Annotated in this window: 35 protein-coding genes and 1 pseudogene; 13 read left to right on the forward strand and 23 right to left on the reverse strand. The window is 70.9% G+C overall.

Going from position 1 to position 45880, the window contains the following annotated elements; genetic code table 11:
- The 3 genes from KDM41_05595 to KDM41_05605 form a co-directional block, all read right to left on the reverse strand.
- Window positions 1-315 (reverse strand): hypothetical protein (locus KDM41_05595; GenBank protein MCB1182887.1); only part of this gene is annotated, 315 nt, incomplete at its 3' end.
- A gap of 74 nt (window positions 316-389) precedes the next feature.
- Window positions 390-1442 carry a redox-regulated ATPase YchF gene (gene ychF / locus KDM41_05600; GenBank protein MCB1182888.1) on the reverse strand — a complete coding sequence of 351 codons (1053 nt, stop codon included), beginning with the start codon at window positions 1440-1442 and terminating at the stop codon, window positions 390-392.
- A 114-nt stretch (window positions 1443-1556) separates the two neighbouring features.
- On the reverse strand, window positions 1557-1919 hold the full coding sequence (locus tag KDM41_05605; GenBank protein MCB1182889.1) for a hypothetical protein: 363 nt from the start codon (window positions 1917-1919) through the stop codon (window positions 1557-1559).
- A gap of 286 nt (window positions 1920-2205) precedes the next feature.
- Between KDM41_05605 and KDM41_05610 the strand changes: the two genes are divergently transcribed.
- Window positions 2206-3948: a right-handed parallel beta-helix repeat-containing protein gene (locus KDM41_05610; GenBank protein ID MCB1182890.1), complete on the forward strand. Its 1743-nt coding sequence runs from the start codon at window positions 2206-2208 to the stop codon at window positions 3946-3948.
- Window positions 3949-4031: 83 nt separating this feature from the next.
- On the opposite strand, the pseudogene KDM41_05615 reads toward KDM41_05610, so the two are convergent.
- Window positions 4032-4601 (reverse strand): annotated as a pseudogene (locus tag KDM41_05615) (methyltransferase domain-containing protein).
- A 163-nt stretch (window positions 4602-4764) separates the two neighbouring features.
- Here KDM41_05615 and glgP point away from each other — a divergent pair.
- On the forward strand, window positions 4765-7407 hold the full coding sequence (gene glgP / locus KDM41_05620; protein ID MCB1182891.1) for an alpha-glucan family phosphorylase: 2643 nt from the start codon (window positions 4765-4767) through the stop codon (window positions 7405-7407).
- A 131-nt stretch (window positions 7408-7538) separates the two neighbouring features.
- Entirely contained in the window at window positions 7539-9320 is a 1782-nt protein-coding gene (locus tag KDM41_05625; protein ID MCB1182892.1) for an SLC13 family permease, read from the forward strand.
- A 65-nt stretch (window positions 9321-9385) separates the two neighbouring features.
- Here the strand turns inward: KDM41_05625 and KDM41_05630 are convergent, their stop codons facing one another.
- Window positions 9386-12697 carry a PD40 domain-containing protein gene (locus KDM41_05630; protein MCB1182893.1) on the reverse strand — a complete coding sequence of 1104 codons (3312 nt, stop codon included), beginning with the start codon at window positions 12695-12697 and terminating at the stop codon, window positions 9386-9388.
- A 100-nt stretch (window positions 12698-12797) separates the two neighbouring features.
- Entirely contained in the window at window positions 12798-13073 is a 276-nt protein-coding gene (locus KDM41_05635) for a transcriptional regulator (GenBank protein MCB1182894.1), read from the reverse strand.
- 810 nt (window positions 13074-13883) lie between these two features.
- Here KDM41_05635 and rocD point away from each other — a divergent pair.
- The gene (gene rocD, locus KDM41_05640) at window positions 13884-15080 is read left to right on the forward strand and encodes an ornithine--oxo-acid transaminase (protein ID MCB1182895.1); all 1197 of its coding nucleotides are present in this window, start codon (window positions 13884-13886) and stop codon (window positions 15078-15080) included.
- 85 nt (window positions 15081-15165) lie between these two features.
- Window positions 15166-15528 (forward strand): hypothetical protein, encoded by a 363-nt coding sequence (locus tag KDM41_05645; GenBank protein MCB1182896.1) that lies wholly within the window; start codon window positions 15166-15168, stop codon window positions 15526-15528.
- A gap of 6 nt (window positions 15529-15534) precedes the next feature.
- On the opposite strand, the gene KDM41_05650 is transcribed toward KDM41_05645, so the two are convergent.
- The gene (locus KDM41_05650; GenBank protein ID MCB1182897.1) at window positions 15535-16749 is read right to left on the reverse strand and encodes an SGNH/GDSL hydrolase family protein; all 1215 of its coding nucleotides are present in this window, start codon (window positions 16747-16749) and stop codon (window positions 15535-15537) included.
- A 184-nt stretch (window positions 16750-16933) separates the two neighbouring features.
- Here KDM41_05650 and KDM41_05655 point away from each other — a divergent pair, with 184 nt between their 5' ends.
- Entirely contained in the window at window positions 16934-18412 is a 1479-nt protein-coding gene (locus tag KDM41_05655) for a M20/M25/M40 family metallo-hydrolase (GenBank protein ID MCB1182898.1), read from the forward strand.
- Window positions 18412-21762 carry a PD40 domain-containing protein gene (locus tag KDM41_05660; GenBank protein MCB1182899.1) on the forward strand — a complete coding sequence of 1117 codons (3351 nt, stop codon included), beginning with the start codon at window positions 18412-18414 and terminating at the stop codon, window positions 21760-21762. The genes KDM41_05655 and KDM41_05660 overlap by 1 nt, the downstream gene beginning before the upstream one ends.
- 82 nt (window positions 21763-21844) lie before the next feature.
- On the opposite strand, the gene KDM41_05665 is transcribed toward KDM41_05660, so the two are convergent.
- Both KDM41_05665 and KDM41_05670 read right to left on the reverse strand, forming a co-directional pair.
- On the reverse strand, window positions 21845-22762 hold the full coding sequence (locus KDM41_05665) for an AEC family transporter (protein ID MCB1182900.1): 918 nt from the start codon (window positions 22760-22762) through the stop codon (window positions 21845-21847).
- Between the two features lie 113 nt (window positions 22763-22875).
- Entirely contained in the window at window positions 22876-24258 is a 1383-nt protein-coding gene (locus KDM41_05670; GenBank protein ID MCB1182901.1) for a hypothetical protein, read from the reverse strand.
- A 198-nt stretch (window positions 24259-24456) separates the two neighbouring features.
- Here KDM41_05670 and KDM41_05675 point away from each other — a divergent pair, with 198 nt between their 5' ends.
- Window positions 24457-25059: a hypothetical protein gene (locus KDM41_05675; protein MCB1182902.1), complete on the forward strand. Its 603-nt coding sequence runs from the start codon at window positions 24457-24459 to the stop codon at window positions 25057-25059.
- A gap of 3 nt (window positions 25060-25062) precedes the next feature.
- Entirely contained in the window at window positions 25063-25584 is a 522-nt protein-coding gene (locus KDM41_05680) for a hypothetical protein (GenBank protein ID MCB1182903.1), read from the forward strand.
- 9 nt (window positions 25585-25593) lie between these two features.
- Here the strand turns inward: KDM41_05680 and KDM41_05685 are convergent, their stop codons facing one another.
- Window positions 25594-26283 (reverse strand): phosphatase PAP2 family protein, encoded by a 690-nt coding sequence (locus tag KDM41_05685; GenBank protein MCB1182904.1) that lies wholly within the window; start codon window positions 26281-26283, stop codon window positions 25594-25596.
- Window positions 26284-26397: 114 nt separating this feature from the next.
- On the opposite strand from KDM41_05685, the gene KDM41_05690 reads away from it, so the two are divergent.
- Window positions 26398-26910, forward strand: a complete 513-nt coding sequence (locus KDM41_05690) for a class IV adenylate cyclase (protein ID MCB1182905.1) — start codon at window positions 26398-26400, stop codon at window positions 26908-26910.
- Here KDM41_05690 and KDM41_05695 read toward each other — a convergent pair.
- From KDM41_05695 to KDM41_05725, 7 genes are all read right to left on the reverse strand, one after another.
- The gene (locus KDM41_05695) at window positions 26907-28178 is read right to left on the reverse strand and encodes a sodium:proton antiporter (GenBank protein MCB1182906.1); all 1272 of its coding nucleotides are present in this window, start codon (window positions 28176-28178) and stop codon (window positions 26907-26909) included. The two genes, KDM41_05690 and KDM41_05695, sit on opposite strands and share 4 nt — an antisense overlap.
- A 6-nt stretch (window positions 28179-28184) precedes the next feature.
- Window positions 28185-31370: a multidrug efflux RND transporter permease subunit gene (locus KDM41_05700; GenBank protein MCB1182907.1), complete on the reverse strand. Its 3186-nt coding sequence runs from the start codon at window positions 31368-31370 to the stop codon at window positions 28185-28187.
- Window positions 31371-31442: 72 nt separating this feature from the next.
- Window positions 31443-32642, reverse strand: coding sequence for an efflux RND transporter periplasmic adaptor subunit (locus KDM41_05705; GenBank protein MCB1182908.1), 1200 nt, complete (start codon window positions 32640-32642; stop codon window positions 31443-31445).
- Entirely contained in the window at window positions 32642-34231 is a 1590-nt protein-coding gene (locus KDM41_05710) for an efflux transporter outer membrane subunit (protein ID MCB1182909.1), read from the reverse strand. Before KDM41_05710 ends, KDM41_05705 begins: the two co-directional genes overlap by 1 nt.
- A gap of 97 nt (window positions 34232-34328) precedes the next feature.
- Window positions 34329-35930 (reverse strand): tetratricopeptide repeat protein, encoded by a 1602-nt coding sequence (locus KDM41_05715; protein MCB1182910.1) that lies wholly within the window; start codon window positions 35928-35930, stop codon window positions 34329-34331.
- Window positions 35931-35937: 7 nt separating this feature from the next.
- Complete coding sequence (locus KDM41_05720) at window positions 35938-36480, reverse strand: cytochrome c family protein (protein MCB1182911.1); 543 nt, start codon at window positions 36478-36480, stop codon at window positions 35938-35940.
- 158 nt (window positions 36481-36638) lie between these two features.
- Window positions 36639-37793 (reverse strand): D-alanyl-D-alanine carboxypeptidase, encoded by a 1155-nt coding sequence (locus KDM41_05725; protein ID MCB1182912.1) that lies wholly within the window; start codon window positions 37791-37793, stop codon window positions 36639-36641.
- 260 nt (window positions 37794-38053) lie between these two features.
- Here KDM41_05725 and KDM41_05730 point away from each other — a divergent pair, with 260 nt between their 5' ends.
- Both KDM41_05730 and KDM41_05735 read left to right on the forward strand, forming a co-directional pair.
- Window positions 38054-38254 carry a hypothetical protein gene (locus KDM41_05730; GenBank protein MCB1182913.1) on the forward strand — a complete coding sequence of 67 codons (201 nt, stop codon included), beginning with the start codon at window positions 38054-38056 and terminating at the stop codon, window positions 38252-38254.
- A complete protein-coding gene (locus KDM41_05735; GenBank protein ID MCB1182914.1) occupies window positions 38244-39644 on the forward strand; it encodes an SAM-dependent methyltransferase in 1401 nt (466 codons plus the stop codon). The genes KDM41_05730 and KDM41_05735 overlap by 11 nt, the downstream gene beginning before the upstream one ends.
- Before the next feature lie 15 nt (window positions 39645-39659).
- On the opposite strand, the gene trpB is transcribed toward KDM41_05735, so the two are convergent.
- The 3 genes from trpB to KDM41_05750 form a co-directional block, all read right to left on the reverse strand.
- Window positions 39660-40910 carry a tryptophan synthase subunit beta gene (gene trpB / locus KDM41_05740; protein MCB1182915.1) on the reverse strand — a complete coding sequence of 417 codons (1251 nt, stop codon included), beginning with the start codon at window positions 40908-40910 and terminating at the stop codon, window positions 39660-39662.
- 442 nt (window positions 40911-41352) lie between these two features.
- Window positions 41353-41979, reverse strand: a complete 627-nt coding sequence (locus KDM41_05745; GenBank protein MCB1182916.1) for a hypothetical protein — start codon at window positions 41977-41979, stop codon at window positions 41353-41355.
- 94 nt (window positions 41980-42073) lie between these two features.
- Window positions 42074-42790 carry a class I SAM-dependent methyltransferase gene (locus KDM41_05750; GenBank protein MCB1182917.1) on the reverse strand — a complete coding sequence of 239 codons (717 nt, stop codon included), beginning with the start codon at window positions 42788-42790 and terminating at the stop codon, window positions 42074-42076.
- Window positions 42791-42883: 93 nt separating this feature from the next.
- Between KDM41_05750 and KDM41_05755 the strand changes: the two genes are divergently transcribed.
- Entirely contained in the window at window positions 42884-43348 is a 465-nt protein-coding gene (locus KDM41_05755) for a universal stress protein (protein MCB1182918.1), read from the forward strand.
- A 10-nt stretch (window positions 43349-43358) separates the two neighbouring features.
- On the opposite strand, the gene KDM41_05760 is transcribed toward KDM41_05755, so the two are convergent.
- Genes KDM41_05760 through KDM41_05770 form a run of 3 tightly spaced genes read right to left on the reverse strand, consistent with a single transcriptional unit; the run spans window position 43359 to window position 45603 of the window.
- Window positions 43359-43892 carry a DinB family protein gene (locus tag KDM41_05760; GenBank protein MCB1182919.1) on the reverse strand — a complete coding sequence of 178 codons (534 nt, stop codon included), beginning with the start codon at window positions 43890-43892 and terminating at the stop codon, window positions 43359-43361.
- 26 nt (window positions 43893-43918) lie between these two features.
- On the reverse strand, window positions 43919-45319 hold the full coding sequence (locus KDM41_05765) for a sulfatase (protein ID MCB1182920.1): 1401 nt from the start codon (window positions 45317-45319) through the stop codon (window positions 43919-43921).
- Window positions 45307-45603 carry an NIPSNAP family protein gene (locus KDM41_05770; protein MCB1182921.1) on the reverse strand — a complete coding sequence of 99 codons (297 nt, stop codon included), beginning with the start codon at window positions 45601-45603 and terminating at the stop codon, window positions 45307-45309. Before KDM41_05770 ends, KDM41_05765 begins: the two co-directional genes overlap by 13 nt.
- Window positions 45604-45880 lie beyond the last annotated feature (277 nt).

A 45880-nucleotide genomic window follows, 5' to 3' on the forward strand; every position in this document is an offset into this window, starting at 1 on the left:
CGCCGCCCGGGCCGCCAGCGCCGCCAGCAGGACGGCGGTCCCGAGCCACAGGGCCCACTGGAACGCGCGCAGCCCCCGCAGCGCGCCGCCGTCGAAGACCCGGTCGGCCGGCACGCCGCCGCCCGCGCCGGTCGCGGCGATCAGCACCGGATAGAGGGGCGACATGAAGTAGGGTTCGGCGACGGGATCCCGCGGCGCGGCGCCGGTCAACTCGGCGGCCCGGTCGAGGTACCACACCTCGTCCAGGATGGGCACGCGACCGAAGACGGACCGCTCGGCCTGGGCGATCAGGATCGCGCCGGCCGCACACAGCAACGCCCCCGCGATCAGCAGGGGCGTTCGGACGGACCGGAGTCCGGCAGGCGGGCGGGCGCTGACCCCGGAACGGCTCACACGCTGAACCGGATCTCGAGGATGTCGCCGTCGCGGACCACGTACTGCTTGCCCTCGAGCCGCACCAGGTTCGCGGCCTTGGCCTTGGCCATGTCGCCGGCCCCGATGAGGTCGTCGTAGGCCGTCACCTCGGCCCGGATGAACCCGCGCTGCAGGTCGGAGTGGATGGCGCCGGCGGCCTCGGGCGCGGTGGCGCCCCGACGCACCGCCCAGGCCCGGCACTCGTCCGGTCCCACGGTGAAGAAGCTCTGGAGCTGGAGGGCGCCGTAGGAGGCGCGGATCATGCGGTTCAACGCCGGCTCGGCGATGCCCAGATCGGCCAGGAACTCGGCGGCCTCCCCGGCCTCGAGCTCGGCCAGCTCCTCTTCCACGCTCGCGCAGAGCGCCACCACCTCGGCGCCCATGGCGCGGGCCGCGGCGACCGCGTCATCCGGCGCGTCCTCGCCCTCGGCGTGGTTCAGCACGACGATCATGGGCTTGAGCGTGAGGAAGGCGTAGCCCGACGAGATCTTGGCCTCGTCCGGATTGAGCTCGAGATCGCGCAGCGGCCGGTCGTTCTCGAGCTGCGCGCGGAAGCGCTCCATCATCGGCGGCTCGAGGGGGTTGGCCACCTTGCCCATGCGGGCCTTTTCCTTGGCCAGCTTCTCCAGCCGGTTCTCGACGATCTGCAGGTCGGCCAGGCCCAGCTCGAGGGCCATCGATTCGAGCTCGCCCACGGGATCGGGCGCGCCGTAGCCGCCGCCGAAGCAGCGCACCACCTGGGCCAGGGCGTCGACCTTGCGGCCGTGCTCGAGGAACTTGGTCGACTCGCGCTGACCGCCCCCGTCGCCGCCCGCGAAGCCCGGGATGTCGACCCACTCGACGCTCGCATTCACCTGCCGCTTGGGCTTGAACATGGCCGTCAGGCGATCGAGGCGCGGATCGGGCACCCGGCCCACGGCCAGATGCGGCTCGACGCCCCCAACCCCCGTCGGCTGGCCGGCGCCGGTGATGACGTTGAAGAGGGTGGTCTTGCCGGTGAACTTGAATCCGATGATGCCGATCTGCACGGTCGCCTCCAGGCCCTGTGGCCGGACGGGGGTTCGGTTCTGCCGGCCATATAGTCGCTCGCCGGCTGCACGATGTCCAGCCGGCGGCGACGTCCGTTGCGGAGGGGATGCGGATCAGATGCTGGGCGGGTCGTCCAGCTCGCGATCGTGCGAGAGCGAGTACTCCGACCATTCGCCGGCGCGGCCGAGCTGGTCGACACCGCGCACACGGATCCGGTAGAGCTTCACCCACTCCACGTCGAAGGTGACCTCCGGCTCGGTGACGGTGGTGGAGATGACTTCATCGGATCCCTCGACCCCTGCATGGATCTCCACGTCGTACCGCACGGCCACCGCGCCGGTGGTCGGCGGGGTCCAGCGGAAGGTCATGGGCTCCGGAGTCGGGAAGGGATCGGGCCAGACGGCATAGAGCAGCCCTGCGAGAAGCAGGACCGCGACCACGATGACCGTCAGGTACCGGTTTTTTTTAGCGGTCATGGTCTTGTCACCCTGTCCGGTGGGGGCTTCAAGTAATGTCTCAGGTTCAGTTATTACCGTGTTTCCAAACTTACGTCTAGAGATCCGGTTTCGGGAGCGTCCCGGCCGCCGATTCTCAATATCAGCCGCAAAACCGCTCCTAGCCCCAAAAATAAGAGATTTTGCCGTTTGCCACAACCGCTAAAGGGACCGCATATTGCTGTGTCGGGACAAGGCAGTCCCTAGTGCGCGGTCTAACCCCACGAATCGGCACCTGCGCTCGCATGTCCATGGAGGAAGCTGGAGAATGACCGGCAAATTCCTGATCGCGACCGGCCTGGTCCTGGCCGCGTCCCTGATCCCCGGAACCCTTCCCGCCACCGCCGAGGCCGCCACCCTGAGCGTCCCCGCCAACCACGCCACGATCGCCGAGGCCTTCGCGGCCGCGGCCACCGGTGACCGCGTGGAAGTGGCGCCCGGCACCTACTACGAATCCGGCCTGCGGCTGCCGAACGGGGTCGCCCTCGTCGGCGCCAGCGGCGATCCCCGCGATGTCGTGATCGACGCCCGCAGCGAGGGCCGGATCCTGCTGGTCGACGGCGCGTCCCAGGCGACCCTGGTCTCGAACATCACCTTCCGCAACGGCTACGCCGCCGGCCGGACGGGCTTCGAGCGCAGCGGCGGCGCCATCTTCTGTTCCGGCAGCACGGTCCAGATCTACAACTGCACCTTCGAGGGCAACCAGAGCCAGGGCAGCGGCGGCGCCATCCGGTGCACCATGTCCACGCCCCTGATCACGGGCTGCGTCTTCCGCGACAACCGTGCCGAGGAGGGCGGCGGCGCCATCGACTGCAGCATCTACTCGTCGCCGCTCATCCGCGGCTGCACCTTCACGGCCAACGCCGCCAGCTGGGGGGGCGCCCTGAGCTGCCGCGGCGCCTCGTCGCCCACGGTGTACTCGTCGATCTTCGACGGCAACGGCACCTTCGGCGACAAGTCGTACGGCGGCGCCATCTTCGCCGACGTGGCCTCGCAGCCCGCCATCGACCAGTCGACGTTCTACGGCAACACGGCGCGCTACGGCGGCGCCCTGGCCTGCTTCGAGGACGCGACCACCGATCTCGAGCACTGCACCCTGACCGAGAACACGGCCGAGGTGCTCGGAGGCGGGCTCTTCGCCTACGAGTCCTCGCCGAACATCACCGCCACCATCGTCGCCTTCCAGAACGGCAGCGGCATCAGCGCCGAGGGCGCGGGCCAGCCGCAGATCACCTGTTCGAACATCTACGGCAACAGCCAGGGCGACTGGGTGGGGGCCATCGCGACGCAGCTGGCGACGGCCGACAACATCACCGCCGATCCGCTCTTCTGCGGCTCGGGGGACGGCGCCGCCGCGTTCACCCTGGCGACCAGCAGCCCCAGCAGCGGCGACGGCCCGTGCGGCACCATGGGCGCCTGGCCGGTGGGCTGTTCCCTCTCCGCCATCTCCGTGACGGCGTTCGGCGCCACCTGGGACGGCCAGGCCGTGACCCTCGAGTGGCACGCCCTGCTCTACGACCAGGCCGTCGAGTTCCGGGTGACCGGCGCCTGGGCCGACGAGCCGGCATCCAGTTGGGACGTGCCGTTCACGGTGCTCGGCGGCGGGTTCTACGAAGCGGTCGACCGCACGGCCGCCGGCTCCGGCGACGTCGTCTACCGCCTCTACATGGACGCCGGCACCGGCTCGTGGGAGTACCTCGACGAGGCCCGCCTCACGCCCGTGCCCGCCTTCACCGGCATCCGCGAACTGAAGGCCTATCCCAATCCGTTCAATCCCATGACCACCATCAGCTTCCGCCTCGGGACGGCCCAGCGCGCCCGCATCTCGGTCTACACCCCGAGCGGCCGCCGCGTCGCCGTCCTCGCCGACCAGGAGTTCGGCGCCGGGCCCCAGTCCGTCAACTGGGAAGGCCTGGACGCCAGCGGCGCCCGCGTCGGGTCGGGGCTGTACATCGTGCTGGTCGAAGGGGCCACCGAGCGGCTCACGCGGAAGATCACTCTCGTCAAGTAGCGGACCCGCAGCGCCGGAGACGGCGCGCCACGACCCCGGCGGCCGGACGACCGTCGGGGTCGTGGCTTTCCTCGTGCACCAGGATCTCGCAGGTCGGCCGCGACCCACGCCACCTCCACCCCGAGGTCGGCGGCCAGCAGGCGGCCGAACGCCAGGGCCTCCGGTTGCCAGTCCACCGCCGTGACGCGGTAGCCCCGCGCCGCCAGCCACACGGCCGCCCGCCCGCTCCCGCAGGCCAGGTCCAGCACCGGCCCCAGCGCCGGCGGCGGCAGCAGATCCGCGTGGGCGGCCAGGAAGGCCGGCGGCTCCCACAGGTGCCGGCCCGCGTCGCCCCGCTCCGCCAGGGCGCCGGGCGGCAGATCGGCCGGCGTGCAGCCCGTGACCGGCACCCGTCCGCGTCCCTCCAGATGGGCGGCGAGGGCGGTGGCCAGCGCGCCGTCGTCCGCCACCACGAGCAGCGGCACTTCGCGCGGCGGCAGGAAGATCGACGGCACGGCGGCGTTGAAGTGCTCCGTGGCGCTCGCTCCCGGCGGCGGGGACGTCACCGGCCGGCCCACGGCGCCGGGCAGGTGGCCGGCCCGGAACGCGGCCGACGGGCGGATGTCGAGCACCCGCGGCGGCGCGGAAGCGGCGGCTGGGTTGCGGGGGGACATCGCTCCTCTTTTCCCGGTGACGATTTCGAGATTCCGGCTTTATTATGGGCGGGGGCCGCCGAAGACAAAGCCGGTGCACAGGACCATCTTCCCACGCCCCATCCGCCGTCGCCACCCGGGAGTCCGGGGCGACCGGTTTTTTGCTGTTGGCCCACGAGACGGAGTGGACATGCCTGCCATCCAGAATTTCGTCGTCACGCCCAATCTGCCCGACCCCCTCAAGCCGCTGCTCGACATCGCCCGCAACGTGTGGTGGACGTGGAACGTCGAGGCGATCAACCTGCTGCGCCGGGTCGATCCCGACCAGTGGGACGCCCACGACGGCAATCCCGTCGCGGTGCTGGGGTCCCTGTCGCCGGAGCGCGTGGCGGCCCTGGGCAAGGACCGGGCGTTCCTCGCCCACCTCGAGCGCGTGCGCGAGGACCTCGACCGCTACCTCAACCGCCCCACCTGGTTCCAGGGCGAGCACGACGACCTGCCGACCGCGCGGGTCGGCTACTTCTCCCTCGAGTTCGGCCTGCACGAGTCGCTGCCCCTGTACTCGGGCGGCCTGGGCATCCTGGCGGGCGACCATCTCAAGTCGGCGACGGATCTCGGCCTGCCCCTGGTGGGCGTGGGCCTGGCCTACAAGGAGGGCTACTTCCGCCAGTACCTGAACCACGACGGCTGGCAGATGGAAGGCTACACCGTCAACGACTTCTACAACATGTCGATGGAGCAGGTGCGCGACGACGCGGGCGATCCCCGCACCATCGAGGTCCACTACCCCGGCCGCACGGTGCGCGCACGGATCTGGCGGGTGCAGGTGGGCCGCAATCCGCTCTTCCTGCTCGACAGCAACCTGCCCGAGAACCTGCCCGAGGACCGCGAGCTCACCAGCCGGCTCTACGGCGGGGCCGAGGACATGCGCATCCGGCAGGAGATCCTGCTGGGCATCGGCGGCCTGCGGGCGCTGATGGCCCTCGATCTGGAGCCGACGGTGTGCCACCTGAACGAGGGGCACTCGGCGTTCCTGGGCCTCGAGCGCATCAACCTGCTCATGAAGAACCGGGGACTCGACTACGAGACGGCCTTCGAGCTCGTGCGCGCGAGCAACGTCTTCACCACCCACACGCCGGTGCCGGCGGGCAACGACCACTTCGCGCCCGACCTGGTGCGCAAGTACCTCACGTCCAAGGCCGACGAGCTGGGCATCGGCATCGAGCGCCTGCTGGCCCTGGGCCGCCAGAACCCCCTCGACCAGAACGAGACGTTCTGCATGACGGTGCTCGCCCTGCGTCTGAGCCGTTTCGTCAACGGCGTCAGCGAACTGCACGGCCACGTGTCGCGCGGCATGTGGCAGGAGGTCTGGCGCGGCGTACCGGTCGAGGAGATCCCCATCTCGCACGTGACCAACGGCATCCACACGCGGAGCTGGCTGTGCCACGAGATCGCGCGGCTGTACGACCGCTACCTCGGTCCGCGCTGGTTCGAGGATCCCACCAACAAGACCCTGTGGGACCGCGTGGACATGATCCCCGACGCCGAGCTGTGGCGCAGCCACGAGCGCATGCGCGAGCGCCTGGTCGGCTTCGTGCGCGGCCGCCTGCGCAGCCAGCTGCGCAAGCGGGGCGCCAACCGCGCCTGGGTGAAGCAGGCCTCCGAGGTGCTCGACCCCGAGGCCCTGACCATCGGCTTCGCGCGACGCTTCGCCACCTACAAGCGCGCGGCGCTGATCCTGAGCGATCCGGACCGCCTGGCCCGGATCCTGAACGATCCCGAGCGACCGGTGCAGCTCATCTTCGCCGGCAAGGCGCACCCGAAGGACCATCCGGGTAAGGAGCTGATCCGGCAGCTGATCCACCTCGCGCAGGAGGAGCGCTTCCGCAAGCGGATCGTCTTCATCGAGGACTACAACATCGAGGTGGGGCGCTACCTGGTGCAGGGCGTGGACGTGTGGCTCAACAACCCGCGCCGGCCCCTCGAGGCCAGCGGCACCAGCGGCATGAAGGTGCCGCCCAACGGCGGCATCAACCTGAGCATCCTCGACGGCTGGTGGTGCGAGGGGTACCACCAGGACAACGGCTGGTCCATCGGCGCCGGCGAGGACTACGAGGACCAGGCCGAGGACCACGCCTACCAGGACGACGTCGAGTCGACGGCCCTGTACGACCTGCTCGAGAACGAGATCGTGCCGACCTTCTACGAGCGCAGCAGCGACGACGTGCCGCGCGAGTGGACCCGCATCATGAAGAACTCCATGCGCACCGTGAACGCCGAGTTCAACACCAACCGCATGGTCGAGGAGTACACCGAGCGGTTCTACATCCCGTGCGTCCAGAACGCCGGCCGGCTCGGCGCCGACGACTTCGCCAAGGCCCGCGAACTGGCCGACTGGCGGCGCCGCGTGCACGCGTCGTGGCCGGCGGTGACCATCACCCGGGTCGAGGATCCCCCGCGCGGCGACCAGCCCATGGGCACGAGCCTGAAGGTGACGGCCCACCTGCAGCTCGGCGCCATCCCGCCGGAGGAGATCCTCGTCGAGGCCTACCACGGCCTGGTCGACACCAACGGGGCGATCCCCGACGGCGAGACGGCGACCCTGTTCCCCGCCGGCACCGCCGACGACGGGGCGGTCATCTTCTCGGGCGAGATCGCCTGCCGCCGGGCCGGCCGCCGCGGCTTCACGGTGCGGGCCGTGCCGCGCAAGGACGGTTTCCCCCTCGACCGCTTCGAGACCGGTCTGGTGACCTGGTGGGACGGCTCCGAAGTCGGCGCCCCCCTGGCCACCGCCGGGACCGCCTCGCGCACGGTGCACCGGGCCTGAGCGCCCGGCCGCCGTCGCGCACCGCACGCCGCCCCGGGTGGTTCCACCCGGGGCGGTTCGTTTCCGGCCTGGGGTGCGGCCTCCCCGCCTTCGCGCTATCTTCCTGTTCCGCAACGAACTGGAGCAGCGCGATGACCTTCGAGATCCTCATCGTCACCCTCGTCCTGCTGGCGGCCCTCGCGCTGCTCATCAGCGAGCGCCTGCCCTACGACCTGACGGCCATCGGGATCATGGTCGCCCTGATGGTCACGGGGGTGCTGCGCCCCGCCGACGCCGTGGCCGGCTTCGCCAACCCGGCGCCGGTCACCGTCGGGGCCCTCTTCATCGTCACCAAGGGGCTGATGCGCACCGGCGGGCTCGTCTTCCTGTCCCGCCTGATGGCCGCCGTCACGCGCGGGCGGCCGCGGCTGATCCTGCTGGTGAGCGTGCTGCTCGTGGGGCTGCTGTCGGCCTTCGTGAACAACACGCCGGTGGTCGTGCTCATGCTGAGCGTGATCCTGGCCCTGAGCGGCCGCTTCGACCTCTCGCCGGCGCGCTTCCTGATGCCCGTCTCGTTCGCCTCGATCCTGGCCGGGACGACGACCCTCATCGGCACCTCGACCAACATCATCGTCAGCGACCTGGCCGCCGACCGCGGGATCGCGCCTCTCGGCATGTTCGAACTGGCCCGGGTCGGGGTGCCCCTGGCGGTGGTCGGCATCATCCTGGTGCTCCTGCTCGCGGATCGTCTCCTGCCCCGCACCCATCCGCCGATCTTCCATCACGCCCACGGCGCGCGGCACCGCTACATCGCCGAACTCTTCGTGCCCGCCGACAGCCCCGCCGTGGGCCGCGACCCGGCCGAGGCCCTGCGCTCGGGCCGGGAGGCGCCCGAGGTGCACGAGGTGCTGCGCGGGCGCCGGGTGCTCTTCCCCCCGACCGACGACTGCACCCTCGCCGCCGGCGACCTGATCCTGGTCAGCGCCACCGCCGCCGAGCTGGTCGCCGTGCTCGAGCGGGGCCACGTGACGCTGCCGACCCTGGCCGGACGCCCCATGGACGAGCCCTACCGCGAGGACACCCAGCTCGTGGAGGCCATCGTGCCGCCCGAGTCGCACCTGCTGGGGCGCCGGATCGGGGGCACGCATCTCGGACTCGGCGACGGCCTGCGGGTGGTGGGCGCCCAGCGGCGGCGGCGGCACTACGAGGCGGGCAAGCTGAACCAGCTGCGGCTGGCGGTGGGCGACATCCTGCTGCTGCAGTGCAGCGAGCTGCGGTTGTCGCGACTGCAGGCCGATCCCGACCTGATCATCGCCGACAGCGCCGTGCCCCGGCCCGCCAACATCCGCAAGGCGCCGGTGGCCGTGGTCGTCTTCGCGGGCATGGTCGCGGCGGCCGCCGGCGGCGTGACCGACATCATGACCGCCGCCCTCGCCGCCGCCTTCCTCATGCTCGTCAGCGGCTGCCTGCGCCTGCACGAGGCCTACGAGGCCGTCGACGTGCCGGTGCTGATGCTCATCGTCGGGACGATCTCCCTGGGTACGGCCATGACCAGCAGCGGCGCCGCCGACCTCTACGCCCGCGGATTCCTCTCGGTCTTCGAGGCGGGCGGGCCGCGGGTCGTGCTGGCGGCGTTCGTGGTGCTGACGAGCCTGCTCTCCCACGTGCTGTCCAACAACTCCACGGCGGTGCTGCTGGTGCCGGTGGCCCTGGCCACGGCCGGAGCGTACGGGGTCGATCCGCGGCCCTTCCTGGTGGGCATCTGCTTCGGCGCCTCGGCCTGCTTCGCGACGCCCATCGGCTACCAGACCAACCTGCTGGTCTACGGTCCGGGCGGCTACCGCTTCGCCGACTTCCTGCGTCTCGGCATGGTGCTGAACCTGGTCGTCTGGGTCGGCGCCTCGGTGCTCATTCCCCGCTACTGGAGTTTCTGATCCCACCGGACGCACGACGGGGGCCGCCTGACGACGGCCCCCGTCCGCTCTCCTGCCGAACCGTCCTACTTGCCCAGCTCGGTCGGCAGCGCCGGCGCCTCGGTCGGCACCGTGTTGCGATGCCCCTTCAGCTCGGCCAGGACCTCGCTGATCGCCGCCTCGAGCTGCGAATCCCGGCCCGCGTTGGTCTGCACCGGATCGAGTCGGACCTCGATGTCCGGCGCCACGCCCTCGTTCTCGACCCTCCACTCGCCCTCCGGGGTGAAGAAGCGGAAGAAGGGCACGGCGAGGAAGCCGCCGTCGACCAGGCCCGGATTGGCCGAGATGCCGATCAGGCCGCCCCAGGTGCGGGTGCCCATCAGCTTGCCCAGCCCCGCGTAGCGGAACGACCACGGCAGGTAGTCGCCGCCGGAACCGGCGTCCTGGTCGATGAGCATGAGCTTGGGGCCGTGCATGGCCCCCATGGGCGTGTTGTAGATCTCGCCGTCGCGGTCCTTCCAGCCGGACAGGTGCTTGCGGCCGAGGACCTCGATGATGTAGTTGGCCGCCTGGCCGCCGGCGTTGCTCCGCTCGTCGATGATCAGGGCTTCCTTGTCGACCTGGGCGAAGAACATCCGGTTGAAGTAGGTGTAGCCGGCGCCCGCCGTGTTGGGCAGGTACACGTAGCCCACGCGGCCGTCGGTGGCCTCGGCGACACGGCGGCGATTGGCCTCGATCCAGTACCAGAGCCGCAGGCCGCGTTCCGACCCCGTCGGCTCGACGACGATGTCGCGGGCGTCCTTGCCGTCGGCGCGGGGCCCCACGCGCAGGGTCACCTGCTCGCCGGTCGTGCCCTCGAGGTGGGCGAAGATGTTGTCGCCTTCCCCCAGCTCGTGGCCGTTGACCGCCAGGATGAACTCGCCCTCGCGGACGCCGTTGCCCGGCACGGCCAGGGGCGCCGCGGTGAACGGATTCCACGACTCGCCGGTGTAGACCCGGGTCACCCGGTGCCGCCCGTCGACGAGCTCGAAGTTGGCGCCGAGCAATCCGGCGCCGGGGCCGTCCTCCCGATGGACGTCGCCGCCGCCGACCCGGTTGTGGCCCGCCTGCATCTCGCCGATCATCTCCACCATGAGGTCGTTGAGGTCCTCGCGCCGTCCCACGTGGGCGACCAGGGGCCGGTACCGCGCGTAGACCGCGTCCCAGTCGAGGCCGTGCAGGGTCGGCGCGTAGAAGTACTCGCGCTCCATGCGCCACACCTCGTCGAAGATCACGCCCCACTCCTCGCGGGGGTCGATGCGCGCCCGCACGTCGCCGGTGCCGAGACTCTCCGCCTCGATCTTGGCCCCGAGCTTGCCCACCGAGAGCTGGCCGCGGCCCTTCTGCAGCAGCACATGCTTGCCGTCGGCCGCGACCACGAACGAGCGCACGCCGGACATGACCGTCTTGGCCTCGAGGTCGTCGAAGTCGAAGCGCACCAGTTCGGGCGCCTCGCCGCGCTCGCCGGGAGGCTCGTTCGAGCCGCCGGGCTGCGGGAAGTCGAGGTAGTACAGGGCGCCGTCGTCGCCCACGGCCAGGTTGCCGTAGTTGCGCTCGGCCACGGGCAGCGCCACGATCCGGGCGGCGATGCCGTCGAGGTCGATGCGGGTCGCGGCGTCGGCCTTCTCCTCGTCGTCGCCGTTGTCCTTCCGGTCCTTCTTGCCCTTGCCGCCCTTCTTCTCCTTGTCGCCCTTGTCGTCGCCGCCGGCGGCCTCCTCGTCGCCGCCGTCCGGCAGGAGGGGCGATTCGCCGTCGGCGGCCAGGACCACGGCGTACAGGCCCGCCCGGTAGGGGCGCTCCTGGCTGGTCATGTTCAGGCCGACCTGGATCGGTCCGGCGTTGGTCGAGGCGGCGAAATAGAGATACTTGCCGTCGGGACTGAAGGCGGGCGCGGCCACGTCGGCGGCACCGTCGGTGATCACGTGGCGCTTGCCCGCGGCCAGGTCGTGGAGCACGAGGTCGCGGTTGTAGTTGGCCTGCTCGTGGGTGTAGGCGAGCCAGTCGCCCGCCGGCGAGAACGCCAGCTCGACCGACTCGCGCCGCACGCCGGTGTCGATGGTCGTGATGCGGCCGCCGTCGGTCTCGATCACGTACAGGGACAGGTGGTTGTCGGTGTAGGCGATGCGGGGCGTGTCGCCGCCGCTCCAGGACCGCAGGTCGTAGAAGGAGGGCCCCAGCGGGTACTCGCGCCGCTCGCCGCGGCCGTCCTGGTTCGCGATCACGAGGGTCTGGCCCTCGCGCGAGTCGACGATCCAGGCCAGCTCGCCGCCGTCGGGCGACCAGAGGGCCGAGTACTCGCGACGGTCGCCCGTGCTGGTCACGTTGCGCGTCGAACCGTCCTCGACCGGCACGGTGAACACCTCGCCGCGGGCCGTCACCAGGGCGCGCTTGCCCGTGGGCGACAGGTCGAGACCCTGGATGGTGCGGGAAGCGTCCTTCCAGGCCGGACGCAGTTGGGGCAGATCCGGCGCGATGGACACGACGATCTCGGTCGCGGCCCCGCCGGCGGCAGGCTGGCGCCACAGGCGACCGCCCGCCTCGTATACCAGCACGTCGCCGTGGCCGGCCGCGTCACGCACGTCCCACACCTTTTCCGCGGAGACGCGCGCGACCGAGTTGTCGGCCTCGTTCCAGCGGTAGATGTTGTGGATCTCGTCCTCGCGGTCGGACACGAAATACAGCGTCTCCCCCAGCCACACCGGGCTGAAGTTCGTGGACCCGGCGCCGGGGATCGTCACGACCCCGCCCCTGGCCAGGTCCATGACCATCATCTCGGGCGTCGTGCCGCCGCGGTACCCCTTCCAGCCCGACGAGCCCCCGAAGAGCCCGTTGTAGCCGGAGCCGTGGGCGATGTAGGCCAGGCGGCCGCCGGCGGCGTCGTACGCCCCGCGGTAGAAGCGGGCCTCCATGCGTTTGGCGGGCAGCCCGCCCGCGAGGTCCACGTGGTAGAGCTGGCCCGAACGTCCGTGGTCGGTCTCGCGGGTCGAGACGAACGCCACCGCGCGCCCGTCGGCCGACCAGGCGACCGGGAAGTCCGGTCCCGGGTGCCAGGTGAGGCGGCGGGGCTGCCCGCCGGCCGTCGGCACCACGTAGACGTCGAGATTGCCGCCGTAGTCGGCCGCGAAGGCGATCAGGCTGCCGTCGGGCGAGAAGATCGGATTCCCCTCGTCGGCCTCGGCGCTCGTCAGCCGCCGGGGCTGGGCACCGTCGGGGGCGGCGACCCAGATGTCGCCGGCGTAGACGAAGGCCAGGTGGTCGGCCGAGAGGTCGGGCTCGCGCAGCAGCAGGGTCTGGTCGGCGCCCAGGGCGGGCCCGGCCAGGAGGATCGCGCACAACGCGATCGGCAGCAGGTGTTTCATGGGGAACTTCTCCGTCGCGGGGGGAAGGATGGACGTCGGGGTCGAACCCCGCCTTTGTACCAGATCCAGGGGCCCCGGGACAAGGGGTTTGGCCCCCGGATCAGTCGGCCAGGCCCGGCACCAGGCGGCGCAGGTCGTCGAGATAGCGGCCGAAGGCGCGTTTTCCGGCGGGGGTGAGCTTGACCAGGGTCTGGGGTTTCCGGCCGACGAAGTCGCGGGAGATCTGCACGTAGCCCGCCGCCTCCAGCTTGCTCAGGTTCACCGAGAGCGAACCGTCGGTCATGCCGAGGCCGTCGCGCAGGTCGGTGAAGCGGTGCGAGCGGGGATGGCGCACGAGGAAGGACAGGATCAGCAACCTGGCCCTGCCGTGGATGATCGGGGCTAACGGGCCGCCGCCCCCCGGGGATCCGGAGGAACCGGAGCCGGCGGAACCCGCGGCGTTCTTCGGTGCCACGCCAGCCGGCCTCCCTGCCGGGCGTCATCACCTGCCCGCGGCGAGGCCATCGCATCCGTGCGATTCCAGCCTGCCGCGATGCCGTTCCGCGGTGCAGGGGCCGGCGCTGTTTGGCTTGGTGTCGCGCACCGCCGGCCCCTGGGTCTCAGGAATGGCCGCCCTGCCTATTCCTGATGCGGGTCCTTCGTCTGGCCTCGGCTCGCGCCCGCCAACCCGTCCTCCCCGAATCCATTCGGGTGAGGTGGTCTGGCGAGGGGGCGGCTGGCACCCAGGACCAGTGACCCGCCCCCCGATTGCCGTCGGAGGTCCGTCTTCCGTCCCGTGAAGGAATCCCAGGCCCAGGGCCAGTGCTCCGTCAGGATCCGGCAAGACCAGAACGTCGGACCGAACCCGGATTCACGAGCCGCCGGCGGGCCCAGTCCCCACCGATGGTCATGCCGTTCCGGATCGTCTTGCGGCGGTCGCCGGCACCGGAGATCCATCTCCGTCTGCGGGCATTCCGACCGCGCGCCATACTTTAATATCGAAAGTACTTTTGTTTGTAAAGTAAAAATCCGCGGCGACGCCGTTTTTTCCGTCAGGGCCCGCAAACCGGCTCCATTCAAGCGATTCAGGCCATCGCGCCCGGGGAATCCGGGTTGGACTTGGCCGCCCCGGAGGTTATCTTGGGCGGGATTTCGCGGGTCGCCCCCGGCATCGGCGCGACCGCACCACCCCGCAGAGGAGGCTGCCATGAAGGCGGAGAAGCTGATCGCGATCGAGGACGAGTTCGGCGCGCACAACTACCACCCCCTGGACATCGTGATCAGGAAGGCCGAGGGCGTCTGGGTCGAGGACGTGGCCGGCAACCGGTTCATGGACTTCCTCGCCGCCTACAGCGCCGTGAACCAGGGCCATTGCCACCCGCGCCTGCTGAAGGCCCTGCGCCGGCAGGCCGCCAAGGTCACCCTGACCAGCCGCGCCTTCCGCAACGACCAGCTGCCGTTCTTCTGCAAGGAGCTCTGCGCGCTGACGGGCTACGACCGCGTGCTGCCCATGAACTCGGGCGCCGAGGCCGTCGAGACCGCCATCAAGGCCGCGCGCAAATGGGGCGAGAAGGTCAAGGGGATCCGGAAGGACAAGGCCGAGATCATCGTCTGCGCCGACAACTTCCACGGCCGCACCACGACCATCGTCGGCTTCTCCACCGAGGAGCAGTACAAGGACGGCTTCGGCCCCTTCACGCCGGGCTTCAGGATCATCCCCTTCGGCGACGCCAAGGCCCTGGCCGAGGCGATCACGAAGAACACGGCCGCCTTCATCGTGGAGCCCGTCCAGGGCGAGGCCGGCATCAACGTGCCGCCCCAGGGCTTCCTGCAGCAGGCCGCCCGGATCTGCAAGGACAACAACGTCCTGTTCATCGCCGACGAGATCCAGAGCGGCCTGGGCCGCACCGGCAAGCTCTTCGCCTTCCAGCACGAGGACGTCACGCCCGACGCCGTGATCATCGGCAAGGCCCTCAGCGGCGGCTTCTACCCCGTGTCGGCCTTCCTGGCCAACGACGAGGTCATGGGCGTCTTCCATCCGGGCGACCACGGCTCGACCTTCGGCGGCAATCCCCTGGGCATGGCCGTCGCCCGCGAGGCCATCAAGGTGCTCGTCGAGGAGAAGCTGGTGGAGAACAGCGCCAAGCTGGGCCCCTGGTTCATGGACGAGTTGAAGAAGATCGACGCCAAGAGCATCAAGCTGGTGCGCGGCCAGGGCCTGTTCATCGGCCTGGTGCTGGACCGGCCGGCCCGCCCCTACTGCGAGGCCCTGATGAAGGAGGGCATGCTCTGCAAGGAGACCCACGAGAACGTGATCCGCTTCGCGCCGCCGCTGGTGATCACGAAGAAGGAGCTCAACCTCGCGCTCAGGCACGTGAGGAAGGTCTTCAAGAAGCTGGGCTAGGGTCCGCCCCGTTCCCGACGGGATCCGGCGATTTCGGTCGCCGGATCCCTTTTTTTGCGCCATGCTCCCGCCCGGGGAGGAAACCATGACACGGAACAGACTGGCCGTCGCGGTGCTCGTGCTGGGCGTGGCGGCGGCGATCGGATTCGGGATTGGGCGGCCACCGCGGTACGCCACCGAGGCGGACTTCGTGCGGGCCGTGACCACCGACGGGTGGCAGGTCATCGGGCGCTTCGGCGAGGCCTGGCCCGCCCGCGTGGCCGAGACCAGCGACGGCTACGGCACCATCACCTTCGCCGGCCCGGACGGCATGCGGCAGACCTACCAGGGCTACGAGGGCTACGAACTGCGGGTGGTGCGGCTGCGGGCGGGTGACGGCACCGAGTCGGTGCGGGTGCTGCGGTCGGCCGAGATGAGCGGCGAGATCGGCGACGAGCTGCGCCGCTGATCCGGTTCAGCGCCCGGTGGTGTCGGCCCGGACCCGGGCCAGGAGCACGGCCTGCAGCGCCTCGGCCACGATGCGGTTGCCCCGGGCGTTGAAATGCCCCTTGTAGACGGCGGCGGTGTTCTCCGCCTCGATGGCCGCGGTGAGCGCCTGCTCGGGATGGGCCACCGGGTAGTCGCGGTCGAGGGCGTCGAGGAAACGCTGGTAGGGAAGCTTGCCCAGCTGCCGGCCCATGTAGAGGTCCTGCACCGTGGGCAGGTGCACGATCACGAAGTCGGCCCCCGCCTGCCGGGCCTCGCCGGCCAGCGCCTGGATGATGGCCCAACCCAGCTGCGGCTCCTCGCCCGTGGGCCGGAACACCGACCGCCGGATGGCCCAGGGATCGTCGTAGCCGCGCCGGAACTCCGCAATCGTGGCCAACAGCCGGCTGTGCTGCCACCAGGCGCGCCCGTAGTCGGCGGGATCGTAGAACCCCTCGTAGGGCAGCAGCGGCCAGTTCTCCAGGTCGGCCAGGATGCCCGGCACCTCGTCGGGGCCGGGCACCGGGACGTTGATCAGCGAGATGCCGCCGTCGGCCAGGACGAACCGGGGCTTGGCGAACGGCAGGCGCGTGCGCGGCTCGTAGAGCGGCCGCAGCAGGTTCAGGTCGCGTTTGAGGTTCTCGGGCTGGAAGCCCAGGACCACCACGTCCGGCGCGAAGCCCTTGCCCGTCTTCGAGAAGCGCAGCAGGGCCTGGTCGAGGCCATAGCCCCCCACCCCGAAGTTGAGCACCTCGGCGGGTTGCCCGGCGGCCACCAGACCGGCCTCGAGCTGGGCCCCCCAGCTCTCCGCGTAGACGACGTCGTCGCCGTGGGTGAACGAGTCGCCGAACAGGGCGATGCGCAGCACCCCGGGCGGCGGCGTCGGCGGGAATTCCTCCCGCGGCGAACGGATGCCCTGGGCGTTGTAGGCGTACAGGCCGTCGGCGGAACGGCCGTGCGGACGGGGCACCCAGCCCAGGTGGGGATCGGCCATCACGAAGGAGTCCGATGAACCGGCCAGCTCGGCGGCGAGCCGGGTCACCGACGCCACCGGCACCACGTGGGGCCGCACGATCCGGTTGCGGAAGGTGAAGTTGCCGGACTCGTCGGTGGCACCGACGACCCGGACGACGATCTCGCCCACCGCCCCCGTCAGCAGGACGGCGAAGACGACCAGGGCGAGCTTGAGGTGGAGGGTCTTCATGGCAACGGGTGGACTCCGGTTCGGGGAAACACCGGCCACCATAGTCCAGGTCGTGGCCGGACCGCCATCCCGAATGCGATGCGGCGACGACACATGGTCCGCCCCGGATGACTCCGGCCCCGATTCGTGCTAGATTGGCGCGGTTTGCTGCACGTTCATCCCTTCCCTCGCCAAGGAGACCGCCATGATCCGGCTCATCTTCAGGGCCGCGCCCGGCCTGTTGCTCGCGGGGCTCCTCGCCGGCTGCACCGGCGGCGCCGCCACCTCGCTCCGGGACGCCCCGGAAGCCCCGGTCGCCGCCGAGGTCCCGCCGCCGCCGCCGCCGCCGGCCGATCCCGACCTGGCCGCCCTGATCGAGGCCGCCCGGTCCGGCACCTGGGCCTACGAAAAGCTCGCCGAGCTGTGCGACACCGTGGGCAACCGCCTGGTCGCCTCGCCGGGCATGGCGCGGGCCATCGCCTGGTCGCAGGCGTCGCTGCGCGAGGCCGGCTGCGACAGCGTGTGGCTCGAATCGGTCACCGTGCCCCACTGGACGCGGGGCCGGGAATGGGCCCGCTGCGTCGGGCCGGTCGAGTTCGCGATGGACATGGTCTCCATGGGGCTGAGCGAAGGCACCGGCGGCGAGGTGCTCGAGGCCGAGGTCATGGCCGTGCGCGACTGGGACGAGTTCGAGGCCCGCCGGGACGAGGCCGCCGGCAAGATCGTGCTCTTCGACATGCCCTGGGAAGGCTACGGCAAGACCGTGCAGTACCGGGTCAAGGGCGCCAGCACCGTGGCGCGGCACGGGGCGGTGGCCTGCCTGATCCGTTCGGTGACCGGACGCAGCCTCGGCGCCCCCCACACCGGCATGATGCGCTACGAGGACGACGCGCCGCGCATTCCGATGGCCGCCCTGACGGTCGAGGACGCCGGACGCCTGCATCGCCTGTGCGACCGCGGGTTGCAGCCCCGCGTCCAGCTGATGATGGAGGCCGCCAACCACGACTCGACCACCAGCTACAACGTGATCGGCGAGATCCGCGGCCGCGGGAAGCCCGGGCAGATCGTGCTCGTGAGCGGCCATCTCGACTCGTGGGACGTGGGCACCGGCGCCCACGACGACGGCGCCGGCGTGGTGCAGACCCTGGCCGCCGCCCGCGAGGTGATGCAACACGGCGGGCGGCCCCTCCGTACAGTGCGGGTTGTCCACTTCACCGCCGAGGAGATCGGCGTGTACGGCGGCAAGGCCTATCTGGCCGCGCACCGGCACGAACTGGACCGGCACGTCCTGGCCCTCGAGAGCGACTCGGGGGCCTTCGCCCCGCGGGGCTTCACCATCGACGCGGACAGCACGGTCGTGGCCGAAGTGGCCCGGCGGGCGGCGCCGCTCGCGGTGCTCGCTCCGGGCGACTGGAACGTCTGGAAGGGCGGTTCCGGGGCCGATGTCGGACCGATCGTGCGCCAGGGCGTGACCGGGGCCGGCCACCGGGTCGACGGGACGCACTACTTCGACGTGCACCACTCCCGCGCCGACACGTTCGACAAGATCGACCCCGACGAGCTGGCGCGGAACGTCGCCGCCATCGCGGGCCTGATCCATCTCGTGGCGAATCATCCGGCCGATCTGGGTCCGGCGCCCCTGGCGTCGCTGCCCGGCGGCTCTCCCCACAGCGGAGGTCATTGATGCCCCAGTCCATGCGCCCGTTTCCCGTCCTGCGCGCCGCCGCCCTGGCTGCGCTCGTCCTGCTGGCCGCGCCCGTGCTCGCGGCCGACGTCGTCGAGGGGACGCCCGACGCGTCCGACATGCGTCTGCTGCGCACTCCCGACATCCACGGCGACACCATCGTCTTCGGCTACGCGGGCGACCTGTGGACCGTACCGTCCGCCGGCGGCGAGGCCCGCCGCCTGACCAGCGGCGTCGGCTACGAGCGCTCGCCCAAGTTCAGCCCCGACGGCTCGCGCATCGCCTTCACGGGCAACTACGACGGCAATCTCGACATCTATGCGGTGGACGCCGGCGGCGGCGAACCCGTGCGCCTGACGTGGCACCCGGGCTTCGACCGCATCATCGACTGGCAGCCCGACGGCCGCGCGGTGCGCTTCCAGTCGGGCCGCGAGAGCCGCACCGGGCGCGACCTGCAGCTCTACACCGTGCCGGCGACAGGCGGCCTGCCCACCAGGATGATCCTGCCCACGGGCGGCCTCTCGAGCTACTCGCCGGACGGCAAGCGCTTCGCCTTCAACCGCATCACGCGCGAAGAGCGCACCTGGAAGCGCTACAAGGGCGGCATGGCCCAGGACATCTGGGTGTACGACTTCGCCGCCAACGACACCCGGCGGATCACCGACTGGATCGGGTCGGACAACCACCCCATGTGGCACGGCGACCGCATCTACTACACGAGCGACCAGTCGGGTCGGCTGGAGATCTGGTGCCACGAGCTGGCGACGGGCGAGAACCGGCAGGTGACGAAGCACGACGAGTACGACGTGAAGTACCCGAGCCTGGGCCCCGACGCCATCGTGTACGAGAACGGCGGCCGACTCGAGGTGCTCGACCTGGCCACCGAGAAGACGCGCCGGGTGAAGGTCACCCTGCGCAGCGACAACGTCCTGACCCGCGCCCGGCTCGAGTCCGTCGGCGACCGGGTCGAGGGCGGCGCCATCGCACCCGACGCCCAGCGGGCCGTGTTCACCGCCCGGGGCGACATCTTCACGGTGCCGGCCGAGAAGGGCCCGGTGCGGAACCTCACCGCGACGCCGGGCGTGCGCGAGCGCGACGCCGTCTGGTCGCCCGACGGCAAGTGGATCGCCTACCTGAGCGACGAGACCGGCGAATACGAGGTGTGGGTGCGGCAGGCCGACGGCAAGGGCGAACCCCGGCGGCTCACCAAGGGATCGAAGGCCTGGCAGATGGCCCTGGAGTGGAGTCCCGAGAGCGACCGCATCGTCATGAGCGACGCGGCCATGAACCTGTGGCTGATCGACGTCGAGAAGGGCGGCACGAAGAAGATCGACCAGTCGGTTTCCGGCGAGATCCGCGAGTGGGGCTGGAGCCCCGGCGGCGACTGGCTCGCCTACGCCAAGTCCGGGGAGAACGGCTTCCGCTCGATCTTCCTCTACGACGTGGACGGCGACGCGGTGCACCGGGTGACGAACGACTTCACCGACGACTCCGCGCCCGCCTTCGACGACGAGGGCAAGTACCTCTTCTTCGCCTCGAGCCAGCACTTCAACCCGACCATCGGCGGCTACGACCTCAAGCCGATCTGGTCGAACATGGACGGCATCTACGGCGTGACGCTGCGGGCCGACGTCGCCCACCCGTTCCCGCCCGAGAGCGACGAGGTCGCCGTCAAGGAGGACGACGGGGACGACGACGGCGACAAGGACAAGGACGCGGAGAAAAAGGAGAAGAAGGATGCCGAGGAAGACGACGACGGCGAGAAGGAGGACGCGGATGACGACGCCCTCGTGATCGACGTCGACGGCATCGGTGACCGCATGTTCGCCCTGGACGTGGGTCCCGGCAACTACTTCAGCCTGCAGTTCGCGTCGGGCCAGCTGTTCTACATGAGCCGGCCGTTCACCCCGGGCGGCGGTCGCGGCAACCAGGGCGCGACGTCGTCGATCATGGTCTTCGACATGAAGGACCGCGAAGCCAAGACCGTGCTCGAGGGCGCCTTCGGCTTCCAGCTCTCGGCCGACGGCAAGAAGCTGCTCTACGCCATGCGCGGCGACAAGTACGGTATCATCGACGCCAAGGCCGACCAGAAGCCGGCCAAGGAGCCCCTGCGGGTGGGCGACATGAAGGCGCGCATCGACCCGCGGGCCGAGTGGCGGCAGATGTTCCGTGACGCCTGGCGCCAGGAGCGGGACTTCTTCTACGACCCGGGCATGCACGGCGTGGACTGGGACCACATGTACGAGCGCTACGGCCAGCTCGTGCCCTACGTGGCCCACGGCCAGGACTTCGCCTACGTGCTCGGCGAGCTGATCGGCGAGCTGAACAGCTCCCACTCGTACGTGCGCTTCGGCGACGTGCCGCACTCGCCGCGGGTGGCGACCGGCCTGCTGGGCTGCACCTTCGCCCTGAAGGACGGCGAGGACCGCTACACCTTCGGCCGCGTCTACACCGAGGTCGACTGGAATGCCGGCACCCCCGCGCCCCTGAACATGCCGGGCAGCGAGGTCGCCGGCGACGAGTATCTGATCGCGGTCGACGGCGTCGAACTGAAGGCGCCCCTGAACCCCTTCAGCCTGCTCGAGGACAAGGTCGGCAAGCAGGTGGTGCTCGAGGTGGCCGCCGGCCCCGACGGCAAGGACAGCCGCGAGGTCACCGTGGTGCCCATCGGCAGCGAGTTCGACCTGCGCTACGAGGCCTGGGTGCAGAAGAACCGGCGCCGGGTCGACGAGCTGTCGGGCGGCAGGATCGGCTACCTGCACATGCCGAACACGGCCGTCGGCGGCCAGCAGGGTTTCGCCAAGGGCTACTACCCGAACCTGCGCAAGGAGGGGCTCATCATCGACGAGCGCTTCAACGGCGGCGGGTTCATTCCCGACTTCTTCATGAACATCCTCAGGCAGAAGCTGGTCAACCTCTGGAAACCCCGCTATGGCCAGGACTGGCGCACGCCCGGCACCGCCTTCGCCGGCCACCTCGCCATGATCAGCAACGGCTACGCCGGCAGCGGCGGCGACGCCCTGCCCTACTACTTCAAGTACTACGAGCTGGGTCCCGTGATCGGCACGCGCACCTGGGGCGGCCTCGTCGGCATCAGCCGCAACATCCGCCTCATGGACGGTGGCGGGGTCACCTTCCCCGAGTTCGGCCTGTTCAACGTGGACGGCGACTGGGACGTGGAGAACCACGGCGTCGACCCGACGATCCCCATCGACAACCTGCCCCACGAGGAGATCGCCGGACGCGATCCCCAGCTGGAGAAGGCCGTCGAGGTGCTCCTGCAGAAGATCGCGGACGAGCCGGTGCGGGTGCAGACCCACGGCGCCTTCCCGCGGGACAAGACGCGCTAGGTTCCACCCCGCGCTCCGCTTCCGCACGGCGACGCCCCCCTCCCGACCGGAGGGGGGCGTCGCGCGTTTCCGGCCGGGGCCATCAGCCCCAGAACACGAACACCGCCGACAGCGAGAGGAACGAGGCGAGCGTCGTCAACACGATGATCGCCGAACTGAGGTCGGCGTCGCCGTCGAGCTGGGTGGCGAGCACGTACATGGCGGTCGAGGCCGGCATGGCGAAGAAGAGCATCGCGGTCAGCACGTCCGGGCCCGACACTCCGGCGAGGCGCAGGGCCCACCAGCCCACGATCGGCATGATCGCGACCTTCAGCACCGTGGCGGCGACGGTCACCGGCAGGCGTTCGCGCAGGCCCTCGAACCGAAGGGCGCCCCCGATGGAGATGAGGGCGAAGGGCAGGGTCAGGGACGCGGCCAGGCGCAGCGAGTTGTCCACGGCCGCGGGCCAGGGGGGCATGAAGCGCACCCAGACCATGCCGGCGGCACAGGCCAGGATCAGGGGATTCCGCACGAGGGCCCGCACGGTGAGGCGGACACGGTCGGCCTGGTCGATCGTGCCGCGCGCGTACCAGATGAAGGTGACGACGGCCATGACGTTCGCCAGGGGGATGGCCACGCCGAGGGTCTCGCCCAGGCGGGCGACGCCGGCGTCGCCCTGGGCGTTGAAGACGACCGCGAAGGCCACGTAGGTGTTGAAGCGGTACGCGGCCTGGGAAAAGGTCGCGGCGCGGCGCGGGCCGATGCGGAGTAGCGCGATGGCCACGAGGCTGAGCAGCCACATGGCGACCATGACGCCCAGCACCGCCCCCCACAGGCGCCAGGGGACCTCGGCGCCGGTCACGGTGCCGCCGATCTTCCAGAACAGCAGCACGGGGAAGAACGCGAAGTAGACGAGGCGGTCGCCCGTGCGCAGGAAGGCCGCGTCGGTGAGGCCCCGCCGGCGCAGGAAGGCGCCCAGCCCGATGAGGGCGAAGACCGGAAAGACGTTGTCCATGATCATGGGCGCTGCTCCCGCAGTGGTGGCCCCGGGTCCTGCACGCACGCGGCCCCGCCGGGGGGCAATCTACCACACGCCGGCGGGGCCGTCATGAGCGGGTCGTCGGGGCGGGGCGGTCAGACCTCCTCGCCCACGAGGGAACCGAGGGCGTCGGCGACGCGCCGCATGTCGTCGGCCATCTCCTGCACGTCGGCCGCGTTGGCCGCCGACTGCTCGGCGCTGGCCGCGGTCGACTGGGTGGCCCGGTCGAGGTTGGTCACGGCCTCGGCCAGCTCGCTGATGGCGCGCACCTGGTCGGCGCTGCCGGACGTCACGTTCCCGATCAGCCCCTGCGACTTCTCGGCCTGGTCGGTGATCTCCTGCAGGATCGCCACGACCTCCTCGACCACGCCGACACCCTGGTCGGCCTGGGCGCGGGAGCCGTCGAGGAGCGCGGCGGTGTTGCGGGCCGCCTCGGCCGAGCGCTGGGCGAGGTTGCGCACCTCTTCGGCCACGACGGCGAAGCCCTTGCCCGCGTCGCCGGCCCGGGCGGCTTCGACCGCCGCGTTCAGGGCCAGCAGGTTGGTCTGGAAGGCGATCTCGTCGATGGTCTTGATGATGCGGCTGGTGTCGTCGGCCGCCTGCTTGATGGACTCCATGGACGAGGTCATGCGCGACACCGCGTCGTGGCCGCGGCGGGCGGCGGCGCTGGTGGCGCCGGCGTTGTCGTTGGCCTCGCCGGCGTGGCCGCTGAATTCGCGGGTGCGGGCGGTCATCTCCTGCAGCCCCGCGGCGGTCTGCTGCAGGCTGCTGGCCTGGTCGCTCGCGTTGCGGGCGATGACCTCGCCGGCCTCGCGGCTCTGGCCCACGGCTTCGAGGGTGCGGTGGGCCCCCTGGATGATCTCGAGGGCCGCCTTGCGCACCGGCCGGATGACGCCCCGCGTGATGACCAGCGAAAGCAGCACGCCGGCCAGCACCACGGCGCCGATGTAGGCGAGCGCGATGGTCACGGCGAAGGCCCGGCTGGCGGCGTCGCTGGCCGCGGCGTCCACCGTCACGCTGGCCACCCCCAGTACGGCCCCCTCCTGGGTGTCGTGGCAGTCGAGGCAGCTCGCGACCGCATGGAGCGGCATCACGACCCGGATGTGGTGGGCCTCGCCATCGACCAGGGTCGTCGTCTCGCCCCCGGCCAGGGCCTGGCGCTCGAAGTCGTCGCCCGGCAGCCCCCCTGCCCGGTCGCCGTACTCGGTGCTCACGGCCGCGCCCCGCAGGGCCTTCACGTCGGCGATGCCCTCGAGTCCCTGGATTTCGGCCACGTAGGTCTCGAGGGCCTCCATGTCGCCGATGGCCCCGAAGACGTGCATGGAGCCCTTGATGCTCTCGGCCACGAGGGTGGCGCTCTCGATCTTGGCGTCGGCGGCCATTTCACCGTTCCGGTGGATGGTGAAGGCCCCCACGCCCCCGAGCACGAGGACGAGGCAGGCCACCATGAGCAGGACGATCTTCTCGCGGAGTTTCAATGCGCTTCTCCCGGTTCAAGGCGAATTCCCGACCGGCCGGGCCGGTCCCCCCGTCACCATATCGACCACATCGCTGGGGGTTTAAGGGATTCATGCCGAGAAAGATGCGGAAATCATCATGCCAATTCTCACTAAAATTGTCCTCTATTTTGTGCTATCATCAGAGCCATCTCACCATGCCTACCGAGGAGGGAAGCCATGACCATCCGCCAACCCGCCATCTACGTCATCTGCCTGTTCGCCGCGGCCGGCCTGTTCGGCATGGGCTCCGGACCCGGCGCCCCGGGCGATCCGGCCCCCGCCGTCGCCGCCGCCCCCGCCGACCTGCCGCCCCTGACCGGAACCTGGGCCGGGAGCTGGAGCGACACGGTGTACAACGTTTCGGGGGCCCTGCAGATCCTGATCTGGGCCGAGGGGAATGCCTACGCGGCCACCGGCACCATCGACGTGTCGCAGATCTCCGCCCCCCTGGGCGTGCTTGCCGGCGGCGCCACCGGCACCGACAACGGTTCGACCCTCGAGGTGGCCTTCGGCTGCACGAACCTCGGCAATGGAACCGTCACCCTCACGCCCACCGGGCAGCCGGGCGAAGCGACCGCCAGCGGCGCCGGCACCGTGACGGCCCCCCTCTGGTTCGGCGCCTTCACCCTGACCGGCACGGCCAGCGGCAACGAGCTGACCGGCTCGTTCGACTTCACCAGTCCCGGCGGCGGCAAGGGGATCGCCAGCCTGACCAAGGCTTCGGTGGGCGTGGAGAGCGCGTCCTGGGGCAGCGTCAAGGCCGCCTACAGCGGGCGCTGAGCCGTGCGCCGTTTCGTCGCCGGCAGCATCGACCTCGCGGCGTCGCTCCTCCTGGCGATCTTGCTGGCGCCCCATGCCGGCTGGTTCCTCGCCGAGCGGGCCGTCGTCACCCTGCGCATCTACGACCCGGCCTCGGCGTGGAACGGGCCGATCCCCCTCATCCTGGGCAACATCTCGCCCCTGACCTACGGCTGGCCCCTGGCGTGGCTGCTGGTCACGGCGGGCGAGGCGATCTGGGGTGCGGGACCCGGCAAGCTGGCGACCGGACTGGTGGTCGTGCCGGGACCGGGGGCCGGACGCGGCGCCCCGGGAAGGCGATGGCTCGTGAAGGGAAGCGGCGCACTGCTCGTGTGCCTGGGCCTGCTGGTCGGCTGGTGGCCGCTGGGCCTGGCCGGCGTCGTGGCGGGCGGGATCGTGCTGCTGGGCGCGCCGGCGGCCCTCACTGCGGGTGGAACGACCCTGCCGGACCGCCTCGCCGGCACCTCGGTGGCCAGACGGCCGCGCGGCATCGCCACGCTCGCCTGACGCGCCGCCTCAGAACCGTCCGGCGACCGCCAGGCCCCGTCCCAGCGGCACGAGCTGCAGGCCGAGGCCGTCGGCGTCCCCCCGCGGGCGGCCGGCGTTGCGGCCGATGATCCAGCCGATGGTCGCGCCCGCGACCACGTCCGAGCCGTAGTGCTTCAGGTCTTCCATGCGGCCGAGCCCGGTGAGCACGCCGAGCCCGATGGCCACGCCGCCGGCCCAGCCGCCGTAGCGCCGGCTCACGACACCGGCGGTGGAGAAGGCCGACGCCGTGTGGCCCGAGGGGAAGCTGTAGTCCTCGCCGTTGGGGCGTTCGCGGTTGAAGGTCACCTTCAGGGCGCTGACGGCGCCGTAGGTCAGGGCGAGGCTGCGGGTCAGGTCGTAGCCGAGACCGGCCGCCTCCTCGCTGCCGGCCCAGGCGCCGAGGCCCCAGGTGGCCAGGGCCAGGGGGGCCTGCACCCGGGCGTCGCCCCACACGTTGCCGAAGTCGGCCAGCTCGTCGATGACCGGCTGGTTGAGCGTGCGGGCGACGGCCTCCGGATCCTCGAAGGTCGACACGAGGAGCGCCGTCGCCGCACCGCCCGCCAGCCACCAGGCGTTCTCCCGCGTCGGCAGGTGGCGCACGTCGTCCCACAGGTCGCCGGGCAGGTCGGTGACCCCGCCCGCAGCGGGCCGCGCGGGCGAGATCGCCAGCAGGAGCACTCCCAGACACCACCAGGAGCCCGCCTTGACGGCGAGCCCGTTCCGACGCTGGCAGGAGGTCGCAATCGGGTTAGAATCCGGCTGATGCATGCGCCGATTATCGAGGAGAGTTCCATGCCCCGCAACGTCGAAATCAAGGCCCGCGTCCGGCGGCCCGCCGAACTGCACCGCCGCGCCGCGAACCTGGCCGACGGACCCCCCACCCTGATCCGCCAGCGCGACACGTTCTACGCCGCCGCCCGCGGTCGCCTCAAGCTGCGCGACTTCGGCGACGGCCACGGCGAGCTCATCGCCTACCAGCGGCCCGATCGCGAGGGCCCGAAGACCTCGTCCTACCTCATCGCCCCCACGGACGATCCGGCCGCCCTGCACGCGGCCCTGGCGGCGGCCCTCGGCGTGCGCGGGGTGGTGGTCAAGGAACGGACGCTGCTCCTGAGCGGCCGCACCCGCATCCATCTGGACCGGGTCGAGGGTCTCGGCGAGTTCCTGGAACTCGAGGTGGTGCTGGCGGCCGACGAGGACGAGGCCGTCGGCCGCGCCGAGGCCGAGGACCTCATGGCGCGGCTGGGCGTCGCGGCGGCCGACCTGATCGATCGTGCCTACATCGACCTGCTCGCCGGCGGCTAGAGAAAGCGCCGCAGCACCCGCCGGATCGTCAGGCCCTGCACCACGATGGAGAACAGCACCACGAGGTAGGTGGTGGTCAGGATGAGGTTCTTCTCCGGCGAGGGCGGCAGGGAGAGGGCCAGGGCCACCGAGATGCCGCCGCGCAGGCCCGCCCAGGTGAGGATGCGCACCACCCCCCGCGGGAAGCTGCTGCGCAGGCCGATGACCCGGATCGGCAGGGCCACGCTGACGAAGCGCGACACCAGCACGATGAGGATGACGACGAGCCCCGCCAGGATGCTCCGCCCCGTGAACGAGATCACCAGCACCTCGATGCCGATGAGCATGAAGAGCAGCGCGTTGAGGATCTCGTCGAGCAGCTCCCAGAACTTCTCGAGGTAGTCGGCGACCTCCTCGCTCATGGCGAAGGCCCGGCCGCGGTTGCCGATGAGGATGCCCGCCACCACCACCGCGATGGGTCCGGACACGTGCAGGGCCCAGGCCAGGGAGTAGCTCCCCATGACCAGCGCCAGCGAGAGCATGACCTCGACCTTGTAGTCGTCGATGCTCAGCATGAGCCGGTAGACGAGGTAGCCGCAGACCAGCCCCAACACGGTGCCGCCGCCGGCCTCGCGCAGGAAGAACAGGCCCATGCGGGCCACGCCGAACCCGCCCTCGTGCCCCCCGTGGTCGCCGCCGCCGTGGCCGGTCTGGGCCCCGAGCAGCGCCACCAGGGCGGTGAAGACCACCACCGCCACCCCGTCGTTGAAGAGCGACTCGCCGGCGATGTTCGCCTCGAGGTCCTTGGGCGCGTCGAGGGTCTTGAGGGTGCCCATGACCGCGATGGGATCGGTGGGCGAGATGAGCGAGCCGAAGACGAGGCAGGCCAGGAACGAGATCTCCAGGCCCAGGGCATTGAACACGAGCCAGCTCAGCCAGCCCACGAGCAGGGTCGAGATGAGCAGCCCGACGGTGGCCAGCGAGGCGATGGTCGTCTTGCGGCGCACGAAGTGCTCGAGGTCGACGTGCAGGGCCCCGGCGAAGAGCAGGAAGCCGAGCATGCCGTGCATCAGGGCCTGGTTGAAATCGATGTTGCCGACCATGCGCTGCATGGACTCGACGATCTCCAGGCGGGGAAAGACGGCGTGCAGCGCCATGATGGCCAGGGAACTGGCCAGGGAGATCATCAGCAGCCCCACCGTCGGCTCCAGGCGGAGCCAACGGTGGTTGATGTAGCCGAACAGGGCCGCGAGCGAGACCAGCAGGGCGATGATGTCGAAGAGCGTCATGACGCGCTACACCGCCGGGGAGCCGTCGGGTTCGCCGCCACCCGGGGCGGTGCCGCCGTCCGGCGCCGGCAGCGGCGTCGGCGGGCCGCCGAACCGCTCGGCGAGACCCTGGATGACCAGGTAGTACACCGGCGTCAGCAGCACCATGCCCACGATGCCCACGAGCATGCCGCCGAACACGGCCGTGCCCAGCGAGACGCGGCTCGCCGCGCCGGCCCCGGAGGCCACGATCAGCGGGATCACGCCCAGGATGAACGAGAAGGCCGTCATCAGGATGGCCCGGAAGCGCAGCTCCGCCGCGGCGAGGGCCGCGTCGTAGATGCTCTTGCCCTCCTCGCGGTTCACCTTGGCGAACTCGACGATGAGGATGGCCGTCTTGGCCACCAGGCCGATGAGCAGCACCAGTCCGACCTGGGTGTAGACGTTGTTGTCGAGCCCGCGGAACTTCGTGAACCACAGGGCGCCCATGATCGCCACGGGCACGCCGAGCATCACGGCCACCGGGATGAGCCAGCTCTCGTACTGGGCCACCAGGAAGAGGTACACGAAGAGGAAGGCCAGCCCGAAGATGAGCGGCGCCAGGTTGCCGGCGGCCAACTGCTGGTAGGTGACGCCGGACCACTCGTAGCCCATGGTCGGCGGCAGCACCTCGGCCGCGAGCTGCTCCATGGCCTTGATCTGGTCGCCGCTCGAGACGCCGGGCAGGCCCTGGCCCGTGATGGTGGCCTTGGGGTACATGTTGAAGCGCCCGATGAAGAGCGGCCCCACCGTGTCGCGCACGGCGGCGAAGGTGCCCAGCGGCACCATGTTGCCCGTGGCGCTGCGCACCTCGATGCGCTCGATGTCCGCCGGCACCGAGCGGTAGCGGTCGTCGGCCTGGGCCATGACCTTCCAGGTGCGCCCGAAGAGGTTGAAGTCGTTCACGTAGGCCGTGCCGAGGTAGGCCGAGAGCGAGCCGAAGACCTGGCTCATGGGCACCTGGTAGGTCTGCGCCTTCACGCGGTCGATCTCGACGTACAGCATGGGCACCGTGGCCCGCAGGTTCTGGTTCAGGCGGGTGAGCACGCCCGTCCGGTTGCCGCGCGCGACCATCTCCTTGGCCGCCGACTCGAGCTGCATGATCCCGGCGCCGCCGCGGTCCTGGAGCTCGAACGAGAATCCGGCCGCGCTGCCGAGGCCCATGATCGGCGGCGGCAGGAAGCCGAACACCAGCGCCTCCTGGATGCCGAACAGCTTCCGCTGCAGGCCGGCCATGACGGTCTTGATGTACAGCTCCTTGTCGGTCCGCTCGCTCCAGTTGTCCATGGTCACGATGCACATGGCCGAGTTCGGCGACTGCACGCCGTCGAGCAGCGAATACCCGCCCACGGTGAGGAACTTCGCCACGCCCGGGGTCTGCAGCAGCAGGGCGTTGATCTGGTCGGTGACCTGCTGCGTCCGGGCGAGGGAGGCGCCGTCGGGCAGGGCGGCGTTGATGAAGAAGTAGCCCTGGTCCTCGTCGGGCAGGAAGCCGACCGGCACCGACTTGACGCCGAAGACGGTCAGCGCCATCAGGCCGGCGAAGATGACCATCGACAGGGCCGACTTGCGCAGGAGACCGCCCACCAGACCCTTGTAGCCCGCGGTGCTCTTCTCGAAGAATTCGTCGAACTTGCGGAAGAAGACCCACTTGCGGCGGTTCGGGTCGGCCGGCTTGAGCAGGATGCGGCACAGGGCCGGGCTCAGCGTGAGCGCGTTGATCGACGAGAAGATCGTCGCGATGGAGATGGTGATGGCGAACTGGCGATAGAGCAGGCCGGTCAGGCCGGGCATCATCAGCGTGGGCACGAACACGGCCATGAGCACGGCCGTGGAGGCGATCACCGGGCCGGTCACCTCGCCCATGCCGATGGTGATGGCCTTGCGCGAGTCCCAGCCCTTCTCCTCCATCAGGCGCACCGTGTTCTCGACCACGAGGATGGCGTCGTCCACCACGATGCCGATCACGAGCACGAGGCCGAACAGGGTCAGGTTGTTGATGGACATGCCCAGGCCGTTCATCACGGCGAAGGTGCCGATCAGCGACACCGGGATCGTGATGGCCGGGATCAGCGTCGTGCGCCAGTCCTGCAGGAAGATCCACACCACGAAGATGACCAGGAAGATGGCCTGGACCAGGGTCAGCACGACCTCGTCGATGGAGGCCTGGATGTACTCGGTGGCGTCGTAGAGGACCTCGTACTCGAGGTCGTCGGGGAAGTCGCGCGCGAGGCGGTCCATGATCTCCGCCACGCCCTCGGCCACGCCCAGGGCGTTCGAACCCGGCAGCTGGTAGATGCCCACGGCGATGGCGGGGCTGCCCGAGTGCTCGGCGTACCAGCTGTAGGCCAGCGCGCCCAGCTCGACGCGCGCCACGTCGCGCAGGTAGAGCACCTGGCCGTCCAGCCCGGTGCGGATCACGATGGCGCCGAACTCCTCCTCGGTCATCAGGCGGCCCTTGGTGATGATCTTGTACTGGAAGGGCAGGTCGCCCGGATTCGGCGGCGCGCCAATGGTGCCGGCGGCGACCGACACGTTCTGGCTGCGGACCGCCCCGATCACCTCCTCGGCCGTCAGGCCGCGGGCCTTCAGCTGCTCCGGATCGAGCCACATCCGCATGCTGAAGTCCTTGGCGCCGAAGACGGTCACCGAACCGACGCCCTCGACGCGGGCGAGCTGGTCCTTCACGCGGGTCGCGATGTAGTTGGAGATGTACAGCTCGTCGTAGGTGCCGCCGGGCGAGCGCAGGCTGACCACCTCGACCATGGCCGTCGTCTTCTTCTCGACCTTCACGCCCTGGCGCTTGACCTCCTCGGGCAGCAGCGGCATGGCCACGTCGGCGCGGTTCTTGGTCATCACCTGGGCCATGTCGACGTCCGACCCGATGTCGAAGCTGACGGTGAGGTTGAGCTGGCCCTCGGAATCGCTCTTGGAGTCCATGTAGATCATGTTCTCCACGCCGTTGATCTGCTCCTCGATGGGCGCGGCCACCGACTCGAGCACCGTGTTCGGGTCGGCACCCGGGAACGTCGCCGTCACCGCGATGGTGGGCGGCGTGATGTCGGGCATCGACTCGATCGGCAGGATCGGGATGCTGATGCCCCCGACGATGAGGATGAGCAGCGAGATCACCAGCGCGAACTTGGGGCGATCGATGAAGATGCGGCTGAACATGCGATCGGATCTCCTTGTCCGGTTCCTCGGTCGCGGCCGGGACGCCCCGGCCGCCGGTCGCGATGGCCCGACCTAGCCCTGCTTGCCCTGGGCCTGGGCGGCGGCCTGCTGCCGCATCGCCTTGAACTGCTCCGCCGTCAGGGGCGTGCACGGCATGCCCGGCCGCGCGAACATCAGGCCGTCGACGATGATCGTCTCATCGCCCGCCAGGCCGTCGCGCACGTGGATCAGTCCGCCCTCCTGGGGCAGCCCCAGGCTCACGTACTTCTGCTCGACGATGTTGCCCTCGCCGACGACCAGGAGGTACTTGCCGCCGAGGTCGGTGCCGAGGGCCGTCTCCGGCACGAGCACCGAGTCGGGGATCGGATCCGCCTCGACCTTGAGCCGCACGAAGAGGCCCGGGAAGAAGTCGAGGCTCTCGTTCTCCAGCCGGACGCGCAGCTCGATGGTGCCCGTCTCGGGATCGACCTGGTTGTCGATGAAGTCGATGACGCCCGGGAAGGGGAAGCCCTCGTCGTTGGCCCGGGCGACGAACGCCGCGGCGCGTTCGGCGTCGGAGCCGTCGCGCTTCTGCTCGACGGACTTGGACGCGAGGTAGCGCAGGACCACGTTCTCGGGCGCGTGGAAGTACACGTAGATGGGCTGCAGGCGGTTGACGCGCGTCAGCAGGGTCGGACCGCCCTGGCCGACCAGGTTGCCCACGTCGACGAGGTTCCGGCTCACGACGCCGCTGATGGGCGAGGTGACCCGGGTGTAGCCGTAGAAGAGCTCGGCCTGGTCGAGGTTCGCCCGCGCGGTCGCCACCGAGGCCGCGGCCATGTCGCGCTCGGCCCGCGCCCGGTCCACGTCCATCTCGGACACGGCGCGGCTGCGACTGGCCTTCTCCACCCGCTGCAGCTCGGTCTTCGACCGCAGCAGGTTGGCCTCGGCCGAGGCCAGGGCCGCCCTGGCGGCGTCGCGGTCGGCGCGGTACTTGGTCTCCTCGATGCGGAAGAGCAGGTCGCCGGCGGCGACGTTGCTGCTCGGCGCGAAGGCGACCTCCTCCAGTTCGCCGGCGACGCGGGCCACCACGTCGGCCGACTCGACCGCGCGGGTCGAGCCGGTGAAGATCATGTAGTCCTTCACCTCGCCGCGGGTGGGCTGGGCCACCGTCACCGGCGGCGCCTGGGGGGCCGCGGCCTGCTGGCCCTGGGAGCAGGCTCCCAGTCCGAGAAGAATGCCGGTGCCCGCGAGCAGCAGGGCCGTCCTGGTCAGATCTCGCCGCAGATTCATCAGTTGACCTCGTTTTCCTGCGCGGGCGCGGAGCCCGCTCCGTTGGCGTCGGAATCGGTTCGGTTGGCGGCCGCGGCCGCGTCGGATGCGTCGGAGCGGGCCATCTCCAGGGCCAGGTCCGGATCGGTGTCGGCCAGGGACCAGCCGCCGCCCAGGGCCCGGTTCAGCTGGACCACGTCGGTGATGACGTTCCCCCGCGACTGGGCCAGGGCGTCCTGCTGGTCGAAGAGCACGCGCTGGGCGTCGAGGTAGGCCTGGAAGTCGGTCAGGCCCTCGAGGTAGAGGGTGTGGACGAGTTCGACCGACTGCTGCGACGCCTCCACGGCCGTGATGAGCAGATCGCGGCGGGTCTCCTCCTGGCGCAGGGCCACCAGGGCGTTCTCGACCTCGGCGAGGGCGTTCAGCACCGTCTTCTCGTAGGCCGCCAGGGCCTGGCGCGTGCGGGCCTCCTCGGCCTTGATCTGGCCGCGGATGCGGCCGCCGGTGAAGAGGTTCCAGCGCACGCCCGGGGCGAGGGTCCAGCCCGTGTGGCCGGCGTCGCCGAGGCCACCGAAGTCGACGCTCGTCACGCTGATGGCGCCGACCAGGGAGAAGCTCGGGTAGAGATCGGCCTTCGCCACGCCGATGCGCGCGGTCTGGGCCGCGAGACTGCGCTCGCTGCGGCGCACGTCCGGCCGGCGGCGCAGCAGCTCGGCCGGCAGCTCGAGAGCCACCGCCGTGTCGGGGCGCGGCAGGCCCGCGTCGGCCGCCAGCTCGGTGTCGAGGGCGCCGGGATTCTCGCCCAGCAGCACGGCCAGCCGGTTGCGGCCGGCCTCGAGGGCGGTCTCCAGCAGCGGAATGGCCGCCTCGGTGTTGGCCAGGTTCGAACGCGCCCGCGCCACGTCGAGCAGGGGCACCAGCCCGGCGTCCTCGCGGGCGATGACGATGTCCATGGTCTCGCGCTGGCTGGCCACGTTCTCGCGGGCCACGGCCAGACGCAGCTGCAGCGCCCGCACGTCGACGTAGGTGGCGGCCACCTCGGCGTAGAGGCTCACGAGCACGTCGCGGTAGTCCTCGATGGACGCCGCCACGCCGGCGCCGGTGGCTTCACGCGCACGCCGGTTGCGCCCGAAGAGGTCGAGCTCCCAGCTGGCGCCGAGACCGAATTCCCAATTGTTGCTCGGGTTGTCACCGAGGGCCGCCAGGGCGCCCTGGGGCCCGTTCTCGGCGATCTGAGTGCGGGAGAAGGTGCCGTCGGCCTGCACCTGGGGCCAGTAGGCGCCGCCGGCGATCTGGTGGTAGGCCCGGGCCTCGGTGATCCGGGCCAGGGCCGCGTCCAGGTCGGGGTTGGCCGCCCGCGCCCGCACGAGCAGGGAGTCGAGCAGCGTGTCCCCGAGGGTCGTCCACCAGGTTTCCAGGACCGGCGACGGCCCCGCCAGGTCGGCGGCGGCGGCGTTGCCCCAGGCGTCGGGCACGGGCAGTTCGGGCTCCTCGTAGTCGGGCCCGACGGCACAGGCCGAGAGCACGAGCAGGGCTCCCCCCAGCGCCAGGACCGCAACCGACCGGGGCCGCGCGCCGAAGGGCGGGCGGAACGCGGAGCGGAATCTCATGGGTTGGTCTCTTCCGTCTCGGGTTGGTCGGCCCGGGCACCCCCTCGCGGGCCCGGACGTGGTGGAATCATACCGTATCGGCGCCGGGATGGGAACTCTAACGCTCGCCCTGCCGGCGCTTGAGGGCGACCTGCTGCAGCAGGCGGCCGATCTCCGCGTTCTCCGGCGCGAGAGCGGCCGCCCGGCCGAGATCGGCCTCGGCCCCCTCGAGATCGCCGGCATGGAGACGCATCAGGCCCCGGTTGTACCAGGCGATGGTCAGGGCGGGATCGAGGGCGAGCGCCTGGTCGAAGGCCGCGGTCGCCGCCGCCTCGTCGCGGGCCATCACGTGCACGAGGCCCATGTCCGACCAGGTGCGGGCCACTTCGGAGTCCAGGGCCAGCGCCCGCGCCAGGTGCTCCTCGGCCCGCACGTGATCCTCGTTGAGGAGATAGAGGTGGCCGATCTCGGCCTCGAGGCCCGGCAGCTCGGGCGCCCCGACGGGGAAGCCCTCCGCGGCCGCGCGCAGGTCGTCGATGGCCCGGTCGTTGCGGCCGGTGCCGGCGAAGACCAGCCCCCGCAAACGGCGGGCCTCGGGCTTCTCCATCTCGAGCCGGACGCAGATGCCCGCCGCGTTGACCGCCAGACCGCCCCACTCCTCGCGCTCGGCGTCGGTCGCCGCCGACTCGAAGCGCTCGAAGGCGTAGCCGAGATAGGCCGACAGCGAACCCGTCACGTAGTAGCGGCCGAAGGCGAGCCAGAAGGGCAGCGGATGGCGACCCGCCGCATCGCTGATGCGCCCGTGCGCCACCTGCCGCAGGCAGTCGTTGGCCGTCAGCGGCAGGGCGGCGAGGGATTCGCGGTACCACTTGCTGGCCGTGGAGAAGTCGCCGACCTGCTCGGCCGCACGGCCCATGTCGCGGTAGCACTCGGCGGCGTGGGCCTCGTCGGGCCGCAGGTCGTACACCGAGTTGTAGGCGGCGCGATGGCGCCCGCGGGCCGTGTCGATGCGCGAGGTGATCCAGGGCACGTCGGTGGTGAAGGGATCGCGGCGGCGCAGGTCGCGGGCCATGTCCTCGGCCATGCCCATGCTGCCGAGACTGGCCTCGACCAGCCCGCGCAGGCGCAGCACCGCGGTGTTGCCCGCCTCGACGCGCTGGGCCGCGCGCACCCACTGGCGCGCCTCGCGCCACTCGGCGCGGTCGTAGTGCAGCCAGGCGTTGAGCAGCGCCGTCTCGAGGGTGGCGTCGGCCTTGGCCGCGGCCGGACGCGAGCGGGCCAGGGGCGAGTCGGGGTCCCAGGCCCGGACCGCCGCCGCGGCGGCGTCCAGGCAGGCGTTGGTGCGCAGGTAGTCTCCCACCCAGCGCCAGACACGGGCCTGGTCGAGCCAGGGCTCCGGATCGCTCGGGGCCAATCCGGCCGCGGCGATGAGATGGCGCAGGCGTTGGTCGGGGCGGTCGGCGCGGTCGGCGGCGCGCTGTTCGGCGGCCGCGAGGCGGAGACGGCGTTCCTGGGCGGCGTCGGGCAGGGCCAGGAAGGCGGCGAGCCCGAGGGAGTCTTCGTCGGCGACGTAGGTCGTCGGGGGGCGTTCGGCGCATGGCGCGGGCCGGCGTCCGGCGCAGCCGCCGGCCCCGAGGAGAGCGGCCAGCAGCAGCGGCGGCACGAGAAGACCCCACCCCCGCCGGGCGGAGGTGGGGTCGGGGATTCCGGAGCAGGTCATCGGGACCTTACTTCGCGGGCACCGGGTGCGCGATCTTCGCGACGCGCTCGTCGTAGTTGAAGGCCTTGAAGGTCGGGCTCTCCTCGTTGTGGCACTTGGAGCAGAACTCGGCGCTGCCCGGCATGTTCAGACCCGCGGCGATGCTCGCCTCGTGGTCTTCCATGACCTTCTTGCTCTTGTACTCGGAACCGGCGCCATGGCAGGCCTCGCAGCCCACGCCCTCGGTCAGTTCGTACTTGCCCTTGGCGTCGACGCCGACGTCGGCGCCCAGGAAGTGCTGCGTGGTGTGGCACTTCAGGCAGGCGGGCTCGGCCTGGGGATCGCCCAGACCCTTGTCGGCGGCGATCTTCTTGGCGGCGTCGGTGCCGAGCGTGGCGAAGGCGCCCGCGTGCGGCCCGGCTTCCCACTTGCCCCACTGGTCACCCGTCTTCGCGCCATGGCACATCTTGCACTTCGGCGCGCCGATGATCTCGGGCGCGGCGAAGGCAGCGGTGGCGAGGCCGAACAGGAAAATGCCCAGCAGCATGGACATGGCAACGTTCTTCTTCATGATTCCTCCTCGAGGGTGCCTCTGACTTGGCAGAGTCGGCACCGTTTCCTGTGGTGATTCCTGCGACGAACGATAACAGGTGGAACCGTCGCTGTCATCCTGCTTGTCATAAAATTATCAACCAAAAAAGTTCCCGAAGTTCTTATTTTTGCAGTTTCCTACCTGTTCATGAGACGATGGATCCAATTCCCTTTTTCGACCGGGGCGAGGGTGACGATGGGCACACTGCCCAGTTCGACCCCGTCGAGGCGCACGACGGCGCGTCCGACCTCGGCCCCGGCGGCCAGCGGCGCCGCCACGTTCTCCGGCAGGCGCACCTCGAGTTCCAGTGCGTCGGCCCGCGAGCGGGGCACGCTCACCTGGAGGGACTCGCCGTAGGTGACCGGGACCTCGGACTGCTTGCCCCCCGTCACCTTGACCGGCTCGGCCAGCGGCTCGCCGGCCGTGGTGAACACGGGAACGTCCTTGAACAGGTTGAAGGCGAAGGAGAGCAGGCGCGTGGTCTCGTTGGCGCGGTCCCGGTCGGACGGGCAGCCCATGACCACGGAGATCAGGCGGCGCCCCTTCTGCACGGCGGTGGCCGTCACGCACCAGCCGGCGGCGCCGGTGTAGCCCGTCTTCAGGCCGTCGAGGCCGCGGTACTTGCCGACGAGCTTGTTGGGGTTGTAGAGAGTGAACTCGCCGTCGCGGAACGGCGCCGTGGCCGTCGACGACCACTCCAGCGCCAGCGGATGCTGCACCAGTTCACGCGCCAGCAGCGCCATGTCGCGGGCCGAGGTGATGTCCGATTCCTGCTTCCAGCCCGGCGGCAGGCCGTGGACCGAGTGGAACTCGGTGTTCGTCATGCCGAGTTCGCGGGCCCGGATGTTCATCAGGTCGACGAAGGCGTCGGTGGACCCGGCGAGATGTTCGGCCAGGGCCACCGCGGCGTCGTTGGCCGAATGGATGGCCAGGGCCTTGAGCAGTTCCTGGACCGGGAAGACCTCGCCGTGTTTGAGGTAGACCTGGGAGCCCCCCATCTTGCTGGCCTTGGCCGAGACATTGACGGGCTCGTCGAGCTTCAGGTCACCCTCCTCGATTCGCTCGAGCACCAGCAGTTCGGTCATCATCTTGAGCATGGACGCGGGCGGGCGGCGCACGTCCGGATCGGTCTCGACCAGCACGAGGCCGGTGGCCGCATCGACCACGATGGCGGACTGGAAATCGCCCTCGATGCGGGCGGGGAAGTCGTCGGTGGCGTCGGTCTGGGCGGACGCCGGGGCGGCCGGCAGCAGCAGCAGGCCGATTGCGAACAGGAGCTCCATCTTGCGCATCGTCTCGGTCCTCGGTTGGGCGGTCGGGCGGTGGTGAAGGCAGCGACCCGGCGGCGGGGAACGGCGGGCGGGGCCGCGCCGGGGGCGGCGACGTCCCTCCCGCACAAATATCAGGTGCGCCCCCAAAAGGCAAGACCGGAGGGCGACCCTTTGCCAAGGCCCGGCCAATCTTGTAGTTTTGGCCGGTAGCGACGTTTTCCCTGCTTCCTCCAAGGTGCGCCCGCATGCAAAGACCCCAACGGCCCGGAAGTTCCCCCGCGCTGGTCGCGACCCTCGCCGCGCTCGTGCTCCTCGCTCCCGCCGCCGCCCTGGCCTACGTCGACCCCGGCACGGGCAGCTTCGTGATCCAGGGCATCATCGCGGCCATCGTCGGCGCCGGAGTGGCGTTGAAGGTGTTCTGGCACCGCATCACCGGCCTGTTCGGCGGCAAGCGCCGGGCCGCGGACGACGATGACGACTAGCGCGCCGGACGGACCCCTCGGCGCCTCGTTCCGCGACCCCGCGGGATTCCTCTTCCGCCGCGACGGCCGCCTGTACCGCCAGGTGAATGCGTCCGCCGCCGCGGATCTCGCCCTCCTGCACGGAAGCGGCCTCTACGACGAGCTGGTCGGCGACGGGCTGCTGATTCCCCACGCCGACGCCGACGTGGCGCTGGCCCCGGCCCCGGGAGCGGTGCGGGTGATCGCACCGGAGATCGTGCCCTTCATCAGCCATCCGTACGAGTGGAGCTTCGGCCAGCTGCGCGATGCGGCGCTGCTGACCCTGCGCGTGCAGCGGCGGGCCCTCGCCCACGGCCTGAGCCTGAAGGACGCCAGCGCCTACAACGTGCAGTTCCACCGGGGGCGTCCGGTGTTCATCGACACGCTGAGCTTCACCGCCTATCCGGAGGCGCGCCCCTGGGCCGCCTACCGCCAGTTCTGCCAGCACTTCCTGGCGCCGCTGGCGCTCATGGCCTACCGCGACGTGCGGCTGGGCGCGCTGCTGCGCACCCATCTGGACGGGGTGCCGCTCGACCTCGCGACGAAGCTGCTGCCCTGGCGCACGCGGCTGCGACCGGGCCTGCTCATGCACCTGCACCTGCACGCCCGCAGCCAGGCGCGCTACGCCGACAGCCACGGCGACGCCAACAGCCGGCGGGCCCAGGCGGCGCGGGTCAGCCGGGGCAACCTCGAGGGGATCCTGGACAGCCTGCGGGGGACGGTGAAGGCCCTGCGCTGGACGCCGGGCGGCACCGAGTGGGGCGAGTACTACGACGACACGAACTACACCGAAGCGAGCCGCGAGGCCAAACGCGCCCTGGTGGGCGGGATGCTCGCCGACACGGACGCCGCCGTGGTGTGGGATCTCGGCGCCAACGACGGCACGTTCAGCCGCGTCGCCACGGGGCAGGGCCGCCTGACGGTGGCGGCGGACGTCGATCCGTCGGCGGTGGAGAAGAACTGGCGGCGCTGCCGGCGCGGGGCCGAGCCCCTGCTGCTGCCGCTGGTGATGGACCTGACGAACCCCAGTCCGGACCTGGGCTGGGCCCACGCCGAACGCGACGGCCTGCTGGCGCGTGGTCCGGCCGACGCCGTGCTGGCGCTGGCGCTGATCCACCACCTGGCCCTCAGCAACAACGTGCCCCTGGACCGCTGCGCAGCGTTCTTCGCCCGCGCCGGGCGCCACCTGATCCTGGAGTTCGTGCCCAAGGAGGACACCCAGGCCCGGCGGCTGCTCGCCACCCGCGAGGACATCTTCCCCGCCTACCACACCGAGGGTCTGGAGGCGGCCTTCGCGCCGCTGTTCGATCTCCGGCGGCGCGAGCCGGTGCCCGGCACCACGCGCACCCTCTACCACTTCGTCCGGCGCTAGTCCGCCGACCGCGAATCAGCAGAACAGCCGCGTCGGCGGTCCCGCCTCGTCGCCCAGGGCCTGGTTGCGGCGCCGGATGAGCTCGTCCATGTCCTTGTCGCCGCGCCCGGACAGGTTCACGATGATCAGCTGGTCGGGCCGCAGTTCGGCGCGGGTCTGCTCGAGCCAGGCCAGGGCGTGGGCGCTCTCGAGGGCCGGCAGGATCCCCTCGAGCTGGCAGAGGATCTCGAAGGCCTGCATGACCTCCTTGTCCGTCACCGCCGCGTACTGCACCCGGCCGAGATCCTTCAGGTAGGCGTGCTCGGGCCCGATGCCCGGGTAGTCGAGGCCGGCCGCGATGCAGTGGTTGCCGCCGGCGGCCACCGTACCCGCGGGGATGCAGTAGGTGTTCATGCCGTGGATGACCGCGGGCGCGCCGGTGGTCAGGGTCGCGGCGTGGCGGTTGGTGTCGGTGCCGCTGCCGCCGGCCTCGACGCCGACGATGCGCACCGACGCGTCGCCGAGGAAGGCGTGGAAGAGGCCGATGGCGTTGCTGCCGCCGCCGGCGCAGGCCGTGATGAGGTCGGGCAGGCGGCCGTGCTGGGCCAGCACCTGCTCGCGCGCCTCGCGCCCGATGACCGACTGGAAGTGGCGCACCATCTCGGGGTAGGGATGCGGGCCCACCACCGAGCCCAGCAGGTAGAAGGCCGTGTCGGCCTCGGCCACCCAGGCGGCGATGGCCTCGTCGACGGCGTTGCTGAGGGTCTTGTCGCCGCTGGTGGCGGGCACCACGCGGGCGCCCATCAGCTGGATGCGCGTGACGTTGGGCTTCTGGCGGCGCATGTCCTCCTCGCCCATGTAGACGTCGCACTCCAGGCCGAGGCGCGCCGCCACGGCGGCCGTGGCCACGCCGTGCTGCCCCGCCCCCGTCTCGGCGATGATCTTCTTCTTGCCCATGTGCCGCGCGAGCAGGGCCTGGCCCAGGCAGTTGTTCAGCTTGTGGGCGCCGAGGTGATTGAGGTCCTCGCGCTTGAGCAGGACCGTCGCGCCGAGGTGCGCGCTGAGGCGCTCGGCGTGGTAGAGCGGCGTGGGTCGGCCCGAGTAGGTGCGGAACTCGCGGTCCAGTTCGGCCACGAAATCCGGGTCGGCGCTGAAGCGCCGGAAGGCGGCCGTGAGCTCCTCGAGGGGCGCCACCAGGGGCTCGGGCACGAAGCGGCCGCCATAGGGGCCGAAGAAGCCGTCCTGGTCGGGCACGGCGTTCAGGGGGGGCAATTGCGCTTCGGACATGGGTCTGGCCTTTCTTCGCGTCGAGGGCGTTTCCGAAGGGATCCCGCATCCGGTCCGGGGAAACGCGGCGGCAAAAGAGCGACCGCCGGCCTGCGGGCCGGCGGTCGGGGTGTCGTCTGGTCCGGGACCCTACTGCGCACACCTCGCCGCCGGCGGGCGGCGCCACCAATTGCGGTCGGAGGAGGTGCGGAGCTGGCGGAACATGGCGGACCTTTCGTTGACCTCATTGTACTGTATGGGGCGGGCCCGGACAACCCCACAGGTCGCGGGCCCCGGAACTAGCAGGCTGTTGAAAAACTCCTCCCGGCACGCGGTACGCCTGGCCAAGCCGATCTCCGCGTTGCGATCCCTTGCCGTAGCTACGGCTACGGCGGCGGAATCGCGCCTTGATCTCGGCCCGGCCAGGCGCATCGGGTACCAGAACGAGTTTTTCAACAGCCTGCTAGGGACACTGGACGCCGAGCGCCCCGGCCAGCACGACCAGGTCCGACAGGTTCACCTGGCCGTCCCAGTCGAAGTCGCTGCGGTACGCCCCGAGGCCTTCGTAGTAGTCCCGGGCGAAGAGGGGCACGTCCGACAGGTCGACCCGCAGGTCGCCGGAGATGTCCGGGCTGTTGAAGTGGATCGGCGTCGGGATCCGCAGCTCGAGCTGGGGACAGGCGTTCAGGGTGAGCAGGGCGGGGCTCGCCTCGTCGGCCGTGCGGTGGCCGCCGCCGCGGAACGGCACCGCCACCCAGCCGTCGGCGCCGGTGACGGGGCCCGCGAGGGGGTCGGCGCAGACGGCGCCCGGGCCGCTCCCGTCGAACCAGGCCAGGTCGGCCAGGGCGACGCCCGGCACGGGCTGGAGGTCGAGATCGATGACGCGGATGCGCAGGACGGCGTCGGTGGGGATGCCGCCGGCGAGGTGGACGACGGCCGGACGGCCATCGGGCCAGACGCAGACCGAGACGGGGGCCGTGGCCCACTCGTACTCCTCGATGAGGTCGAGGCCGGGAATGCAGGCCAGGGCGGGTACGCAGGCGGCCAGCGCCAGGGCGCCGGCGCAGAAGGCGATCGCGCGGGATTTCATGTCGGGCGATCCGATCCCAGGGGTGGGTTCGGCGGGGCCGCCGATGGCCCCGTCGCCATGATCATACCACACCGCGGCGTCCGGCGGAAGCCGCTCAGGCCGGCTTGCGGAACACGAACAGGCTGCCCCCCGATTCGCGGGGATGGTAGCCGCGCTCGGCGAAGTCGGAGAAGTGCCCCAGCTTCTCGAAGCCGGCCGAGCGGTGGCCGAGCAGGTAGTCGACGCTGGCCCGCGGGTACAGGGGCGTGGCGCCGCCGAAGATCTCGCCGTCCGGCCCGAGCAGCGAGGTGTGGAAAACGAGGCGATCGAAGTCGATGTCCTCGTACCAGCGCTGGAAGACGAGGCCGTCGGCGGGGAACGCCAGATCGGGAAAGGCGTGCTCGTCGCGCTCGAGCAGCGGATCGAAGTTCACGGTCTGGAAGATCCAGACGCCGCCCGGGGCGAGCAGGCGGCGCACGTTCAGGAGGAACGTCGCCAGGCGGTCGGCGGGCAGGTGGGGCAGCACGTTGCCGATGCAGAAGACGCCGGTGTAGCCGCCGGCGGCGAGCAGGCCGATCTCCTCCATGCTCAAGATGCGGAAGTCGCCGCCGGGGTGCAGGCGCTCGGCCTCGGCGACCATGCCCGGATCGAGGTCGATGCCGACGCACGCCCGCCCGGTGGCCGCGAGGCTGCCGCAGTAGCGCCCGGTGCCGCAACCGACGTCCAGGACACGTCCGGCGGTGGGCAGCCACTTGTGCAGGAATTCGTGCACCGCCGGCCGGTAGGGGAAGATCTTCTCGTAGTGTCCGGCGAAGTCGGTGTAGAAAGCCATTTGCGGTGCCTATCCCTGTGTTATATTGGGGCCGTGCCGGTCCGGGTCGCCGCCCGTGCCGGTCGTGTCACGTTCCCGCAGGAGGTTGGTGCGATGTTTCCCTTCAAGAAGATCCTCTGTCCCACGGACTTCAGCGAGCCTTCGGAGTGCGGACTGCGCATGGCCAACGCCATGGCCGGCCGCTTCGACACCGAGGTCGTGGTGCTGAACGTGCACAAGCCCATCCCGCACCTGCCCACCCCGCGCCTGCAGGCCTCCGAAGTGGTCTTCGACGTCTCCGCCTACGAGGCCCAGGTGGCCGAGGAGTCGCGCGAGAACCTCGCCACCCTGGTCGACTCGGTCTTCGACGACGAGGTCAGGACCCGGCTCGAGGTCCGCATGGGCCGTCCGGCCGACGAGATCCTCGCCTTCGCCGAGGAAGAGAAGGTCGACGCGATCATCATCGCCACCCACGGCCGCACCGGCCTGGCCCACATCGTCTTCGGCAGCGTCGCCGAGAAGGTCGTGCGCCACGCCAAGTGCCCCGTCATGACGGTGCACAGCTGCGACAAGGCCTGAGGCCCGGCCGCTAGTCCGCCCCCTCCCCGATGACGCGCAGGTAGCGCCGCCACGGGCCGACGTCCGCCGTGTAGCGGCGCGCCTGCACGCGCGCAATCTGGCCCAGATGACCCAGATCGTGGGCCACCCACGTGGCCAGGAGCTGGCGCAGGGTCACGGTCCCGAATTCCGGATGCTCCCCCGTCCAGTCCAGGGTCTCGGCCGTGAGCGGCAGCTCGGTCAGCGTGCCCACGTTGGCCAGGCGCAGCCGCGCGAACTCGTCGAGCAGGTCGTCGAGGGTGCAGCCGCGCGACTCGTGCTCCTGGGCGAAGCGGTCGAAGGGCGCGAAGGCGCGGTCGTCGCCGCGGGCCAGGATGATGCGGGCGCGCGGGATCCAGTCCGTCCGCTCGCCGTGGATCAGGTGGCCGAGCACGTCGAAGGCGCTCCAGGTGCCGGGACCCTCGTCGGAGCGGATCCAGGGCTCGGGCAGGTCGCGCAGCCAGGCCTCGAGGACCAGCGGCGTGCGGGACAGGACGGCGGTGGCTTCGGCGAGATCGAAAGGCATGGCGGCTCCTCCGGGCGCGGGCCCGATCAGCGGACGTAACCCAGCGAGCGGAGCATTTCCAGCGCGCGGTCGTCGAGGTGGATGTCGGCGACGCCGGCCAGGCCGGCGGGCAGGTCGCGGGCGATGTGGTTCTCGAGGTCCGCACCCAGGTCGGCGGCCCAGGCCGGCGGCGACGCGGCCAGGTCGTGGTCCTCGGCCGGGTCGGCGGCCAGGTCGAAGGCGAGGCCCGCGTCCGGAAAGAGCACGTCGCGGATCAGCTTGCGGCGCCCCCGCTGCACCGCCACCTGGAACTCGCCCGGTCGGGGCGCGACGTCGGCGCCGAGGAGGCGGAAATCGCGCCACTCGGCGAAGACGGGAGTCGGGTCGTCGGCCGCGGCGGCGCGGCGCAGGCTGCGGCCGCGGGCCGTGGACAGGGGACCGACGCCGAGCAGGTCGCACAGGGTCGGCGCGAGGTCGACCGTCGAGACCGTCGCGGGGCGGCGTTCGCTGCGGCCGAGGCCGGGCCAGTGGATGAGCATGGGCACGTGCAGGACCTCGTCGCGCAGGCCGTGGTGATTCACGAGCCCGTGCTCCTGCAGATACTCGCCGTGGTCGGAGACGACGGCGACGAGGGTCTCGCCGGCCAGGCCCAGTTCGGCCAGAAGATCGACGAGCGCGCCCACGTGGCGGTCGGCCTCGAAGACCTCGGCGCGGTAGGCGGCACGCACGTCGTCGCGGGGCAGCGCGGCGACGTTCGTCTCGTCGACGATCCCCGCGAAGGCGATGCCGAGGGAGTCGCGGACGCCCGCCGCCGACACGAAGGGCAGATGCGGGTCGAAGAGGTGCACCCAGAGGAAGAAGCGGTCGTGGCGGCCGGCGTGGCGCCAGTCGCGCAGCCAGGCCGCGGCGCCGGCGACGACCTCGGCCCCGTCGGCGCCGCTGTCGTCGTGGCCGAGCTTCGGGATCAGGCTGAACCCGTCGAAGCCCCGACCGAAGCCGAAGCGCGCATCGAGCGGACCGGCCGAGACGAGCGCGCGCGTGTCGAAGCCGGCCGCGCCGAGATGCTCGGCCAGGGTCACCGAATCGTCGCCGATGGCCAGGCTGCGCGCGCGGTGCCCGTTGTAGATGATCCCGTGCCGCGACGGGTCCTGTCCGGTGAGGATCGAGGCGTGCGACGGGCCGGTGAACGGCGCCGTGGCATAGGCGTGCTCGAAGACGAGCGCCTCGGCGGCGAGGGCGTCCAGCCGCGGCGAGACGGCGTCGGGGAAGCCGTAGCAGCCGAGAAAGTCGGCGCGCAGGGTGTCGATGGTGATGAGCACCAGGTGGCGGGCGGCCGGGGCCGCGGGACGGTCGCAGCCCGACGGCGCGACCAGCGCGGCCAGGGCGAGCACCAGCGCGAGCAGCCGCCCGCGGCCGGCGCCATCCGGGGGCGCGGCTAGCCGACCCATTGGACGAAGCGCGTCTCGATGGACACGATGAGCCCGGCCGGGTCGGGCGCCAGGGCCCGCCGGGCGGGCGAGGCGTGGAAGGCGGCGTCGGCCGCGTCCCAGGCCGCACGGTCGCCGGCGAAGGCCATCAGCCAGGTGAAGCGGTCGGCCTCGGGGTCGGACCAGGCCGCCGGGACCGTGAAGCCGAGGGACTCGCGGATGGGCCGGATGTGGTCGACGAAGACCCGTTCCCAGTCGGGCCCCGCGCCGGCGACGAGGGTGTAGGTGCGCAGCTGGACGAGCAAGGAGACCTCCGGCGGGGCGGGCGGGCGGCGGACGGACGACGGACCGATTGCGCCGAGTACACCACACCCGTTGCGGCGAGGCAACCGGGTCTTGTGGCCGCGCGGTCGGAGGTGCTATGCTCCGGCATCGCGGGATGCTCGCCCAACCCCATGTCCGTAAAGAAGATAAATGATATCGGATCTCATCATCAAGCGAGCCCTGACCGCCGCATTCCTGCTCCTGACGGCCACCGGCGCCCGGGCCGGCTGGGAGTTCCCGACCCCCTTCAGCCCCGGG

Source organism: bacterium, from assembly GCA_020440705.1.
Lineage (GTDB): Bacteria > Krumholzibacteriota > Krumholzibacteriia > LZORAL124-64-63 > LZORAL124-64-63 > JAGRNP01.

Coding starts and splice junctions, on each gene's coding strand:
- KDM41_05605 (MCB1182889.1), bottom strand. CDS start 1,919: ATGACCGCTAAAAAAAACCGGTACCTGACGGTCATCGTGGTCGCGGTC.
- KDM41_05610 (MCB1182890.1), top strand. CDS start 2,206: ATGACCGGCAAATTCCTGATCGCGACCGGCCTGGTCCTGGCCGCGTCC.
- KDM41_05625 (MCB1182892.1), top strand. CDS start 7,539: ATGACCTTCGAGATCCTCATCGTCACCCTCGTCCTGCTGGCGGCCCTC.
- KDM41_05630 (MCB1182893.1), bottom strand. CDS start 12,697: ATGAAACACCTGCTGCCGATCGCGTTGTGCGCGATCCTCCTGGCCGGG.
- rocD (MCB1182895.1), top strand. CDS start 13,884: ATGAAGGCGGAGAAGCTGATCGCGATCGAGGACGAGTTCGGCGCGCAC.
- KDM41_05645 (MCB1182896.1), top strand. CDS start 15,166: ATGACACGGAACAGACTGGCCGTCGCGGTGCTCGTGCTGGGCGTGGCG.
- KDM41_05650 (MCB1182897.1), bottom strand. CDS start 16,749: ATGAAGACCCTCCACCTCAAGCTCGCCCTGGTCGTCTTCGCCGTCCTG.
- KDM41_05655 (MCB1182898.1), top strand. CDS start 16,934: ATGATCCGGCTCATCTTCAGGGCCGCGCCCGGCCTGTTGCTCGCGGGG.
- KDM41_05660 (MCB1182899.1), top strand. CDS start 18,412: ATGCCCCAGTCCATGCGCCCGTTTCCCGTCCTGCGCGCCGCCGCCCTG.
- KDM41_05665 (MCB1182900.1), bottom strand. CDS start 22,762: ATGATCATGGACAACGTCTTTCCGGTCTTCGCCCTCATCGGGCTGGGC.
- KDM41_05675 (MCB1182902.1), top strand. CDS start 24,457: ATGACCATCCGCCAACCCGCCATCTACGTCATCTGCCTGTTCGCCGCG.
- KDM41_05690 (MCB1182905.1), top strand. CDS start 26,398: ATGCCCCGCAACGTCGAAATCAAGGCCCGCGTCCGGCGGCCCGCCGAA.
- KDM41_05695 (MCB1182906.1), bottom strand. CDS start 28,178: ATGACGCTCTTCGACATCATCGCCCTGCTGGTCTCGCTCGCGGCCCTG.
- KDM41_05700 (MCB1182907.1), bottom strand. CDS start 31,370: ATGTTCAGCCGCATCTTCATCGATCGCCCCAAGTTCGCGCTGGTGATC.
- KDM41_05705 (MCB1182908.1), bottom strand. CDS start 32,642: ATGAATCTGCGGCGAGATCTGACCAGGACGGCCCTGCTGCTCGCGGGC.
- KDM41_05710 (MCB1182909.1), bottom strand. CDS start 34,231: ATGAGATTCCGCTCCGCGTTCCGCCCGCCCTTCGGCGCGCGGCCCCGG.
- KDM41_05715 (MCB1182910.1), bottom strand. CDS start 35,930: ATGACCTGCTCCGGAATCCCCGACCCCACCTCCGCCCGGCGGGGGTGG.
- KDM41_05720 (MCB1182911.1), bottom strand. CDS start 36,480: ATGAAGAAGAACGTTGCCATGTCCATGCTGCTGGGCATTTTCCTGTTC.
- KDM41_05725 (MCB1182912.1), bottom strand. CDS start 37,793: ATGCGCAAGATGGAGCTCCTGTTCGCAATCGGCCTGCTGCTGCTGCCG.
- KDM41_05735 (MCB1182914.1), top strand. CDS start 38,244: ATGACGACTAGCGCGCCGGACGGACCCCTCGGCGCCTCGTTCCGCGAC.
- trpB (MCB1182915.1), bottom strand. CDS start 40,910: ATGTCCGAAGCGCAATTGCCCCCCCTGAACGCCGTGCCCGACCAGGAC.
- KDM41_05745 (MCB1182916.1), bottom strand. CDS start 41,979: ATGAAATCCCGCGCGATCGCCTTCTGCGCCGGCGCCCTGGCGCTGGCC.
- KDM41_05750 (MCB1182917.1), bottom strand. CDS start 42,790: ATGGCTTTCTACACCGACTTCGCCGGACACTACGAGAAGATCTTCCCC.
- KDM41_05755 (MCB1182918.1), top strand. CDS start 42,884: ATGTTTCCCTTCAAGAAGATCCTCTGTCCCACGGACTTCAGCGAGCCT.
- KDM41_05760 (MCB1182919.1), bottom strand. CDS start 43,892: ATGCCTTTCGATCTCGCCGAAGCCACCGCCGTCCTGTCCCGCACGCCG.
- KDM41_05765 (MCB1182920.1), bottom strand. CDS start 45,319: ATGGGTCGGCTAGCCGCGCCCCCGGATGGCGCCGGCCGCGGGCGGCTG.